Raw genomic sequence first — 57,671 nt, forward strand, 5'->3', positions numbered from 1 at the left:
GGAAGAGGACAGAAGTACCGTTAGAAAAGTAAAAATTTTTAAATGTCAACCCAAATAAAAATCATTCTTGACATTTTGCCAAAATTGCTGTATGATACCTCTGATATGGAAAATCTTAACATTTTAAGAGTCATCCATGCAAATATATCTGACCACCTGTGAAACAGGGAATGGCCATACGGACAGCCGGGTCAAATGCCGATTGGCAGTGCGAACTGCCCTATTGATTGAGTTAAAAGCTCAATTTTATAAGTTGGTTACTTTACAACCAGTGCTCATGCACATCAACTTGTAAAACGGTCAATAAGAGTGGTAAAAGTAGATATTTGCTATATAGACTCTGAATGTGAGATTTCTGTGGATAAAAAGGTTTTGCAGTATATGCGGTAAATAGAGACAAGGGAAGATTTCGTAGCTATACGGCAGATTTGTAAAAATAGAGTGAAGCAGAAAAAGAACGTTTTGCGGATGATGTGGAGACACATCCCCCGCTTTTTTGATCAACACCAGTTATATTTCAGGAGAAGGAAGATATGGATCACAGCGAAAAATTAAAATTATACGGCTTTAATAACCTTACAAAGGCGCTTAGCTTTAATATCTATGATGTCTGTTATGCCAAGACACCGAGGGAGCAGAAGGATTATATTGCCTACATTGATCAGCAGTACAATTCGGAACGTCTTACCCGGATTCTAACGTCGCTGACAGATATGATCGGGGCGCGGGTATTGAGTATTTCCCAGCAGGACTACGATCCGCAGGGGGCTTCGGTCACGCTTCTGATTGCGGAAGACTCTATGGTGCCGGTGCAGGGGGAGACGCAGGTGGCGCATCTGGACAAGAGCCATGTGACCGTCCATACCTATCCGGAATACCATCCGGAGACCTGTCTGGCGACCTTCCGGGTGGATATCGACGTGGCGACCTGCGGGGAGATCACGCCGCTTTCGACTCTCGATTACCTGATCGGTTCGTTTGATTCGGACATCATCACGATGGACTACCGGGTGCGCGGGTTCACGCGGGATGTGGACGGAAAAAAGCTGTTTATGGATCGTGAGATCCGCTCGATTCAGGATTATATCTCCAAGGAAACGCTGCGGCGCTACGATGTGGTCGATATCAATGTGTACGAGGCGAATCTGTTCCATACCAAGATGATGCTGAAAGAGATCGATCTGCAGAATTATCTGTTTAAGACAGATGTCTATGAACTTCCGCCGACCACCAGACTCAGTATTATGGAGAGCCTGCGGCGGGAGATGATTGAAATTTTCAGCGGAAGAAATGTGTTTTAAAAGAAATGCTTTTTGAGAGGAAAGAGAAGAGTTTGACTGGAAAATACCGCGAAAACCAGGGAAATTCGATAGAAGAAACGAATGAGTGATTTTCAGGAGGGACGGCAGATGGAAGAAGAGAGAAGAAATCTGGAGCCGGGCGTCGGACGGAGTGCACGGCGCAGAAAGGAAGCTTCAGGACCGAAAGAAACGGGGGGAGGCAGTCGAAGAGATGACGCGCTGACCCAGGAGCGCGCGCCGATCTATGAGGCGCTGGAAGCATTTCAGAAGATGCGCGTGGTGCCGTTTGATGTGCCGGGGCACAAGAGGGGGCGCGGCAACCCGGAGCTGACGAAACTTTTAGGAGAGACCTGCATGCGGCTGGACGTCAATTCCATGAAGCCGCTCGATAACCTCTGCCATCCGGTGTCCGTCATCGCGGATGCGGAGCAGCTGGCGGCTGAGGCATTCGGGGCGGCACACGCATTCCTGATGGTCGGCGGTACGACATCGGCGGTCCAGAGCATGGTGCTGACGGCAGTCAAGCGGGGCGAGAAGATTATATTGCCGCGAAATGTCCACCGCAGCGTCATGGGCGCGATGGTGCTTGGAGGCGCGGTTCCGGTCTATGTGAATCCGGCTGGCGATAAGAGACTGGGGATTCCTCTTGGAATGCGTGTGGAAGATGTGCGCCGGGCGATCAAGGAAAATCCAGATGCTAAGGCGGTGTTTGTGAACAATCCGACGTATTACGGCATCTGTTCGGATCTGCGCTCGATTGTAAAGCTGGCACATGAGCATGGGATGTTGTGTTTAGCTGATGAGGCGCATGGAACCCATTTTTATTTCGGGGAAAATATGCCGGTTTCCGCGATGGCAGCTGGGGCGGATATGGCGGCGGTTTCGATGCACAAATCAGGCGGAAGCCTGACGCAGAGCTCGATTCTTCTGACGGGTCCGGGTATGTCCGCCGGGTATGTCCGCCAGATTATCAATCTGACGCAGACGACGAGTGGTTCCTACCTGCTCCTTTCCAGCCTCGATATCTCCAGACGGAACCTGGCGCTTCGCGGGCGTGAGGCATTTAAGCAGGTGGTGGAGCTGGCGGAGTATGCGAGAACAGAAATCAACCGGATTGGCGGTTATTATGCCTATTCGAAGGAGCTGGTAAACGGCGACAGCATTTATGATTTCGATGTGACCAAACTTTCAATTCACACGCGCGATATCGGGCTGGCGGGGATCGAGGTTTATGATCTTCTCCGGGACGAGTACGATATCCAGGCGGAATTTGGTGATCTGGGAAATATTCTGGCATATCTGTCCATCGGTGACCGGCAGCGGGAGGTAGAGCGCCTGGTCAGCGCACTGGCGGAGATCAAGCGCCGGTTCAGCCGGGATAAATCGACGCTGATGGATTTTGACTATATTGACCCGATTGTGGCGATGTCGCCGCAGGAGGCATTTTACGGAGAAAAAGAATCTCTTCCGATCCGCGAGACAGCCGGACGTGTGTGCAGTGAGTTTGTCATGTGCTATCCGCCGGGCATCCCGATTCTGACGCCGGGCGAGCAGATTACGGAAGAGATCATTGACTACATTGCGTATGCGCTGGAAAAAGGATGTTCAATGACTGGACCGGAGGATCCGGGGATTGAGCGCCTGAATGTGCTGAAATAGATAAGCAGTAGATAGAAAGGGGAAAATTATGAATTTCTGGTTTTCAGAGAATCATACGCCAAATGTAAAAATTTCCATCCGGGTGGATCGCCAGCTTTACAGCGGAAAGAGCGAGTTTCAGCGGATCGATGTCTTTGATTCGCCGGAATTTGGGCGGTTTCTGACTTTGGATGGATATATGATGCTGACGGAAAAGGATGAATTTATCTATCACGAAATGATCACGCATGTGCCGATGGCAGTGCATCCGTTGGTCAAAAAGGTACTGGTGATTGGAGCCGGGGATGGAGGCGTGATCCGGGAGCTGACCCGCTATCCGGAGATCGAGCACATCGATATGGTGGAGATCGACCCGCTGGTGGTGGAGGTCTGCCGGAAATATCTGCCGAAGACAGCGTGCCGTCTCGGTGATCCGAGACTCTCGATTCACTATGAGGATGGGCTGAAATATGTCCGCTTTAAGGAAAATGAATACGATCTGATCATCGTGGATTCGACCGATCCGTTTGGACCGGGCGAGGGACTTTTTACCCGGGAATTTTACGGGAACTGCTATAAGGCGTTAAAAGAGGACGGCATCATGGTCAATCAGCATGAAAGCCCGTTTTATGCCGAGGACGCGGAGGCGTGCAAGCGGGCACATAAGCGGATCGTAGAGTCGTTTCCGATCAGCCGCGTCTATCAGGCGCATATCCCGACCTATCCGTCCGGGCACTGGCTGTTTGGATTTGCGTCGAAGAAATACCATCCGTTAAAGAATTTGGATGAGACAAGATGGAACCTGCGGGGGCTGGACTGCCGGTATTATACGACGACCCTGCATAAAGGGGCATTTTACCTGCCGGCATATGTGGAGGAGATGTTAGAAGATGTTGAAGGCAAATATTGAGACGTTTCTGGCGTGTGACGCCAGCTATGAGGAGGCGGGGATCGTGCTCTACGGCGCGCCGTTTGACTCAACCACTTCGTACCGCCCGGGCACCCGGTTCGGCTCACGGGCGATCCGCTCGGAATCCTATGGGCTGGAATCGTATTCGCCGTACCAGGACCGTGATCTGACCGATTACGCCGTGTTTGACGCGGGCGATCAGGAGCTCTGCTTTGGTGACGCATCGTTGGCGTTAAAGGATCTGCGGGAACGGGCGGTGGAGGTTGCCGGGGATGGCAAGATACCATTTATGCTGGGCGGCGAGCACCTGGTGACGCTGGCACCGGTGCAGGCGCTGGCAGAGAAATATCCGGATCTGCATATCATCCATTTTGATGCACATGCCGATCTGCGGGACGATTATCTGGGTGCGAAACTTTCGCACGCCTGTGTGCTGCGCCGCTGCTGGGAAGTCCTGGGAGACGGCAGGATCACGCAGTTTGGTATCCGCTCCGGCGACCGGGAGGAATGGCGCTGGGGAAAAGAACACGTGACGACGCATCCATTTATTGTGGATATGGAAGTCCTTCAGGAAACTCTTCGGAAACTGGAAGGAAAACCGGTGTATTTTACCCTGGATTTGGATGTGCTGGATCCGAGTGTGTTTCCGGGAACAGGAACGCCGGAACCGGGCGGAATCAGTTTTGAGGAACTTCGACGGGCAGTCACGCAGATCTGCAGTGCAGCTTGGATTGTTGGATGTGATGTGAATGAATTATCCCCGGCGCTGGATGCGTCCGGTGCATCGACGGCGGTGGCGTGCAAGATTGTAAGGGAGATGCTGCTGGCGCTGTTGGGAAATCCAAAGATTAAGTAAGAAATGTTTTTGGCGGGTCCCAAGGTCAAAAATTCTCCTGCAAGCAAGCTTGCGTCGAACTTCTGACCTTTTGACCCTGGTATCATCAAATAAAAGTGTGTGTTTGAGACATGAACTGAAAAGTGTTTGAACAAAAGCAAATGTGAAATTTGGATTATAAAATGGAACAAAAACAGAGTACATTTCAGAATACAGGAGGAAAAAAAGATGGGAAAAGCGTTAATTATCGGATGTGGAGGCGTAGCTTCCGTAGCAATTCACAAGTGCTGCCAGAACAGCGAGGCATTTGAGGAGATCTGCATTGCAAGCCGGACGAAGTCCAAATGCGATGCGCTGAAAGAAAAATTAGAGGGAACCACCAAGACAAAGATCCAGACCGCACAGGTGGATGCAAACAACGTGGACGAGTTGATTGCCCTGATTGAGAAATTTAACCCGGATGTGGTGCTGAACCTGGCGCTTCCGTACCAGGATCTGACGATCATGGATGCCTGCCTGGCGACGAAGACCCATTATATCGATACTGCGAACTATGAGCCGGAGGACACGGCAAAATTTGAGTATAAATGGCAGTGGGCATACCGTGAGAAATTTAAAGAGGCGGGCATTACCGCACTGCTGGGAAGCGGCTTTGATCCGGGTGTAACCGGTGTGTTTTCGGCATATGCGCTGAAACATGAATTTGACGAAATCAACTACATCGACATTCTGGACTGCAACGGCGGCGACCACGGCTATCCGTTTGCAACCAATTTTAACCCGGAGATCAATATCCGGGAGGTGTCGGCAAACGGTTCTTACTGGGAAGATGGACACTGGGTAGAGACGAAACCGATGGAGATCAAGAGAGAGTATGATTTTGACGGCGTCGGCATGAAGGATATGTACCTGCTTCACCATGAGGAGATCGAATCGTTGGCGCTCAATATGCCGGGAATCAAGCGGATCCGCTTCTTCATGACCTTCGGTCAGAGTTACCTGACCCATTTAAAGTGTCTGGAGAACGTCGGCATGACTTCGATCGAGCCGATTATGTACGAAGGAAAAGAGATCGTACCGCTGCAGTTCTTAAAGGCAGTGCTTCCGGATCCGGCATCCCTTGGTCCTCGTACTGTTGGAAAAACGAATATCGGATGCATTTTCCAGGGTAAGAAGGATGGAAAAGAGAAGAAGTATTACTTATATAATATCTGTGATCATCAGGAGTGCTACAAAGAGGTTGGTTCCCAGGCGATCTCCTACACAACCGGTGTACCGGCGATGATCGGTGCGATGCTGGTGATGAATGGAACCTGGCAGAAACCGGGCGTTTATAATATTGAAGAATTTGATCCGGATCCATTTATGGATGCGTTAAATAAATGGGGACTTCCGTGGAAGGAATCCTGGGATCCGGCACTGGTGGATTAAGATAAAAATACCTCCATGTAAGAAACTGGTTTTATTTTGCGTTTTTTAGGCGCAGGAAGAGAATGGACAGGGAAGATGGAAGCGAGAAGGAAAGGAAGGAAAACAGATGCAGGAACGGGAGGCGGCTGGGGTTCTCCGGGACACGGCGGCGATCCGCACGCCATTTTATGTGGTGGATGAGACGCTTTTAAAGAAAAATCTGGAAATTTTGAAAGATACGGCAGAGCGGGCTGGATGCCGGATTCTGCTGGCACAGAAAGCATTTTCCATGTATTCGGTCTACCCGCTGATTCGTCAGTATCTGTCGGGAACCGCGGCGAGCGGGCTTTATGAGGCGCGGCTTGGAAAAACGGAGTTTGGTGGGGAGACCCATGTGTTTTCTGCCGCCTACCGCCCGGATGAGTTTGATGAGATTTTAAATTATGCCGACCACATCGTTTTTAATACGCCGGGGCAGGTGCTGAAATATGGTGAAAAAGTAAAAAAAGCCGGAAAACAGGCGGGACTCCGGCTGAACCCGGAGTGTTCCACGCAGGAGGGTCACGCGATCTATGATCCGTGTGCGCCGGGATCACGCATGGGGACGACTCTTCCGATGCTTTCGGAGGCGGGGAACTTTGAAGAAACTATCCTTCCGTATCTGAATGGATTTCATATGCATACGCTCTGCGAGCAGAATTCAGATGACCTGGAGACGACGCTGCGGGCAGCGGAGGAGAAGTTTGGAGCCTGGTTTTCAAAGGTAAAATGGCTGAACCTGGGCGGCGGACACCACATTACGAGAGAAGATTATGACCGGGAACGCCTGATCCGCCTGGTGCGCGGGCTGCGCGAAAAATATGGTGTGGAAGTATACCTGGAACCGGGCGAGGCAGTTGTCTTAAACGCGGGATTTCTTGTAACTTCCGTGCTGGAGACGATGGAAAACGGCATGCAGATTGCGATTCTGGATACCTCGGCAGCCTGCCATATGCCGGATGTGCTGGAAATGCCGTACCGTCCGCCGCTTATCGGAGCGGGAGAAGCGGGCGAAAAGCCGTATACGTTCCGCCTGGGCGGACCAACCTGTCTTTCGGGGGACTGCATCGGGGATTATTCGTTTGATGCACCGCTAAAAGAGGGTGGACGGCTGGTGTTTGGCGATATGGCGCTCTATACGATGGTCAAAAATAATACCTTTAATGGAATGCCGCTTCCGTCGATCGTATACCGGCATGAAGATGGGACAGCGGAAGTGGTGCGGGCGTTTGGATATGAGGATTTTGTGGGACGGTTGTAAGTCTGGGGCGAGCCGAGGGATTGTATTTTTTTAATAAAAAGAGTAAAATGAAGAGACTTGCAGAAAGATTACAAAGAATGTCTGCGAGGACAGCCGTTACACAGTATGGAAATAACGGTTGCACAAGTTTTGGAGAATAAAAGGATAGAGAGATAAAGTTATGATACAGGATATCGCACCACATCGCTATGACAATACATACCACATTCAGAAACCTGGAGCACAGGACTACGTCTTCTGCATCCAGAAAAGCCGGATTCTTCTGCGTGAGACCGTGGAGGAACATGTGCTTACTATCCCGCGCCGGGAGGAAATTGAGGCGGCAGTTCCGGAACTGATGGATCGGGCGGTTTATCTCTTTTCGGTTGATGAGAAGCCGTATTTTCTGGTCAGTGTGCCGGAGAAAGAAGCGGAAGAGATTCTGGCAAAGCTAAAAGAAGGTGTTGGTCAGATGCCTGTTTCAGACAAAAATCATATGGAAGCTGGGAAGATGGCTTCTGGTGCACTGGAAGGGGCAGAAAAAGAGCCGGAGCAGCTTTGCTATGCATGGAAAACGTCAACCGACATCCGTGCGATGGAGCCAATGCACCAGGCATTTGCAGCGATCACGGCGGTGCAGCTGTGGCGCTGGAGACAGAGCCGTCAGTTTTGCGGACGCTGCGGGGCAAAGACGCAGGACAGCAAGAACGAGCGGGCGCTCGTCTGCCCGGTCTGCGGTCAGACGGAATATCCAAAGATTTCCCCGGCAGTCATCGTGGCGATCACGAACGGGAACAAACTTCTTATGTCGCGCTACCGCGTCAACCACAGTACCTACCGTGGGTATGCGCTGATCGCTGGATTTGTCGAGATCGGGGAGACATTTGAAGAGACCGTCCGCCGCGAAGTGATGGAGGAAGTCGGGCTGAAAGTTAAAAATATCCGCTATTTCAAGAGTCAGCCGTGGGCGTTTACTGATACGGAGATGATCGGATTTTTTGCAGAACTGGATGGGGATGATAAGATCCGGCTGCAGGAGGATGAGCTTTCTGAGGCAGGCTGGTATACGCGAGAGGAGATCCCGGACGATGCACGCCTCATCAGTGTCGGAACCGAGATGAAGATGTATTTTAAATACGGTCCGGACTGGGAGAAAAAGTGGCAGGAACACCAGAAATGATGTGTTGATATATCGTTAATGTACACAGGTAGGCACTTTTGGAACCGAAAGTGCCGTAAGAAAACGTGGTGGCAGCAGGAATTTGCCGTATTTAAATGCGGAGCCACGGCAAATTCCGTTACTGGGCACGTATGCGTGAACAGTAATGATATAGCTCTGGGGAATACTAGGCATTCCTTTTAATTAGTTGACAAACTGAGAATTGGTTGCTATCATTAAGGCAATACGAACAAGACAGAAGATCAAGGTGGGAAGATTGCATGAGCAGAATTGTGTTATCACTGCTGGTAGATAATACTGCCGGCGTTTTAAGCCGTGTGGCTGGACTTTTCAGCCGCCGCGGATATAATATCGAAAGCCTTACAGTTGGCGTGACCGCGGATCCGAGATACTCCCGTATGACGGTTGTATCGCTGGGCGATCATCAGGTTCTGGAGCAGATTCAGAAGCAGCTTGGAAAACTGGAAGATGTACACGACATAAAGGAACTGCGGGAAGGTCATTCCGTATACCGTGAGCTGATGCTCGTCAAGGTGAGAGCAAATGCAAACCAGCGGATGGCGATCAATGCAATTTCCGAGATTTTCCGTGCGTCGATTGTCGATGTGGGAAAAGATTCTGTCACTGTTATGCTGACAGGCGACCAGTCCAAACAGGACGCGCTGATTAATCTTCTGGAAGATTATGAGATTCTGGAATTAGCCAGAACGGGTCTTACAGGTCTTTCCAGAGGCGCGGATGATATCCGCTATCTGCCGTAGTACATCAATTGATAGACTGGATACAAGGCATTCAAGAGGTTTACAAAGTTTGGTCCAAAGACGCACAGAGAGGCGCCGGTCTATGCTTTATAATAAATTTATTTTATTTTTGTTAGATCCAAGGAGGAAATGAAAAATGGCAGCAAAGATTTACTATCAGGAAGATTGTAATTTATCCTTATTAGAAGGACAGAAGATTGCTATTATCGGTTACGGCAGCCAGGGTCATGCACATGCCTTGAACTTAAAAGAGTCCGGATGCGATGTTATCATCGGTCTTTACGAGGGCAGCAAGTCTTGGGCAAAAGCAGAGGCACAGGGATTTAAAGTATACACCGCAGCAGAGGCTGCAAAACAGGCTGATATCATCATGATCCTGATCAACGATGAGCTTCAGGCAGATATGTACAAGAAAGACATCGAGCCAAATCTGGAAGAGGGCAACATGCTTATGTTCGCTCATGGCTTTAACATCCACTTCGGATGCATCAAACCGCCGAAGAATGTCGATGTAACCATGATCGCTCCGAAGGCACCGGGTCACACTGTAAGAAGTGAGTATCAGGCTGGTAAGGGTACACCGTGTCTGGTAGCAGTAGAGCAGGATTACACAGGCAAAGCACTTGACCGCGCACTGGCTTATGGTCTTGGCATCGGCGGCGCTAGAGCAGGCCTTCTGGAGACTACATTCCGTACCGAGACTGAGACAGACCTCTTCGGTGAGCAGGCAGTTCTTTGCGGCGGTGTTTGTGCTCTGATGCAGGCTGGTTTCGAGACTCTGTGTGAGGCTGGTTATGACCCGAGAAATGCTTACTTCGAGTGTATCCACGAGATGAAGCTGATCGTAGACCTGATTTATCAGTCTGGTTTCGCTGGTATGAGATACTCCATCTCCAACACAGCTGAGTACGGTGATTATGTAACCGGACCGAAGATCGTTACCGCTGAGACAAAGAAAGCTATGAAGAAAATTCTGTCCGATATCCAGGACGGTACCTTTGCAAAAGAGTTCTTACTGGATATGTCCCCGGCAGGTCGTCAGGTACACTTCCAGGCGATGAGAAAGCTTGCTTCCGAGCATCCGTCTGAGAAAGTCGGCGCAGAGATCCGTAAGCTTTACAGCTGGAACAACGAGAACGATAAGCTGATCAACAACTAATCATTTTTCGAATATAGGAAATCTTATACAGGGCTGCTGCAGGTTTGCAGCGGTCCTGTTTTTTGTGTAATAGGAAATTTCTTGGAATTCCCTATTAGACAAAAAGGCACTAACGTGCCAATGATGGGCACCCACGCGAAGATGCAGGTTGTCGCAAGCGACCGCGCTCGGCGCGAGAATGTGCCAGGGCACATTTTTTTTACATGAATGGGAAAGGAAACGCGGATGAAACGCTATGATGACGTAAATATAATCAAGGCATACGCCTGTCTGGCGGTCTTTGGAAGTCACTGGTTCGGTACATTCGGGAGTTGGGGCAGCAATAAGGTAAATGCGCTGATGGAAATAGGACCGCTTCCCCTGTTCCGCTATGGAACTTTCGGGGTTAGTCTTTTTTTGATGATCAGTGGAATGCTGATAGCCGATAAGGTATATTCCGGGCGGTTTACTTCGTGGAGCTTAGAGATCCTGCGCCGCTATCTGAAACTGACCTGCCCGTTGACGGTCACATTTCTGCTGGCATATCTATTTTACCGGAGCGGTCTCTTCTACACAGTGCGGGTTGCGCCGCGTCTGGAAAATGAGTGGTTGAGCAACTTTTACAGCTATCTGCCAGGCGGTCTGAAGGCGATCCGCTATGCCTGGTTTGATACAATCTTCAAGGCGGATTCAACGTACTATGGTCCATCCTGGATGCTGACCTACACTTTCATGGGAAGTATTCTGACTCTTGTACTTTCATCCGCCCTCCGGGAAGTAGGAACTCGCCAGAAAATCCTGATTCTGGCAGGTGTCGCGGCAGTGCTGATCGGATTGAATAGCTTTTATATCTGCCTGCTTCTGGGAAATGGGATCTGTCTGCTGATGCGGGCAGTTGAGAAGTCCATGAAAGAAAGAGAGCGAAAAGAGAATCTGCTTAAAGATGGAGAAGGAAAATATGGCATCTTTGGTGCTGCCCTCTGGATTTTCAGCATCTGGTTCGTTCGAAAATCTTTCTGGATCGGAACCACATTGGGAGCGCATGGATTTCCAGGCGGACTCGGAACCATGGAATTCTATGGTCATGTTGCTGCATTCCTGATGATTTTAGGCTTCCGTCTCTTCTGGCTCGGCGGTCTGGAGACCTGGCTCCCGGAGAACCTCAAAAAAATTATTCTGTGGATCGGCGAGTATAGCATGGGAATCTTCCTGACACACTGGCTTGTGATTGCCAGCTTTTCCTGTTGGTTTTACAGCATTTATTCTGAGGCGGGAGAGAAGTTGGCGATCGGGGTGAATCTGGTTCTGAGCTGCATTTTAATAGGAATTTGTTCGAAAGTGTATGTCTGGCTGGTAGATGGGAAAATATTTCCATGTGTGTGGAAATGTGTGAAGAATATTTTAAAAGAAAATCGGTAACTGCTCAGTAGGTCTGCGCATTTACTGCGCTGACCGTACGAAAACATGGGCTAGCAGGCAAAAATTCCATTGCCGCAGGCAATTTTTAATGAATTTTTGCGCGTGACTGTGAAGGTACTGAACAGTTACGAAAATTGATAAAAATAGGAACTAAACAGAAAAAGTCCGGCATATGGCAGCTTGACCGCCATGCGCCGGACTTTTTCGTTTCATAGGAAATGGCGTCCGTGTTGCCAATTATTTCATCATTCCGAACAAAATTGCACAAAATCATTCATCGTCCGCGTCATCGCCGACGGATGATAAGCAAATCCAATCGTCCGGTTTCGGATTGGCTCTTCCAGCGGGAGTTCGATCAGCGAACCATCCTTTAATTCTTCCTGCACAAACTCGCGGATCACACATCCGATTCCGAGCCCCGTTTTGGCAAATTCAATCAGAAGATCCATCGTCGTCGCCTCTAAAATCTGCTTTGGTTCAATTCCGTGCTCTGCAAAGTACGCATCAATGTGGGTGCGCGTCATATTGCTGCGGTCGAGCAGCAGGATTGTCCCGGATTCGAACGGATCAACATCGGCACCTTCGCGGATCCGCAGATTTTCCAGATACGACCGGGTACAGACAAAGGTGTCCTCAATTCGCATGACTGGGAGAAACGAAAGGCTGCGGCGGTTTTTCGGCTCGGCGATCAGACCGATGTCGAGTTTCTGCTGTTCCAGCATCGAGATTGTGCGTGCAGTGTCCTGACTTTCAATCAAAATGCGGACATGCGGGTACTGCGCGATAAATCCCTTTAAATAAGGAAGAAGAATATATTTGCACAGCGTGTTGCTGACGCCGATCTTGAGCTGTCCGATGTGGAGGTTCTGGATCTGTTTCAGCTCATTTTCACCGCGCTCCAGTGCTTCAAAGGCGGCTTCCACATGCTGAAATAAGACCTGTCCCTCTGCGGTCAGGGAGACACCGCGGGAATTGCGGATAAAAAGTGCCATGCCGAGGCTTTCTTCCAGCTTGCTGATTGATTTGCTGATCGCGGGCTGACTGATAAAAAGTTCCTTGGCGGCGCGGGAAATATTGCCGGCGCGTGCAACGGCGTAGAAAATACGGTACTGGGTTAAATGTTGTTCCATAATACTCCTTTATATCTATAAAGCTACAGTTCACACGTTGTGCAAAATGTGACAGGATTTTGCGGATGCTTCGTATTCCAATCGGAAAAATCGGTGACACTATAACGTTACTGGGCACGTTTTCTTACGGCCCTTTCGGTTCCAAAAGTGCCTACCCGTGAACAGTGACACTATAACTTCGACTCATAGTATCTATTAATAATATATATTTGTATTATAACAGAGCCGGTGCTATAATACAAACATAAAAAAGCAAAAGATGGCAGCGGCACCGTTGGAACAGAGTTTTTTCCTATAACAGTAAGGGCATCGGAGCCGTTACCAAGTATGTATATGCAGGAGGAAATAAATCATGGGAATGACAATGACACAGAAGATCCTGGCAGCGCACGCGGGTCTTGCAGAGGTAAAAGCAGGACAGTTGATCGAAGCAGATCTGGATCTGGTTCTTGGAAATGATATCACAACGCCGGTAGCGGTCAATGAGATGAAGAAGATGGACAACCAGACGGTATTCAATCATGACAAAATTGCGCTGGTTATGGATCATTTTATCCCGAATAAGGATATCAAGTCGGCGGAAAACTGCAAATGCTGTCGTGAATTTGCCTGTCGTCATGATATCACCAACTATTTTGACGTAGGAGAGATGGGAATCGAGCATGCACTCCTTCCGGAAAAAGGTCTGGTTGTAGCAGGAGATGCAGTCATCGGTGCGGATTCCCATACCTGTACATACGGCGCACTTGGCGCATTCTCTACAGGTGTCGGCAGTACCGATATGGCAGCTGGCATGGTAACCGGTAAGGCTTGGTTCAAGGTACCGTCCGCGATCAAGTTCAACCTGATCGGCAAACCGGCAAAATGGGTCAGTGGTAAAGATGTCATTCTTCACATTATCGGTATGATCGGCGTAGATGGCGCGCTGTACCGTTCCATGGAGTTTGTCGGCGAGGGCATCAAGAACCTTTCCATGGATGACCGTTTCACGATCTGCAACATGGCGATCGAGGCAGGCGGCAAGAACGGTATCTTTCCGGTTGATGAGAAGACCATCGAGTACTTAAAAGAGCATTCTAAACGTGATTTCAAGGTATATGAGGCAGATCCGGATGCAGAGTATGACGAAGAGTACACCATAGATTTATCCGAGTTAAAGCCGACCGTATCCTTCCCGCACCTTCCGGAGAATACGAGAACGATCGATGAAGTGGGTGACATTGCGATCGATCAGGTTGTCATTGGCTCCTGTACGAACGGACGTATCGAGGATATGCGTATCGCAGCTGAGATCTTAAAGGGCAGAAAAGTGAAAAAAGGTCTGCGCTGCATCGTGATTCCGGCGACACAGGCGATCTATTTACAGTCCATGAAAGAGGGACTTTTAGAGACCTTCATCGAGGCTGGTGCCGTTGTCAGCACTCCGACCTGCGGTCCGTGCCTGGGCGGTTATATGGGTATCTTGGCAGAAGGCGAGAGATGTGTATCCACGACCAACCGTAACTTCGTTGGACGTATGGGACACGTGGATTCTGAGATTTATCTGGCAAGCCCGGCAGTGGCAGCAGCCAGCGCCATTACCGGAAAAGTGAGCGGACCGGCGGAACTGGGACTGTAATAGGCATAAAAGTTTAGGAATAAGTAAAACGGATGTAACTGTTCAGTAGATCTGCGGGTGACTGTGAAGGTGCTGAACAGTTACAAACGGATATTACGGTTCGGGGAAAGGTTTCCTGCAACCGCAGATGCCGTTTCGTGAATTGGAATAAAATAACAGGATAAATCGCAGGAGGATATAGAAATGAAAGCAAATGGACATGTGTTTAAATATGGAGACAATGTAGATACAGACGTTATCATCCCGGCAAGATACTTAAACTCTCCGGATGGCAACGAGCTGGCAAAACATTGTATGGAAGATATTGATAAAGAGTTTGTAAATAAAGTACAGAAGGGTGATATCATCGTAGCAAATAAGAACTTTGGCTGCGGTTCTTCCCGCGAGCATGCGCCACTGGCAATCAAGTGTGCAGGTGTAAGCTGTGTTATTGCTGAGACGTTTGCACGTATTTTCTACCGCAACTCTATTAATATCGGTCTGCCGATCATCGAGTGCCCGGAGGCTGCAAAAGCAATCGCGGCTGGTGATGAGGTAGAGGTTGATTTTGACAGCGGTGTGATTACCGATAAAACCACCGGCCAGAGCTTCCAGGGGCAGGCGTTCCCGGAGTTCATGCAGAAGATCATCACAGCCGGTGGACTGGTAAACTATATCAACCAGAAATAAGAGGAGTGCACTAAATTTGTCTCCAGAAAGGATTTAGCTTATGACAAAAACAAACGTAATGCGTCTTTTAGACGCGGCTGGAATCGATTATGAAGCAGGCGAGTATGAAGTAGATGAGGACGACTTATCCGGCAGCCATGCGGCGGATATGATGGGGATGGACCATGACACGATGTTCAAAACGCTCGTTTTAAAGGGCGATAAGAACGGCTATCTGGTCTGCTGTATCCCGGTCGATGAGGAGCTGGACCTGAAAAAGGTGGCAAAGGCTTCCAAGGACAAGAAAGTGGAGATGATCCATATGAAGGAACTTCTTCCGCTGACCGGCTATATGCGAGGTGGTTGTTCCCCGATCGGCATGAAAAAGAAGTTCCCTACTTATATAGAAGAAACAGCGCAGATTTTCGACAAAATCAGCATCAGCGCGGGTCAGAGAGGTGTTCAGGTCATTCTGAATCCGGAGGAACTTGCAAAATATGTGGATGCACAGTTTGTAGCGCTGATCTAGAGTGGTAAGGAGTTTGAGTGGCAGTGATCGGACACCGGACAGTGGATTGTATGTGTTGGTTTCACATAATCGGAGTCTGTCTGACACCTTTACAGATACCATAATTGTTCTATTACAGTTGACATAAAAAACAGGCGACTTGATTCGCCTGTTTTTTTGACGGGCAGAATTTAACAGAATTGTAAAAAAATGAAAATTTTATACCAGCCAAAGTTTATAAAAATTGGGAAGAAAAAGCAAAAAAGTTTATAAAATGCTCACATAAATATTAAGGAAAAGTTAAATGAGAACGTGATTTGTCACAAAAATGTAAAAAAGACGTTGACTTTGAAGCCGGAAACCACATATAATGTCTCCCGTCACTTGAAGGAAGCGGCACAGGCAGAGAGGATCTGTCGTAACTGTTCACAGGTAGGAATTTTCTGAACTGAAAATTCCGTACGATACAGTTCTGGCAGCAGATTTTGCCGATTTGGAATGCGCAGCATCGGCAAAATCCCGTTGCTGGGCACACGTGTGTGAACAGTAACGATCTGTCCTTAGCTGTCAGAAAAAATCAGACAGCCAAAGAAGATGCCGCAGATGTTAAATGGCAGTCAGACCGGTTTTGGGAGGACTGCACTGATAGAAAGAGGAGAGTGTATGCCAAGCATTGACACATTTCTTCAGACTGCTTATCAGTTTATAAAGGCATTATTTGTCCGTGTGACAAAAAGGATGTACCGGACCGCAGCCGTATTGATGACGGGGGCAGCGGTTGTGACGGTGATAGCATTTAATTCGGTCAGTTTTGGCGGCGTTGGCAAAAATGCAGCCTCGGCACATCGGGAATATCCGGATGATGTGGAACTGACAGAAATGCTGCAGTCAGAAGAAACGACAGAGACAGAGAGCTTATCAGAATTTACGATTCTCGCCTCCAACGAGGAAAGTCAGCATCTACTTGGACAGAGACTGGAGCAGGGGATTCAGGATGAACTTGCGAAGGAAGCTCTGGAAGTAGAGGTAATCGAACGAGAAGTACGAATGCAGACCCAGCAGGCGGCGCAGGAAGCAGAAGAACGGGAGCGCCGGGAACGCGCAGTCATCTCTTACAGCGATGAAGATTACAGTGTTCTGCAGAAAATTGTGCAGGCGGAGGCGGGTGTGTGCGACGACAGGGGAAAGATACTGGTTGCAAATGTAATCATCAACCGGGTGAAAAACAAGAAATTCCCGAACAGCGTTAAAGCCGTTGTGTACGAACCATCCCAGTTCTCACCGGTACTGGATGGAACGATCAACAGCTGTAAGGTAACGCAGCAGACAATTGACTGCGTCAACCGTGCACTGGAAGGCGAGGATTACTCGGGCGGCGCCCTGTACTTCATGAACCGCGGAATCTCTGCTTCCTCCAATGTACGCTGGTTCGATGGCAAGCTGACCTATGTCATGCAGCATGGTGGACATGAATTTTACAAATAAAGAGTGAAACACGTTACTGTTCACGGGTAGGCACTTTTGGAACCGAAAGTGCCGTAAGAAAACGTGGTGGCAGCAGAAATTTGCCGTATTTAAATGCGAAGCCACGGCAAATTCCGTTGCTGGGCACGTATGCGTGAACAGTAACTGAAACGCAGAAAAGAAAGATGGCTGGAGAAAAGTTGTCTTTCTTTTTTGCGTAAAATGTATTAGAATGGTCGTAAGCAATGAAAACGTAGTTTTTTCAAGCTGGTGTGCTGCGGAGTAATGCACCGCGGACTACAATAAGGAGAACGAACCATATGAACCATATCATACTATTTGACCTCGACGGAACCCTTACAGATCCGAAGGAAGGCATCACAAAGTCTGTCCAGCATGCGCTGCAGGCATACGGGATCGATGAGCCGGATCTGGATAAACTGTGTCCGTTCATCGGACCGCCGCTGTCGGACAGTTTTAAAGAATATTACGGATTCAGCGAAGCGCAGGCGCGCGAAGCGATTGACCATTTCCACGAATATTTTACGAAACAGGGAATGTTTGAAAACAAAGTCTATCCGGGAATCCGGGAGATGCTGGCACGTTTAAAGGATGCCGGTCTTACGCTGGCGGTGGCAACCTCGAAGCCGGAACCGTTTGCTATTCAGATTCTGGAGCATTTTGATCTGCTTTCCTACTTTACCCTGGTTGGCGGGGCGGATATGGAGGAGATCCGGGTCCGCAAAGGCGATGTGATTGCCTACACGCTGGACCGTCTGGGAACAACACCGGAGGAATCGAAGGTTATCATGGTGGGCGACCGGAAACACGATATTATCGGGGCGCATGAAAATCAGCTCCCATGTGCGGCAGTGCTGTATGGATATGGTTCCCGGGAAGAGTTTACGGAAAATGGGGCAGACTACCAGATTGAGACGGTGGAAGAGCTGGGAGATTTTCTGATGAAGTGGGGAGAAGTATAAAAGACAAAAAATAGCTTCTTAAAAGAGATAGAGAGATGGATAACCTGAACAGTAACAACCTGACCGCATTATCAGAAAATGGAACTTGAAAAAACATCCGACTTGCGGTATAATAGCCGTATCAAAAGAGAATATTTGTAATTCCTGGGATGCTCGACAACTCTTGCTTTTTTTGAACCTACATTTTGACTAACGGGATTCCGATATTTTTAGATGGATGTCAGGCCTCCTCTCGAGTGGAAGACAGAAATCTAAGTGAGGTTGCCCACCTAGCAGCGCTAGGCGTCAATATGGTAAGAGCCGGCATTTTGGGGTTACAAAGGATAAAAGCAGCGAGCAATCGCTGCTTTCTCTGTAAAAGAAAGTGTGTAAAGAAAATGTAACATTTTCCAGAAGCACATTGTAAAATCAGAAAAGAGGAACGGATAAGAACATAAGTATGGAAAAAAGAGATTTCAAAGAATACATTTATATGGGGATGACGGCAGTTTCGGTGATTGCGGTCTGCATACTGCTCTGGTTCAGCATCCAACACTGGGATGTGGTGTCGGCGGGCACCCGCAAGGTTGTGAAAATCCTTGCGCCGATTCTCTGCGGTGCGGTGCTGACGTATCTGACCGCCCCGGCATATAACTGGGTAGCAGGGATCGTGGAAAAGACCCTTGGCTCTGTCACTAAGAATTCCAAATACGTTCGTGGTGCAGCCCGGATGCTTGCGACGGCAGCCTGTCTGGGGCTGGTTATTGTGCTTGTGGTAGGGATGTTCCAGCTTATGATCCCGCAGCTGATCGAGAGTTTGATCGGCATTCAGGATTCATTTCCGCTGTATGTGCAGAATGTGTATGAATGGATTCAGCGTATTTTGAAAAATAATCCGGAGATCGAAAATATGGTTCTGAGCAGTTTTGAAAATAATCTGGCAGTTTTTCAGAACTGGGCGGAGAAATCGTTTACCAACATTGATATGCACCGGATTGGACAGATCGTGACAGGCCTTTCCAGCAGCGTGCTGGGTGTCCTGGAATTTATCAAAAACTGGCTGATCGGTCTGATCGTCATGGTGTATCTGCTAAATATCAAAGATACACTGGCAGCACAGGGAAAGAAGATTGTTTATGGCTGCCTGAATCTAAGACAGGCGAATCTGGTAATCGAGGAGCTCCGGTTTATCAATCAGATGTTCGGCGGCTTCATCATCGGCAAGCTGGTGGATTCCCTCATTATCGGTATTATCTGTTTCATCGGTGTGACGATCTTAAATATGCCGTTCCCGATGCTTTTGAGCGTCATTATCGGTGTGACGAATGTGATACCTTTTTTTGGACCGTTCATCGGTGCGATACCTGCAGCGTTCCTGGTATTCTTAGTCAGTCCGCTCCAGTGTGTGTATTTCCTCATCTGGATTCTGCTTCTGCAGCAGTTTGACGGCAATATTCTGGGACCGAAGATCCTGGGAAATTCGACAGGACTTTCGAGTTTTTGGGTACTGTTTTCGATTCTCTTCTTTGGCGGACTCTTTGGTTTCGTCGGCATGATTATCGCAGTACCGGCATTTGCGGTTATTTATGACTTGATCTCCCGCGCGGTGCACCGGTCGCTGCGGCTTCGGAAATTGCCGATGGAGACAGACGAATACCGGAAGTTAGACCACATTGATGAGAAAACAGGAACGTTTATGGAGTTAAATAAAAAGTGACTGTGAATGAGAAAGGACAGTTAAAAAATAAAGGCGGCTGGAGAAATATGGAAAAGAAAACAGGCAGATCGCGAAAGGCAGTACAGCCTCTGAAACCTAAAAAGCTGGTTTACTGGGCAGTGGCGATTCCGGCTTTTCTGGCACTCCTGCTCTTTGCAATTGTATTTTTGGATCACTCGGATAATGATATTTCACGCGCCATGGCATCGAAAGCTATGGCGTTATCATTTGCAGACCGGGACGACATCGTTGCGTCGCAGGGAGAACACGGAAGCCATTTTGGAACGCCGGATCAGGATGAATGGTATGCCAAATATATTGACTATATGATTGAGGAAGGCTATCTGGAGCCGGGAGACGAGAAGATAAGTAAAAGCTACGCGATGGGCGCACTGACCTATGGCGAAGCGGCATATGCGGCAGATCGCGTTTCAAAAGGGCTTTCGAGCGCCCTGAATGTATCTAAAAATAAATATAAAAAGGCAATGCCGAAGGAAGAATGGTGGCTGTTTTATGAGTCATTCTTAAAAAAGGCAGATTCGGAAAACGCGGTCAAAAAACAGAAGCTGGTGCTTTATGGAACACCGAAAAATGTGAAGGAAGCAGCGGCATGGACGGCATATACGGATCAGGGAACGATGAATTTTGAGGGCGTGTCGCTGGATGCCTGCATCGATCGGAAGATCGAGGTCTATGAGCGTGATGGTTCGATCATCACGCTGTGCGGCGTACAGTCTGAAAAAGTTACATATAAGAATGTCTGGATCGTTCCGGGAGAATCGGGTGGGATGGATGTGTATATTGGCACGATCGTCCGGACATTTCCAGAGGAAGAAAAGCTCAAGGATCGTACCGATGGCGTGCTGGCGGATGTCGAGCTGGATAAGGGCAAGATCCGCAAGCTGTCGCTCAAGGAAGATATGATCGAAGGAAAGGTACTTTCGGTCAAGGATGATACGATCGAGATTGACGGGTACGGAACGCTGAAACTGGACGATGATTTTAAAGTATATAAAACATATGGAGTCGTCAAGGAGCAGAAAAAGCGGGATGTGCTGGTCGGCTATGATCTGGGAAAATTTGTCGTGGCTGGCAAAAAGGTTTGCGCAGCACTCTTAAATCATGATTTTTCAGCGACGAACATCCGCGTGCTGATCATGAATGATGATTATTCCTCCTTGTTTCACACAAAAGTGGTACTCCAGTCGGACAGCACAATGCATGTGACCTGGGGCGAATCAGAGGAGACTTTGAGCCCGGGAACGAAATTGTCCGTGAGTCCTGGCGATGACCGTCTGAAAGAAGGGCGCATGACAATCACGCTGGAAGACCCGCAGAAGGAGATCCGCATCCTGAGTACCAAGCGGGCGCAGGGAACGCCGTCGTATTTCGGCAGCTTCGAGTTGAGCGAGGAGTCGGATGGGCTGCTTCTGATCAATGAGCTGGACGTCGAAGATTACCTGACACGCGTAGTGCCGAGCGAGATGCCATCTAATTATGAGCTGGAGGCGCTCAAGGCGCAGGCAGTTTGCGCACGGACGTATGCCTACCGGCAGATCAAGGCGAATGCATACAGCCGTTACGGCGCACACGTTGATGACAGCACGAACTATCAGGTGTACAATAATACAGAGAGCAGTGAGCGGACGAATCTGGCAGTCAAGGAGACGGACGGGAAGATTGTATATTACAACGATACCCCGGCGGAAACGTATTATTTTTCAACTTCCTGCGGATATTCTACCGATGGAACGATCTGGGGCGCCAGCAAAGACGAGGTTCCGTATCTGAAAGGGATCGGTTTGACGGAAAAGAAGAAGATTCCGGATTTGACGGACAACGACACATTTCTCAAGTTTATCCAGGGACAGGGTGAGCAGAATTATGATTCCTCGTTCCCGATGTACCGCTGGAAAACAACGATCACGAATAAGAAGCTGCAGCAGAAGGTAGATACCATCGGCGAGATTCAGGGTATTTTTGTGACTTCCCGCGGTACGGGTGGTATCGCCCAGACGGTGCAGATCGTCGGAAGCGAGGGAACTAAGACACTGAAAGGTCAGAGTCAGATCCGGAGTGTCCTCGGCTCGGAATCACTCGTTTATAAGAAAAATGACGGAACCGAACTGACAGGATGGAGTACGCTTCCGAGTGCCTTTTTCTCGGTGGATGAAACTGCCAGGGATGAGGAAAAAGACATCCGCACATTTACCATCTGGGGCGGAGGCTACGGTCACGGAGTCGGCATGAGCCAGAACGGCGCACAGGAGATGGCGCGCGAAGGCAAGAATTATGAAGAGATTCTGATGTTCTTTTATGATGGGGTTGAAATTCGGGATTGTGAGGAAGATTAGATTTAGAAGATGGCTGCGCTGAAAGGGCACGGTCAGGATTCCTCCCCAAATGATAAGAGTGTGTGATTGGGGTAAATTAGAAAAAATTCAGGTATTATGTATTATTAAGTAGAAAAGAGACGCATTCGTAAAATGAAAGAAGCGTCTCTTTTTCTGTTGCTTGTATGGATTTCAAGGATGAAGCAGTTATACTGCGTGACGGACTATTTGCGGTACAAATATTTTGGAAGTCCGTTTTCCATAATATGGGAAACGTCCCCTTGGATCAGCGGCTGCGAGTAAGCCAGGAAATCATCGCTGACATCGGTACCGTTTTTCGTGATCCACTCAGCAGGTACTTTCTTTTCCTGATTGCAGATCAGATTGACATCCTTGAGAACTGGATGAATTTTATATACAGTGTTACGATGTTTTACGCATGAAGCGGATGCTGCGCCTAAGTCCGCAGCGTTTGAAACGGCAGCAGCTGCATGAACAGGTTCAGAAGCAGCTGTATCAGTCTCACGCTCAAATGCGACCATCTGTCCAGTGTGACCGTCCAGGGCTGCCTGGACGCCGAAACGACCTGCCATTTTAGCCTCGTTTAAATCAGTACCGGAAACGGTGAGACCGGAGCAGCGCTGGTTGACGTTGAGCTCAACCGAGCGCACCTTGACGCCGAACTGGTTGCGGACATAATTTTCCAGAATTTTGCCGCATCCGGCTAACATTTTGTGACCGAAGGTGTCGACCTGGGCTTCGGTTGAATATTCGCAGATAAAACGACCACCGTGGTCGCGGATGCCCTCGGAGACGCAGACGATGACATTCGCTGTCTTTTCAAACGCTTTCTTTAAGTCGTCATTAAATTGTGCCAGCTCAAATGGAGCTTCCGGCAGATAGATTAAGAGCGGATTGTCACCGGATTCCTTGCGTGCTAAGGCAGAGGCAGCCGTCAGCCATCCGGCATGGCGTCCCATGATCTCAACGATGGTGACCGATTTCTGCTGATAGACAGAGGCGTCCAGCGCAATTTCACGGACGGATGCAGCGACATAGCGGGCAGCGCTGCCGTATCCCGGCGTGTGATCGGTCAGGACGAGATCGTTGTCGATCGTCTTGGGAATGCCGATAAAGCGGATCGGGCTTTTGATCTGCGCCGCATAGCGGGAAAGCTTGCTGACGGTGTCCATCGAGTCGTTGCCGCCGATGTAAAAGAAATAGCCGATGTCCAGCCGCTCCAGTTTTTCAAAGAGGACGCGGTAGAAGCTGTCGGAGAGGTTCTCAGGGAGTTTAAAACGGCAGGAACCCAGATACGCCGCCGGAGTCAGGCGAAGAAGTTCCAGATCGTCATCGGAGAGTGTTTCTGAAAGGTTCATATAAGAATCCGCGAGAAAGCCCTCGATTCCATTTATCATACCGTAGACGCAGCCAACCGCATCGCTGTGGCTCGCACCTTCGCAGATAACACCGTAAAGGCTCCCGTTGATAACCGCGGTCGGTCCGCCGGACTGTCCGACTAAGATGTTTTTCTTGTTCATAAGGTAAATCTCCTTTTTGTGAGGTAAGTACAAGGTTTATGATATAAAAAGTTTTAAATCAATATAAAAATGTACATAAAATGATTTGCTGGAGTTGTATTTTTCATAGAGGTAAAAATAAATTAAAAAGTACAACTCAAAACGTATCTATTGTAACGGAAAGAGAGGAAGAAAGCAAGGGAAAAAGGTATGTATGATAAATAATATGAAAACCGGATACTCGGAAGCAGATAAAAGGCGTATAAAAATTTGGAGATTGATGTATAGAATAACAGAAACGGGTCATACTGTTAGTATCACAAAAGAGAAATTTTTGAATACTTATCCTCCCCTTTTTAATACCCTGTTCGTTGGCTTTGTGCAGCGGACGGGGTGTTTTTTTGTTTCATAGGAAATTACCGAAAAGCCTTTTTTAACAGGAAAACCGCGAATTTTAACCCAGATTAGCTTGCAGAGAAATGGAAGCTGCCGCTCAATCATCTATTTTTGATAATGATTTTGCAACAGCCTCTTTGTTCTTGTGATTAAAAGTATTTCCGATTCCCCCACAAATTTGCCTTTTTCAGATCCAGATACTCATTGTAGGCTTTTTCCAGGATCTGTTTTTCGTTGGAAAATTTCAGAAGGTGGTAGGCTTCGTAAAATTTGTAGTAGCCGGAATCGACGAAGTATTCTTCGCGCTGCGGCTTGCTGTAGTAGCTGTCCGCCATCATCAGATACCAGTGCACGGTCTTTTCGATGGTATCCTGAGGGGTGTTGAAGGTGTACTGGCTTTTGCCAATGTACTTGATGATGGAGGCGGCGACGCCAGTCTCCTCATGAACCTCCCGGAGGGCGGTCTGCTTGAAGTCTTCGCCCGGTTCTACGGTTCCTTTGGGAAGAACCCAGCCTTCGTATTTGTTCCGGTAGTTTTTGTAAAGAACGAGTAATTTTCCCCGAAATATAACCACACCGCCGCAGCTCGTTGCTTCGATCATCTGCAATCCCTCCTGTCCTGGTGTGTGCATGGAAGTTGATTCGTGGCGTATATCCGTGTGCCGGGAACCAGCTTTATGCATATGATTTAAACTGGTTTTAGTATACCGCGTTTTGCATGATTATGCAAGATTGGAAAGTCACATAAGGCATCATGAGAAAATCCTGTTACAGTTTGTACAATGTGTGAACTGTAAAAAATCATAAGAAAGATATAAGAAACAGAAGAAAGAAAATCTGGTATGATGAAGATGGAAATGGCTCATATTACAAAAGAATGCAGGCATATGTGCAGCGGAACCTAAAAAATACACAGAATTTGGATGATAGAATTACGAAAAAAAGACAGGAGGCAGGAAAATGGCACAGACAGAACAGAAGAATCAGAATGTAAAAAAACAGTTTGAGGAGCTGCAGTCTCTTTTGGAGCGGGCGATGGCGCTTCAGACGTCGATGGTTTTGTTTGAGTGGGATGATGAGACGCTGGCGCCGAAGGGTGCAGCGGAGCATACCGCGCGGGTGATAGGTTCACTTTCGGAGCAGTATCAGGAGATTCTGGCGTCAATGCGTTTTAAGGAGCTGCTGGATGTCTGCCAGAAGGCAGAAAAAGAGAATGCGGGCGTATTTGATGAGGTGCAGTCGGCAATTCTCCGGGAAGCAGCCGAGGAGCAGGAGCGGCTTTCCTGCATTCCGCCGGAGGAATACCGTGCGTATGCAGAACTTACGGCGCGTGCGACGGGAATCTGGACGCGTGCGCGAGAGAAAAATGATTTTGCTTCATTTGCCCCTGTTTTGAAGGAGATTATTTCCTATCAGAAGAAATTTGCGGCGTACCGGGCAAAGCCGGGACAGAAGCTTTACGATGTGATGCTGGATACCTACGAAAAAGGTTTTAATATGGAGATGTTAGATCCATTTTTTGAGCTGATGAAAGGGAAAATTGTGCCGCTTTTGAAAGAATCGGCAGAGCGCTCGAAGATGGTTCCGGACGCCTTTTTATCCGCAGATTATCCGGAGGCGGCGCAGGCAGAGGCGGCGCGTTTCCTAGCAGAGTATGAGGGCTTTGATTTTGACCGGGGAGTACTGGCACTCAGCGCCCATCCGTTTACGACGAATCTGCACAATCATGATGTACGGATCACGACGCATTATCAGAAACGGATTGATTCTTCGATTTTTTCCGTGCTGCATGAGACGGGACATGCTATCTATGAATTTGGCATCCGGGATGACCTGACACAGACGCTGGTGGGGCAGGGAACTTCGATGGGAATGCATGAATGCCAGTCCCGTTTCTTTGAAAATATCGTGGGGCGCAGCCATGCATTCTGGAAACCGATTTATGGAAAAGTGGCGCAGATGTTTGGAAGCCCGCTGACGGAGACGAGTCTGGAGGATTTTCTGGCGGCGGTTAATAGAACCGTTCGGGGGCTGATCCGGACGGAAGCGGATGAGCTTTCTTATCCGCTGCATGTGCTGGTGCGCTATGAAATTGAGAAAATGCTGATTGAGGAGGATCTGGAGGTGGAGAAACTGCCGCAGATCTGGAATGATAAGTATGAAGAATACCTGGGAGTACGCCCGTCCACGGATCGGGAGGGCGTACTGCAGGATATTCACTGGTCACAGGGATCGATCGGCTATTTTCCGTCCTATGCATTAGGAAATGCCTTTGGCGCGCAGATTTATCACCAGATGAAGAAGGAATTGCCGGTAGAAAAACTACTGGAGGCTGGAAACCTGGGAGAAATCCGCGAATATCTGCGGAAAAATATTCACCAGTATGGCAAATTGAAGGACAGCCGTCAGATCCTGCGCGATATGACGGGGGAAGATTTTAATCCGTCATATTATGTGGCATATCTGGAAGAGAAGTATGGACGGCCGGAAAAAGAGCAGTAAGGCGGTCGATCTGTTCTTTCTTGAATTCCAGAGAGGAATGAAAATAGTATTCAAGCGTGACTTTCAAATCGGAGTGTCCCAGAATTTCGCTGAGCGTTTTGGGATCCATGCCATTTGTGATACAGCGGGTGGCAAACGTGTGCCGGATTGCATGAAAATTCAGATAGCGCAGTCCGGCTTGTGATAGAATGCGCTGGTAGTGATTCTGGAAGGTTCGCGGATCCATCGGGGAGCTGGCAGATTGTGACAGCAGAAAATAATCCGGGTGTTCCGGATGAGAATATGGCTGTAGGATCGGCAGAAGGAAAGCGGGCAGGGGAACCAAACGGTTGGAGGAGATGCTTTTGGGACCGGATAAAATGAGTTCTGATTTATGGGTTGTGTCAAGGCGCGTCAGGCGCTGCACCGTGTGTCGGACATGGAGATAGCGATCGGAAAAATGAATATTTTCCCAACGCAGGGCGCAGAGTTCTCCAACCCGCAGCCCTGTATAGAGTCCCAGATAGATGACGGCTTCGGAGACTCCTGTATGGGCAGTTAGATAGTGTTCGAGCTGTTCCTGTTCCTGAAGGGTAAAAACAGGTACTTCCGGGCGCTTTTTTGGAAGACGGGGCGGGAGATAGAGAATGCCGTTTGTCTGCCCGGTTTCATAGGAAAGACGCAGAATGGAGTTGACGAGCAGAAGAATACAGCGGATAGTTCCGTTCCCAAGCGGATGCAGGGAATCCGGGGATAAAAGGGAATTGCGGAATGTCTGAAGCATAGGCAGATCGACCTTTGAAAGCTGGATGGATCTAAAATAAGGGGAGATATAACGGTCTGCCAGATGCCGGTATTTCACATAGGTAGACAGGGCTCGCGCCTGTTTCTGCTTTTCCAGCCAGATGGAAAGAAGATCGTTAAAGTACATTGTTTCGTTTTTCATGATGAAACCTCCTGTATAAAAAATAGTTGTCGTGGACAATCGTTATTTTACAGGCAGATATGCAGAAGAAATATGTGACTGCTTATAGCGGAGGGTTTTAAAATGAGATGTGTCTATATGATGACTGACGAAAATATTACAGCAAATGCTGACAAGAAGATTCTTTTTTGGTATAATGAGACAGAATATGTACATGACTGAGAAGAAAGTCTATATCGAAGGTGCCGGTCAGGCGCTATTTAGGGATAAACGACATATTTTATAGAAGATTCTATTTTGAAGAATCAATAGATTTATCATATTCTTGAGATAGAGATACGAAGGCGGGAGTGTCTGAGGCGGTATGATGGCAGCGGCTCGCCTGGTTGGAAAAAGGAGGAATAATTGTATGTGTGGTATCGTAGGATATACAGGAGACCAGCAGGCGGCTCCGATCTTATTAGCGGGTCTGGAGAAGCTTGAATATCGTGGATACGATTCAGCAGGTCTGGCAGTCAGAGACGGAGAACGTGTACCGGAGGTTGTAAAGGCGAAGGGACGTCTGCGCGCGCTGGCAGAGAAAACAGACAATGGACGCGCAATGCGGGGCAACTGCGGTATCGGTCATACCCGCTGGGCGACACACGGGGAGCCGTCTGAGAACAATGCACATCCGCACTGCACGGATGACCGCAGCGTGGTAGCGGTTCACAATGGTATTATCGAAAACTATCAGGAAATTCGCGAAAAACTGATTAAAAATGGATATACGTTTTATTCAGATACTGATACAGAGGTGGCTGTAAAGCTGATCGATCATTATTATAAGAAATACAACGAGGGACCGCTCGATGCGATGGCGCGTGCGATGATGCGTATCCGTGGCACGTATGCACTGGCGGTTATGTTTAAGGATTATCCGGAGGAGATCTTTGTAGCCCGTCAGGATAACCCGATGATCATCGGAGTAGGCGAGGGTGAATCCTTTATCGCGTCGGATGTTCCGCCCCTGCTTCCATATACCCGCAAGGTATACTATATCGGCAATCAGGAATTGGGACGCTTACATAAGGGAGAGGTTACTTTCTATAATATTGATCAGGAAGAGATTCAGAAAGAACTTGTGACGATTGAGTGGGATGCAGAAGCTGCTGAAAAGGGAGGTTATGAGCATTTCATGATTAAGGAGATCCATGAACAGCCGCGTGCGGTTCGGGATACATTAAATTCAGTCATTCGCGATGGTCATATTGACCTGACCGAGGCGGGACTTTCCGATGATGTCATTCGTTCGTTAAAGCGTATTTATATCGTAGCGTGTGGTTCTGCTTACCATGCAGGCGTGGCAGCGCAGTATGTGATCGAAGATCTGGCGCGTATTCCGGTCCGCGTCGAGCTGGCTTCCGAGTTCCGTTACCGGAACCCGATTCTGGAAGAGAACAGTCTGGTTATCATCATCAGCCAGTCGGGCGAGACAGCCGACAGCCTGGCAGCCCTGCGTCTGGCAAAGAGCCAGGGCGTTCCTACGATGGCGATTGTCAATGTAGTAGGTTCCACGATTGCGCGTGAGGCAGATCATATTTTCTACACATTGGCAGGTCCGGAGATTGCGGTGGCGACCACCAAGGCATATAGCACACAGCTGGTTGCCGGATATCTTCTGGGCGTGCAGTTTGCCCATGTGCGCGGTACGATCACAGAAGAAAAATATGAAGAACTCCTTGCAGCCCTGCAGGAACTGCCGGATCAGATCGCGAAGCTGCTCGAAGATGACAAAGAACGCATCCAGTGGTTCGCAGCGAAATATGCCAATGCAAAAGACGTGTTCTTCATCGGCCGCGGCATCGACTACGCAGTCAGCATGGAAGGCAGCCTGAAATTAAAAGAGATCAGCTACATCCATTCCGAAGCGTATGCAGCCGGAGAATTAAAACACGGAACCATCAGCCTGATTGAGGATGGTATCCTCGTAGTCAGCATCCTGACCCAGGAAGCCCTGTATGAGAAGATGATCAGCAACATGGTAGAAGTAAAATGCCGCGGCGCCTACCTCATGGGACTCACAACTGCAGGCAACTACAATATTGAAGACACCGTCGATTTCGCAGTCTATATACCGAAGACTGACGAGCACTTCACACCGAGCTTAGCGGTTGTGCCGCTGCAGCTGCTGGGATATTATGTAAGTGTATCGAAGGGACTGGATGTAGATAAGCCTAGAAACCTGGCGAAGAGTGTTACGGTAGAGTAATAGAGCTTTTTATGGTGTTGTTATAGATCTAGAAAAAGTAATATAAATGGAAAGAAAAGACAAGGTTTGCAAAAAGGCATAAAATGTCAGACGCAGACCTTGTTTTTTGCTTGAAACTAAACAGAAAAAGAGAGTCCTCCGTGTGATTTTGCAATCACGCGGAGGACTCTCTTTTTCGTCTCGTATGCGATTTTTTATCGTCTTTATTTTTTCTCCACCCCATGCTCACTCATCAAAGATTTCATCACATAAGCATAAATCTCTTGGCTTCGATCCTTCCAGTGATTGCACATGATTTCCGCCTGCTCCTTATCCGGAACGGAGATATCGAGATTGACAAGAACGGCTTTTCCTTCCCGCACCTCGCAGTGAACGATGTAGTCCTGATTGGTCGATTTATAGAAATCGGAGATCAGTCCTACCTCGTTTCGCATGCGGAAGCGGTTCTGTTTCAGGTATTCATCCATGTCGCTGACGATGGCAGGAGAGATGTTTTTGCCGAAAAATTCCAGCGTTTCCTCGCCCTCCTTAGTGATCTCATAGCGGGAGCTGTTCCGCATCGTCTCCTTTTTTACCAGACCTGCATCCAGAAGCTCGTTCAAGGCCTTCTGGAGTGTGAAATACGTGGTGTACTCACGATCCAGGAAAAAATTGGAGAGCTGCGCGTTGGTCAGCGGAAAATTGACCTGGTGCAGCATATAGAGATTCATCAGTTTGTAAAGTGTCATCGGTTCAGCCAGCATGGAAAAACTCCTTTATTATTATTTCGTAACTGTGCAAATTTTGTGCGGTTCTTACGGTAAATGCGAGAATCGCTTGAATTGTTACGTTTATTTCTTAATGTGTTCCTTCACAGCCTTGGAAACAGCGTCAGCTACACGCGGATCAAATGCTGCCGGAAGAATGTTCTCGTCGCTCAATTCGCTGTCATCAACCAGAGCAGCAATTGCGTTGGCAGCAGCCAGTTTCATTTCTTCGGTGATAGCGGTTGCGCGTCCTTCCAGAGCGCCGCGGAAGATGCCTGGGAAGATGAGAACGTTGTTGACCTGGTTCGGGAAATCGGAACGTCCGGTTCCTACGACTCTTGCACCAGCAGCTTTTGCCAGATCCGGCATGATCTCCGGTACCGGGTTTGCCATTGCGAAGAGAATGGAATCCTTATTCATGGAAGCAACCATCTCCTGGGAAACGATGCCCGGAGCAGACACGCCTACGAAGATGTCAGCGCCTTTTAATGCATCGGCAAGTGTGCCCGTCTTGTGCTCTAAGTTGGTAACTTCGACCATCTTTTCCTGCATCCAGTTAAGCCCTTCCATGCCCTTGCAGAGCATACCGGTCTTATCACACATGGTGATATGCGGGAATCCGTAGTTTAAGAGCAGTTTGGTAATGGCAACGCCTGCGCTTCCGGCGCCGTTGACAACGACGCGGCAGTCTTCCTTCTTCTTGCCGGTTACTTTCAGGGCGTTGATGATGCCTGCCAGTACGACGATGGCGGTTCCGTGCTGATCATCGTGGAAAACCGGAATGTTTAACAGTTTCTTTAAACGTTCCTCGATCTCAAAGCAGCGCGGTGCGGAGATGTCCTCCAGGTTGATACCGCCGAATGCCGGGGCAATGCGGACAACTGTCTCGATGATCTCCTCGGTGTCCTGTGTGTCGAGGCAGATCGGGAATGCATTGATGCCGCCGAACTCTTTAAACAGAACGGCTTTTCCTTCCATAACCGGCATAGCTGCTAACGGTCCGATATTGCCAAGTCCCAGAACGGCGCTTCCGTCGGAGACAACGGCTACAGTGTTGGACTTGATGGTGTAGCGGTATGCAGCTTCCGGATCTTTGGCAATTACCTTACATGGTTCTGCAACGCCCGGTGTGTATGCCAGAGCCAGATCCTCTCTGGTTTTTACCTGTACTTTGGAGACGGTATCGAGCTTGCCGTTCCATTTTTCATGAAGTTCGAGTGCTTTTTCATTGATCGTCATGGTTTTTATCCTTTCGAATGCTTTCATTTTATTCTTACATTATAATAGCAATTTTGACATTTTAAATCAAGATGCATATTTTAGAATGCAGGAAGGGCAGTACCATGTTACTGTACACACACAGTACCACTTATTTATAATACTTATACCTATCATGTAGCATAGCATATAAATGAAGTCCGTAAATGTTATTTTTATGCATAAAACACATGAAAAATGCATAAAACACGTTTTTATACAAAAATTATTCATAAAAATGCAAAAAAAGTATTGCATAATTAGGATCAAGGAGGTATAATCTGGGTAATTTCACGTGAGGCATATAAATCTGCCGGTCTTAGTTGACTGGATGGACAAAGAAAAAAGCATCACGCAGGCAAATGATTGGAGGAAATAAAAAATGGCTAAGAAATATAATAAAATTGTTCTTGCATATTCAGGCGGTCTGGACACATCGGTTTTAATCCCGTGGCTGAAAGAAAACTATGGCTGTGAGGTTATCGCAGTTTCCGCTGACGTAGGTCAGGGTGCGGAGCTGGATGGTCTGGAAGAGAAGGCATTAAAGACAGGTGCTTCCAAGCTGTACATCGAGGATCTGAAGAAAGAGTTCGTAGATGAGTACATCATCCCGACCATGAAGGCTGGCGCTACTTATGAGCATTACCTGTTAGGTACTTCCTTCGCTCGTCCGATTATCGCTAAGAGAATCGTTGAAATTGCGAAGAAAGAGGGCGCAGACGCTATCTGCCACGGCTGTACCGGTAAAGGAAACGATCAGGTTCGTTTCGAACTGGCTATCAAGGCATTTGCTCCGCAGATGGATGTTATTGCTCCGTGGCGTTTCTGGGAACTGAATTCCCGTGAAAAAGAGATCGAGTACGCAGAGGCTCACAACATTCCGTTAAAGATTACGAAAGAGACCAACTACTCCAAGGATAAGAACCTGTGGCATCTGTCCCATGAGGGTCTGGATCTGGAGGATCCGGCAAACGAGGCTCCGATCAACAAACCTGGATTCCTTGAGTTAGGCGTATCTCCGGAGAATGCACCGGATAAAGCTACTTATGTAACCATCCACTTCGAGAAAGGTGTTCCGACCAGTGTAAACGGCGAGGAGATGGATGCAGAGAAGGTAATCGAGGTTCTGAACAAGGTAGGCGGTGAGAACGGCTGCGGACTTCTGGATATTGTAGAGAACCGTCTGGTTGGCATGAAGAGCCGTGGTGTATATGAGACTCCTGGTGGAGCTATCCTTTACAAAGCTCATGAGAAACTGGAAGAAATCACTCTGGACAAAGAGACACAGCACTACAAACAGCAGCTGGCTCTCAAGTTCGCTGAGTTAGTATACAACGGTCAGTGGTACACACCGCTTCGCAAGGCGATGAGCGCATTTGTTGATTCCACACAGGAGACCGTAACCGGTGATGTAAAACTGAAACTCTACAAGGGCAACATTATTCCGGCATCTGTTACATCCCCGTACAGCCTGTATTCCGCAGGTATGGCTACCTTCGATGAGGATGACTGCTACGATCAGGCAGATTCCGCTGGATTCATCAACCTGTTTGGACTTCCGATCAAGGTTCGCGCCCTGAACGACGAAGTTCTGGCAGCAAAGACCGGCGAGCATTTTCCAGGCGTAGAGTAATTTAGGAAAATAATAAATAATCTGCAGGCGACAAGCCCGCAGCCGATGGTGACCATTGGTTTTCCGGTATCTGCCGGTTCCAATGGTCGCATTGGTTCTAAATCAGAGAATAAAAAGGAGTTTACACTTATGGCAAAGTTATGGGCAGGACGATTCGGAAAAGAGACGGATCTGGAGGTGAATGATTTTAACTCATCGATTTCCTTTGACTGTCGTCTTTATAAGGAAGATATCACAGGCTCCATGGCCCATGCGGCTATGCTGGGCAAGCAGGGCATCATTGCGAAGGAAGAATCAGACAAGATTATCGAAGGACTGAAAGGTATCTTAGCGGATATCGAGGCAGGCAAGATTCATTTCTCACAGGATTATGAGGATATTCATATGAATGTAGAGCGGATTCTGACCGAGCGCATCGGCGATGCCGGAAAACGTCTTCATACGGCGAGATCCAGAAATGATCAGGTTGCACTGGATATGCGTCTTTACGTGAAGAAAGAGATCGTGGCAATCAAGAAAGAAATCATCGATTTCATGGAAGCACTCTGTGAGAGCGCGAAAAATAATCTGGAGACTGTTATGCCGGGGTATACGCACCTGCAGCGGGCACAGCCGGTTACATTTGGACATTATATGATGGCATACGCCAATATGATGCGCCGCGATGTGATCCGTCTGGAAAACTGCTTAGAGGGCATGGATGATATGCCGCTCGGCTCAGGCGCACTGGCTTCCACCACATATCCGATTGACCGTGATTTTGTACGCCAGCAGCTTGGTTTTGCCAGAGTGACCAACAACTCCCTGGATGGTGTTTCTGACCGCGATTACTGCGTGGAGCTGACAGCCGCTTTATCCATCCTGATGATGCATCTGTCCCGTTTCTCTGAGGAAATTATTTCCTGGTGCTCCTGGGAGTTCAAGTTTGTAGAGCTGGATGATGCATTCTCCACCGGTTCTTCCATTATGCCCCAGAAGAAAAATCCGGATGTATGCGAGCTGGTCCGCGGCAAGACAGGACGTGTCTACGGCGATTTATTTACTCTTCTTACAATGTTAAAGGGCATTCCGCTGGCATACAACAAAGATATGCAGGAAGACAAAGAGGCTGTCTTTGATGCGATTGACACCGTAAAACAGTGCCTGCGCGTGCTGACTCCAATGTTCTCCACGATGCAGATCCTGAAAGACAATATGAAGAAAGCGGCTCTGAAAGGCTTCATCAACGCAACGGACTGTGCAGATTACCTGACCAAGAAGGGAATGCCGTTCCGTGATGCATACAAGACAGTCGGACAGCTGGTTGCACAGTGTGTACGTGAGGACAAGTCTTTAGCCGATCTGACTCTGGAAGAGTACAAGACGCATTCGGATGCCTTTGAGAATGACGTATATGAAGCGATAGACTTAAAGACCTGTGTACGTGGACGTAAGGTGATTGGTGGACCGGCTCCGGAGGAAGTAACCCGTCAGATTTTGGTGATTGAGAAGTTTGTAAGCGAACACAAGGTTCAGGAGTAGGACAGGAAACGGGGGACGAACAATGGCGAAACCGAAGATTTATATAGACGGAAAAGAAGGAACAACCGGACTGCAGATTTATGATCGTCTGGCCGGGAGAGAGGATATCGAACTGCTTCTGATTGATGAAGAAAAGCGGAAAGACAGTGAAGAACGGCGGAAACTGATTCACGCAGCAGATATTGTATTCTTGTGTCTGCCGGATATGGCGGCGATCGATGCGGTTGCGCTGGCAGAAGGTTCCAAGGCACGTATCATCGATGCCTCTACCGCACACCGGACGGCAGCCGGATGGACGTATGGTATGGCAGAGCTTTCGAATGCACATCGCGAGGCAATTCAGAAATCGAACCGCGTAGCGAATCCAGGCTGTCATGCGACCGGATTTATCACTTCAACGTATCCGCTGGTTGCACAGGGCGTGATTCCGAAGAATTATCCGATGACGGTATTTTCGCTGACTGGCTATTCGGGCGGCGGCAAAAAGATGATTGCCGAGTATGAATCCCCAGAGAAGCCGCAGAGTTATTTTGCACCCCGTATCTATGGCCTGACTCTGAAACATAAACATCTGCCGGAAATGCAGAAAATCTGCGGACTGGACTTCCCGCCGGTATTCAGTCCGATCGTGGATGACTACTATAAAGGAATGGCAGTCACGATTCAGCTTCAGAACCGCCTGCTTCCGGGGAAGCCGACCGCGGAAGATATCTACGAGAAGCTGGCTGGCTGGTATGACGGACAGAAGCTCATTAAGGTACATCCGTTTGGATATGACGGTATGATCGCGGCGGCAGATATGGCAGGCCGAGACAGTCTGGAGCTGATTGTCAATGGTCACGGGGAACAGACCATGGTGACGGCGCTCTTTGATAATCTTGGAAAGGGTGCTTCAGGCGCAGCCGTTCAGAACATGAACCTGATGCTCGGATTTGAGGAGACAACTGGACTGGCACTATAGAGGGGTTGAGAGATAAAATCATAAAATAGCTGCGGGGGACTATAGAGACGAAGTTATATAAAAATGTACTCTCGGAGTCTTTCTGCACTTGCTTTTGTGGCTGATTTTCCGCCAGCTGCACCCGAATTTCATCAACGTACGCACCGCGTACGCCTCAGAAATTTGGGCACAACTGACAAAAAAACATCTCACAAAATCAAGCACAGAAAGATTCCGAGAGTACATTAAAAATGACAGGAGGAATGTCATATGAAGATAATCGAAGGCGGCGTTTGTGCTGCAAAAGGATTTAAAGCGGGTGCGATGCGCTGCGGAATCCGCAAATCTCATACAAAAAAGGATCTGGCGATGATCCTTTCGGACTGTGTCTGCAACGCATCGGCGGTTTATACGACCAACCGCGTCAAGGCATCGCCGATTTTACTGACAAAGGAACATCTGGCCGACGGAAAGGCACAGGCGGTTATTGTCAATTCCGGTAATGCGAATGCGTGCGCTCCGTTTGGCATGGAGAATGCAAGAAGACAGGCAAAGGCAGGCGCGCGAGCGCTGGGCGTTTCGGAGGAAAATGTAATCGTAGCATCGACCGGCGTCATCGGTCAGACGCTTCCGGTTGAGGCGATCGAGGCTCATGCAGGCGAGATGGAGATGAAATATGACAACTCCCTGGTAGCTGCAGAAGCGATCATGACGACCGATACAAAAGTGAAGACGATCGCTGTTGAATTTGATGTAGATGGAACAACCTGCCACATCGGCGGTATCTGCAAAGGTTCCGGCATGATTCACCCGAATATGGGAACGATGCTGTGCTTCATCACAACCGATTGTGCAGTCAGCAGCGAGATGATCCGCAAGGCGCTGTTATTCAATGTAAAACGTACCTTCAACCGTGTGACTGTTGACGGCGATACTTCCACCAACGATATGTGTACCGTTCTGGCAAATGGTATGGCTGGCAATGCGGAGATTACTGCAGAAGATCCGGCATACGAGGCATTCCGCGAGGCATTGCAGACGGTTATGCAGGATCTGGCTCGTAAGATTGCGGCAGACGGCGAGGGCGCAAGCAAGCTGATGACCTGTACCGTGAAGGGAGCGAAGGACGAGGAGACAGCCGAGGTACTGGCAAAATCCATCGCCGGTTCTTCCCTGACCAAAGCAGCAATGTTCGGTTCCGATGCGAACTGGGGACGCGTTCTCTGCGCGATGGGCTATTCCGGAGCTGAGTTTAACACGGAGAAAGTGTTAGTCGAGTTTGCTTCCAAAGAGGGCAGCATTGCGGTCTGTGAGGACGGCAGAGGACTTGATTTTGATGAAGATCTGGCAAAGAAAATCTTAAGCCAGGATGAAGTGGAGATCAATGTAACACTTCAGGAAGGCAGCGGAAGAGCTACCTGCTGGGGATGCGATTTGACCTATGATTATGTGAAGATTAATGGAGATTATCGGACGTGATGAAAACAGGATCAAAAATGAGCGCAGAAGTCCTGGTAGAGGCACTGCCTTATATTCAGGAATATGCAGGTAAAATTATCGTTGTAAAATACGGCGGAAACGCCATGATTAATGAAGATTTAAAGCAGGCGGTGATCGAGGATATCGTCCTTTTAAATCTGGTAGGAATCAAGGTCGTGCTGGTACACGGCGGCGGTCCGGAGATTTCGGAGATGCTCAAAAAAACCGGAAAAGAGTCTAAATTTGTCAAAGGTCTGCGCTACACAGACCGCGAGACGATGGATATTGTCCAGATGATTCTCTGCGGCAAGGTTAACAAAAACCTTGTTTCCCTGTTTGAGAAAGCAGGCGGACATGCCGTTGGTCTGGGCGGCATGGACGGCGGACTCTTCAAGGCGATCCAGTTAGTCGATCCGGATGGAACGGAATACGGCTATGTGGGAGATATTAAAGAAGTCAATGAGAAAGTCGTTCTCGATGTTTTAAATGAGGGCTTTATCCCGGTTGTTTCCTCCGTGGCAGCAGGCATGGACGAGGAGACAAACTATAACATCAATGCAGATACGGCAGCGGAGAAGCTGGCGGTGGCACTGAAAGCGAAAAAATTGATTCTTCTGACGGATGTATGCGGTCTGATGCGCGATCCGAAAGACGATTCGACATTGATTCCGAGACTGAAAGTTTCCGAGGTTCCGGCACTTATCAAAGAGGGTGTGATCTCTGGCGGCATGATTCCGAAGGTAGACTGCTGTGTTGAGGCAGTACGCCAGGGTGTAGAACGTGCCAATATCCAGGATGGTCGTGTGCCGCACTCGATTCTGGTCGAGCTTTTGAGCGATGACGGTGTAGGAACCATGTTCTCGTAAACAAAGTTTGAAAGATGCATGGAGGATTTTTATGACATTTGAAGAAATCAAACAGGGCGAAGAAACTTATATTATGCACACATACGGACGTTTCCCGATTGCGCTGGATCACGGAAAAGGCGCGACGCTGTGGGATACGGAGGGAAAGAAATACATTGATCTGACCTCCGGCATCGGTGTCAACAGTCTTGGCCATGACAACGAGGCGCTGACAACTGCGGTATCGGAGCAGGCACATAAGCTGATGCACGCCTGCAACCTGTATTACACCGAGCCGATGGTGCAGGCAGCAAAGAAGTTGGTCGATGCAGCCGGAATGGGAAAAATCTTTTTTGCAAACTCCGGTGCGGAAGCCAACGAGGGCATGATCAAGCTGGCAAGAAAGTATTCCTTTGACAAATACGGCGAGGGAAGAAATAAAATTATCACGCTGAAACAGTCCTTCCACGGACGTACCGTGACGACATTAAAGGCAACCGGACAGGACAAGTTTCATCAGTATTTCTTCCCATTCACGGAAGGATTTGATTATGCGGCAGCCAATGATATCGAAGACATGAAGCGCAAGATTGATGATACGACCTGCGCTGTCATGATGGAGATGATTCAGGGCGAGGGCGGCGTCCTTCCGCTTGATAAGGAATTTGTACAGGCAACTGCCGAGATCTGCAAGGAGAAGGACATCCTGCTTCTGATTGACGAGGTTCAGACGGGCATCGGACGTACCGGAAGCCTGTTCTGCTATGAGCAGTACGGCGTTCAACCGAACATCATCAGCATGGCAAAAGGACTCGGCGGCGGCGTTCCGATCGGTGCTGTCATGGCGGATAAGAAATGCCAGGATGTACTGGGTGCCGGTACGCACGGTACAACCTTCGGCGGCAATCCGCTCTGCTGTGCGGCTGCCAATACTGTATTAGATATCGTAAATAAGCCGGAATTCCTGAAATCGGTTCAGGAAAAGGGCGAGTACCTGAAAAAGGAGATTTTAGCGATCGGCTCTCCGAAGGTAAAAACCGTTCGCGGCATGGGACTGATGTTAGGCATCGTAGTGGACAAAGACGAGAGAGCTGCGATGGTCAGTCAGCTGATGGAGAAAGGCGTCCTGGTTCTGACAGCCGGTACAGAGGCGATCCGTCTGCTTCCGCCGCTTGTTATTACGAAAGAGGAGATGGACGAGGCAATCGCTGCTATGAGGGAGGTATTTTAGACATGAAGCATTTATTAAAGCTGTTGGACTGCACACCGGAGGAGATTACCTCGATTCTGGATCTGGCAGATCAGTTAAAATATGAGCGGAAACATCACATTTCACATCGTCTTCTGGAGGGCAAATCCATCGGTCTGATTTTCCAGAAGTCATCCACCCGTACCAGAGTTTCGTTTGAGACCGGTATGTTCCAGCTCGGCGGACAGGCATTGTTCCTTTCCTCCCGCGACTTACAGATCGGACGCGGTGAGCCGGTACAGGATACCGCACGCGTACTCTCCCGTTATCTGGACGGCATCATGATCCGTACCTACGAGCAGAAAGAAGTGGAGGATCTGGCAAAATACGGTTCTATCCCGATCATCAACGGTCTGACTGATTTCTGCCATCCGTGCCAGGTACTGGCTGACCTGATGACGATCCGTGAGAAATACGGCGTACTGAAAGGGCTCAAGATGTGTTACATCGGCGACGGCAACAACATGGCGAACTCCCTGATCGTAGGCGGTCTGAAATCGGATATGCAGGTATCTATCGCAACTCCGGATAATTACCGTCCGGCGAAAGAAGTGCTGGATTTCGCAGCTGGCAATGACGCATTTACACTGGTAAATGATCCGATCAAGGCAGTGGAAAATGCAGACGTTGTCATCACAGATACATGGACTTCCATGGGTCAGGAAGAAGAGAAGAAGATCCGCCAGCAGGCATTCCAGGGATATCAGATCAATGATGAACTGATGGCTGCGGCTAAACCGGGGGCGATGGTAATGCACTGTCTGCCGGCTTACCGTGGACAGGAGATTACCGAGAAGATCTTTGAAGAACATGCGTCTGAGATCTTTGAAGAGGCGGAAAACCGGTTGCATGCCCAGAAGGCGGTTATGGTTACGCTGATGAAATAGAAATATATAGAAATGCATAAAAATGGCAAGGTGACACGCCAGAAGCCAAATGCCCTCCGTTGCGGTTTCGGAGCCGGTAACACTAGGCTTGCATAGATTTGTTAAAAGCAGAGTCCAAAATACAAACTCGCTTCGCTCAGACAGGTGTATTTTGAACTCTAACACAAATCTCTGCGAGCCAAGAGTTACTAAGACTCCTGCAAATGCAACGGAGGGCATTTGGCTTCTGGCGCTGTATGTTGTATGCTTTTTGGGGTGTTTAAAAAGTGGAAATGTATGTTATAATTGGCATAAATAGTACAATATAAAAAATTTAGCAGATTAAGAAAATTTCAGGAGGTATCAGTATGACAAAAGAGGAAATTTCAGCGCGTCAGCAGCAGGCGGCTCAGTTTCATGCAATGGGGTATAATTGTGCCCAGTCGGTGGCGTGTGCGTTTGCGGATAAGGTGGATTTGGACAAGGTGGCGCTGTTTAAGGTGACGGAGGGGCTTGGTCTTGGCATGGGCGGCATGAATGGTACCTGCGGGGCCATTTCGGCGGCGGCTGTGCTGGCGGGGCTGAAGGATAGTACCGGGGATCTGGAGCTGGCGAATTCGAAGGCGGTTTCTTATAAGGATGCCAGAGAGTGCATCGCGCGTTTCCTTGAGAAGAACCAGAGCGTGGTCTGTAGGGATTTGAAGGGTGTGGAAACGGGAAATGTGCTGCGTGCCTGTCCGGACTGCATCAGCGATGCGGTGGAGATTATCGGAGAAGTATTGTTCTAATATATCCTCGCAAATGGGCACGTTTGAAACTGTAAGTGCCGTACAGCAACGCGCGGGTAGCCGATTTTGTTACTGTTCACGCATACGTGCCCAGTAACGGAATTTGCCGTGGCTTCGCATTTAAATAGGGCAAATTCCTGCTGCCACCACGTTTTCTTACGGCACTTTCGGTTCCAAAAGTGCCTACCTGTGAACAGTAACCCGATTTTGCCGATGATAAAGAAAAATTCGAAAATAGGGTTGACAACTTAAAAACATAGTGGTAAACTATGAAAAAATTAAATACGACACTACAAAGTCAATGAACAAAACGAGTACATACAGAGGTACATCACAGAGAGCCGGGCTTGGTGGAAACCGGTATGAAGGGCTGTATGGAATGGATTTGGGAGATGCGAGGTGAAAGAGTGATTCGAGTAGCTGCAGCCGTAACTCTGCGTTAAAGAGTAGGGTATCGAGAGCATATCTGATTTCGCATTATCAATCACGTCTATGTTTTCCGTACCGTAGAATGAGTCAGACTGGATGGCAGATATTTTCCATTGTGTGAGAATATCTGCTTTTTATATATAAAGTTTGAAGGTCTGAGAACAGGGGTGGCACCACGATATTTGTTTATTCGTCCCCGGCGCAGGAGTTTGTCTGCGCCGGGGATTTTATATTTCGTTGGGAATCAAAATCAGCGAGAGCCAGGATGGCGGAAAGGGAGAGTATTATGAGAAAAATGAATGGATTTGGAATGATGGCAAAAAGAGGCACAGCAGCAGCGATGGCAGCGGCAATGGCACTGACGATGGCAGGCTGTGGCGGCTCGAATGCGGCAGAGACGACAGCAGCGGCGGATTCTGAGGCGGCTTCTGAAAATGGAGATGCATCGGAGGCAGCAGCCAGCGAGGCAAAGGGCGATATCAAGGTTGGCGTGATCCAGATGATTGATAACGGTGCATTTGCAGATATGCGCGATGGTTTCTCGGAGGAGCTGACTGAAAAATATACAGGTGGTAAAGTCGATATTGTTTACAAAAATGCACAGGGCGATGCGGCAGCGCTGAATACCATCTGCCAGGAGATGGCAGACAGCGGTGTTGACCTGATTGCAACGATTGCGACCCCGGCGACCCAGGCGATGGTAAACCTGGAGACGGATATTCCGGTATTCTTTATCGCTGTTTCCAATCCGGTCGGCGCGGGTGTCATTACCGATATGGAAAAGCCGGATAAGAATGCAACCGGTACTTCCAATGCGATTCCGGTTGAGGATATTTTCGCACTGAGCGATAAGCTGACACCAGATTGTAAGACCTACGGAATGTTGTATAATACAAGCGAGATCAATTCCGTCAGCACCGTGGAGAACGCAAAAAAATATTTAGACGATCAGGGACTTTCCTATAAAGAGGCGGTTGTTACGAACTCATCTGAAGTACAGCAGGCGGCACAGTCTTTAGCGGGCGAGGTTGACGCGATTTTCGTACCGAATGACAGTGTCATCCAGAGTGCAATGCCGATGGTAACGGAAGTGGCAAGAGATGCGAAGATTCCGGTATATGGAAGCTCCGCTGTTATGGTTGATTCCGGTGCATTTGCAACGATTGCGATCAGCGATACCGAGATCGGCGCACAGACCGCAGATATGGCACTGGAATACTTAAACGGAACTGCGATTGAGGATATTGCAGCTGTTGTGGTACCGGCTTCCAATATGGTAATCAATCAGGATACAGCCGATGCACTGGAAATCACATTCTCGGATGAGGTGCAGAACGAGGCAACCTTTGTAAAGGATGCGGAGTAAGATATATAGCAGTCTGGCTGGTACGCACATTCATTGATTGTGGAAATTTGCGGAGTAATTACAAACGAACTTGAAAATAGGAGGAAGCACACATGACACTGGTGATCGGATCCCTGCAGTTGGGATTTTTATATGGAATACTGGCGCTTGGAATATACGTCACATTCCGCATTTTAAATATTCCGGATCTGACGGCGGAGGGGAGTTTTACGCTGGGACTGGCAGCCTCGGCGGTCTGCACGCTGGCGGGGCATCCGGTTGCCGGGATCGTGGCAGCAGCTGTGGCCGGGGCGCTGGCTGGCTGTGTGACAGGCGTACTCCAGACGAAGATGGGGATTCATGCGGTATTAGCTGGCATCCTCACAATGTGCGGGCTTTACACCATCAACCTGATTGTGATGGGAAGCAGCCCGAATATTTCCCTCATTAATGTTCCGACCGTATTTAAAGCGGCAGAAAGCCTGGGACTTTCAAAAGAGGCGGCAAGACTCGTGATTGCGATCGCGGCAGCAGCAGTCTGCCTGGTGCTGCTGATTCTTTTCTTCCGGACGCATCTGGGACTCTGCATCCGGGCGACGGGCGATAATGAGGCGATGGTGAGCGCGTCCTCCATCAATGTAGACGCGATGAAAATCACGGCGCTGGCATTCAGCAATGCACTGGTAGCGGTCAGCGGCGGTCTGATTGCCCAGTATCAGGGATTTGCGGATGTAAACTCCGGTTCCGGTATGCTGGTCGTAGGCCTGGCATCGGTCATCATTGGCGAGGTGATTGTTGGAAAAAGAGGTCTGGAAATCGGATTTTTTTCCTCGATTTTCGGTTCGATCATCTACCGTTATATCATCGCAGCGGCAACCAAGAGCCAGATTTTTCCGGCATATGCGTTAAAACTGGTATCAGCGTGCATCGTAGCGGCGGCGCTGGCGCTTCCGGCGCTCCGTTATCAGATGGGGCTTTCAAAGATGAAGCGGACGAGAGAAAAAGATATGTGTAAATAATAACCTGGAAAGCAGTTACAAACAGGGATAAAAGATGGAGATGTACTATGTTAGATGTAAAACAGGCAACCAAAGTATTTTCCGCTGGTACGGCGAGCGAGCACCACGCTTTGAACGGACTGGACCTGCATCTGGATGATGGGGAGTTCGTGACGATCATCGGTTCCAACGGAGCGGGAAAATCGACGCTTTTTAATGCGATCTGCGGCAATTACTGGCTGGATCATGGACAGATTTTCCTGGATGGTCAGGATATCACTTTTCTGTCGGAGCATCGTAGGGCGCGCCAGATCGGGCGCGTGTTCCAGGATCCGATGAAAGGAACGGCGCCACATCTGACGATCGAGGAAAATCTGGCGCTGGCATATACCCGGAAGGATCGGAAGCCATTTCGAAGTGCGGTCCGCAAACAGGAAAAGGATCTATTCCGGACAGAGCTTGAGAAGTACCATATGGATCTGGAAAACCGTATGAAGACGAAGGTAGGGCTTCTGTCAGGTGGTCAGAGACAGGTTGTGACGCTTCTCATGTGTACGCTTGTCATGCCAAAGCTCCTTCTTCTGGATGAGCACACAGCGGCGCTTGACCCGGCGACGGCGGATAAGGTCATGGAGATCACGCGGTCGATTGTGTCGGAAAACCACCTGACGACGCTGATGATCACCCACAATCTGTCGCAGGCGCTCACGACTGGAAATCGGACGATCATGCTCGATGAAGGGCGGATCATCCTGGATCTGGGCGGTGAGGAGAGAGCGAAAATGGGGGTGAATGACCTTTTAGACTGTTATGCGGAGAAAAAGAAGAAGGCATTTGATAATGACCGGATGATGCTGGCGTAGAAGATAAAACGAAATGGGGATGTAAAAAAATTCGATTGAGTTTTTACATCCCCATTTTGTTTAGGGACTTATTTCGCAGCCCCTTAAATTTTTCTTAGAATACATCTAAATCCTGTCCATTTACAACGGCACCTTCATATCCGGCATCACGGATTTCCTGCAAAATGGCGGTGTTTCTGCGCGCCATCTCAGCCTCGACATCGCGGGTGTTGTCCTGGATTTCCATGTGATAGATACGGTGGTAGGTAACCAGAAGCCGCGGGTGCGCTTTGGCGGCAATCTTTGCCAGATCAACGCTGAGAGTGTGAACTTCCTGGTGGTATTTCTGCCATTTTGGCTCTCTGGCGGAGAGTCCGGCGGTGTACTCGACCTCATGGAGGAGAATATCGCAGCCTTCCGCTTTCTGCGCCACGATCTCAAGCGGAGCCGTGTCACCGCTGATCACGATCACCTTATCCGGCGTTGTAAACTTAAATCCGTAGCTTTCAAGCGTACCGTGGCTGACTGGAAATGCCTCAACCGTCACGCGGTCATCCTGATAAATGATACCAGGCTGGATATCGGTAGTTTCGACTTTGTAGCCATTTTCGTTGGCTTTTTCAAAGCCGTGGATACGGAAGTTGATGTCCGTCTCATATGCTTTTAAAATATGTTCGGTCATGTTCTGGATGCCTTTTGGACCGAATACTTTCAGCGGCTTCGGGCGTTCCAGCACCCACGGGGTAAAAATGAGATCCGGATAGCCGGCCGTGTGGTCGGTGTGCAGATGTGTGCAGAATGCGATCATCAGCCGGTCCGGGCGCAGGGCATCAATTCCCTGTTGGTATGCTTTCGCCGCCTGACGGACAACGCCAGGACCAAAATCTACAAGATAAGCGCGGTCGCCTACGACAACTGCGGAAGAAGGACCGCTGGCATTCGGGCAGGCGTTCGGGGTGCCGGTTCCGAGAAGTACAAGCTTTGTTTCCATCATAAATATTCATCTCCTAAATTCATATGTAATATATTTTGCGCGAAATCATAAAAATAGTTCGGGCAAATTAGATGTGTTCAGCCTTTGCACAGGTAAACACCGTGTCAAAGGCTGAATATATGTTTCGATCCTTTTGTTTTCATCAAGTGAAAGGTTTAATTTTGAGCGTCGTCTGTATGCCGGATGGAGATTCCCGTAAATCCATAGAAAATACTGAACAAAGGAGTTAAGTACAGTAAGAACAGGTATGGGAAAAATACTGACCAGGCAACGCCGAGGGTTCCAGACATGTATACACAGTAACCGTGCCACGGAATCATCGGACCGGATAAAGTACCTGCGTCCTCAAGGGTACGGGAAAGGATTTCCGGTGCGATTTTTCTGGATTTGAACAGCGGTTTCATCATATTTCCAGTCAGGACGTGGGACATCGGCTGGGAACAGCTGATTAAGCTGGTTACATAGCCGACTAAAAGGCTTGCTGCAATCAGGCTGCCATCGCTGTTGATGTGATTTACGATGGCGTTTAAGAGATTGCCGAGAACGCCGAGGCGATCCAGCATACCGCCCATACCAACTGCAAAGCAGATGATTGCCACATACTGAAGCATGCTGCTCATACCGCCGCGGTTTAAGATGGTCTGTAAAATACCTTCCTCAATGCTGGTACTGTATCCGTTGTAAGCCACACGGATGATACTCTGCAAAGTTGCGCCCTGATAGAAGAAAGAGACAGCTCCGGCGCAGATGGCGGAAAGACCAAGGGAGACAACCGCGTTTACTTTGCATAAAAGCAGAATAATGATTGCGATGGCTGGCAGCAGAGTGATGAAGCCAAGTTTAAACTCACCTTGCAGGGCATCGATGTATGTCAGAAGATTTCCAGTTTCATAGTTTCCTGAAGTCTGGCTGATGCCAAGAATTACAAAGAGAATCAGGCTGATGACAAAGGTCGGAAGCGTGGTCCAGAGCATGGAACGCACGTGGTCGTTTAATTTAGAGCCAGCAACCGCTGGAGCCAGGTTGGTTGTGTCGGAAAGCGGGCTTAATTTGTCACCGAACATCGCACCGCAGATGACAGCACCTGCCACCATGCCAGGATGGATGCCCATCGCGTTGCCGATTGCCATCATGGCAACACCGGCACTGCCGACGGAACCGTAGGAGGTTCCGGTCACAAGGCTTAATACGGCACAGAAAATCAGGGTCAGAGGCAGCAGCCAGGTCGGGTTGATCAGTTTTAACCCGCCGACAATGATGGTTGCAATCGTGCCGCTTTGCAGCCAGGTACCGATCATGACGCCGATTGCCATGAGCAGGCACAGGGTAGGAACGACAACCCGGATCGCGTCGTAAGCGCCGTTTACAACATGCTCATAATTTATGCGTAATACCTTACAAAACAGATAGATGATGATCCAGCTCATAAATAGTCCAATCATCGGTCCGCCCGTTTTCAGCCGGATGCAGACTGCAACCGCTCCGATGATCAGGAGCAGAAGCAGAAGCGACTGAGGCATGTTTAATTTTTTGTCTTCGCTCATAACATAGTTCCTCCCTAATGTGAAAGTCGTGCTTTTTTGAATTTAATGCGTTGAGGTTTAACGCGTTAAATTGTAAATTTATTTTCATTATACAGAATAATTCCGAAAAAATCAACCGTAGGAATAATATTTATTTGGCTCAAGGGGGGAGTATTCACGGGTAGGCACTTTTGGAACCGAAAGTGCCGTAAGAAAACGTGGTGGCAGCAGGAATTTGCCGTATTTAAATGCGAAGCCACGGCAAATTCCGTTACTGGGCACGTATGCGTGAACAGTAACGGAGAAGAGGTGCAGGTGATGTTCCGTGATGTGAAGAATTATGATATAATGAGCGCAAGTGAGCCAGAAAGCTGCTTGCGGATTTATGGCGAACGGCGAATGGCGATCACGATAGCTGCGTCAGCAGCGGTAAGCATCGAAGATGCGAATCGTGATATAATGGCAGAATTACTTAAAAATTTGACAGGAGAATGTTATGGAACAGAGGATTCAGTTATCGGATCATTTCGGTTTTGGGAGATTGATCCGGTTTACAATTCCATCTATTTTAATGATGATTTTTACCTCCATTTACGGTGTGGTAGATGGATATTTTGTATCGAATTTTGTAGGAAAAACGCCGTTTGCGGCGGTCAATTTCATTATGCCGTTTCTGATGGTCGTAGGTGCCATGGGATTTATGTTCGGCACGGGTGGAAGTGCCCTGATTGCCCGGATTATGGGCGAGGGCAGGCGTGAGAAGGCGCAGGAGATTTTTTCCCTTCTGATCGCTGCGACCGTTATTTCTGGTCTGGTAATTGCGGTTATCAGTATTCTGTTTTTACCGCAGATCGCTGCCTTTCTTGGCGCGAAGGGAGAGATGCTGGCGGACTGCATCCGGTATGGACGGATCATTCTGGTGGCGCTTCCGTTTTTAATGCTGCAGTATGCGTTTGGCAGCCTTTCCGTGACGGCGGAGAAGCCGAAGCTGGGGCTGATTGTAACGATCATTTCGGGTGTGCTCAATATGACGGGAGATGTTCTGTTCATGGGAGTGTTCCATTGGGGAATTGCCGGAGCGGCGATGGCGACCGCGATGGGACAGATCATAGGCGGAACGATACCGCTGGTTTATTTCATGCGGAAGAACAGCAGCAGCCTGCGCCTTTGCAGACCAAAGTGGGATGGAGGAGCGCTCAGACGTGCCTGCACCAACGGTGTATCGGAATTGATGAGCAGTATTTCCATGTCCATTGTCGGCATGCTGTATAACGCGCAGCTGATGCGCTACGCGGGAGAAAACGGAGTCGCAGCTTACGGAACCATCATGTATGTGGACTTTATTTTCCTTGCGATTTTCATCGGTTATGCGACCGGCGTAGCTCCAGTTATCAGCTATCACTACGGCGCAGGAAATAAAAAGGAGTTAAATAACCTGCTAAAGCGCAGTGTGGTTCTGATCGCGGCGGCGTCTCTGAGCATGCTGCTGCTGTCCGAGGTGATGGCGGCACCGTTGGCAGCTATTTTCGTAGGATATGATGCCGGGCTTCTGGACATGACGGTACATGCGTATTCCATTTATGCGGTTTCGTTCTTATTCTGCGGTTTCTCCATTTTCAGTTCCGCCTTTTTTACGGCGCTGGGAGATGGACTGACCTCGGCGCTGATAGCTTTTTTGCGTACTCTTGTGTTTGAAAGTGCATCGGTTATCATTCTGCCACTGCTCCTGGGCCTGAACGGAATCTGGGGCGCAATTATCGTGGCGGAGTGTATGTCCATGACGGTGTCAGTTATCTTTTTGGTGGCGAAGAGAAGGAGGTATCAATATTTTTAGACGCAGCGGATTTATAACCGGCTGGATGGTATGATTTTTAGCGCCCTTTCTAAAATCGGAAAAGCAAGTGGTGCACTGGAAAAGCCACCGAAGCATAAACTATCAGTAAGTAAGCTTCAGGGTGGCTTTTTCTTTGCATACATTTCCAAAGCCTTTGACACCTGGAGAGGAACGGTCCTGTCTGGAACGCATGAAAGAGGGAGACCATGAGGCACGCAATACTCTGATAGAGCGAAATTTACGGCTGGTGGCGCATGTGACCAGAAAATATCAGGGTACAGATTATGAAATGGAAGATCTCCTGTCGATCGGCACCATCGGGCTCATTAAAGCGGTCAATACGTTTCATCCGGAGCGTGGATCGCGGTTGGCGACATATGCGGCGAAATGTATCGAGAATGAGATTCTGATGACCTTCCGTGCTGGTAAAAAATATGCAAAGGATATCTCGTTATATGACCCGATCGGGGTAGATAAAGACGGAGAAACCGTCAGCCGGATGGATGTGCTGGAGGCAGAAGGAAAAGAAGTTCTGGAAACCATTATTTTAAAGCAGGAAATTGAACAGCTTTACCGCGCCTATGAAGCGTGTTTAAAAGAAACAGAGAAAATCGTCTTACGCAGCCGGTACGGGCTGTTTGGCGGAAAGGAACAGACGCAGCGGGAGATTGCCGCCAGACTTGGGATTTCGCGTTCTTATGTGAGCCGGATCGAGAAGCGGGCGCTGGAAAAAATGCGGCGGGGATTTGCGGAACACAAATAAAGAACAGAAAAAGCGGCTGGCAGATGTTAGGATGGACATCTGTCAGCCGCTTTTGTCATGTAATAGGAAATTTCCTGGAATTCCCTATTACACAAAAAAGCACATTCTTTATTTTCTTTTAGTCCTCAGCGTCCCGATATCCGTTCGGGTTCATCGACTGCCATTTCCAGGAGTCAGCGCACATCTCCTCAATGCCGTACTGAGCTTCCCAGCCGAGTTCATTTTTCGCTTTGGTAGCATCGGAGTAGCAGGTTGCGATATCGCCGGCGCGGCGTGGCTTGATTTCATAAGGAATTGTTTTGCCGCAGGCTTTTTCGTAAGCCTTGACAACATCGAGTACGCTGTAGCCTTTGCCGGTGCCGAGGTTGTAGATATATACGTCTGGCTTATCGTTAAATTTTTGGAGTGCTTTTACATGACCGACTGCAAGGTCAACTACGTGGATGTAATCGCGCACACCGGTTCCGTCCGGAGTCGGGTAATCATTGCCGAAGACACCGAGGCATTTCAGCTTGCCGACAGCAACCTGTGCGATATAAGGAACCAGGTTGTTCGGGATTCCCTTCGGATCCTCGCCGATCAGACCGCTCTTGTGTGCACCGATTGGGTTGAAGTAGCGGAGCAGAACGACATTCCATTCCGGATCTGCCACGTGCAGGTCAGTTAAAATCTGCTCAAGCATTCCCTTTGTCTGACCGTAAGGGTTTGTGATTTTGCCTTTCGGGCATTCTTCGGTGATCGGGACGAATGCCGGATCTCCGTATACGGTAGCGGAGGAGCTGAAAATGATTTTCTTGACGCCATGATTGCGCATTACGTCGCAGAGAATCAAGGTTCCGGTGATATTGTTGTGGTAATATTCCAGTGGCTTCGCAACGGATTCTCCGACTGCCTTTAAGCCTGCAAAATGAATGACCGAATCGATGGATTCTTTCTCAAAAATCTCATTGACTGCCTCGCGATCCAGCATATCTGCCTTGTAAAAGGTTACATGCTTGCCGGTGATTTTCTCCACGCGGCGCAGCGCTTCCTCACTGGCATTGTAAAGGTTGTCCATGACAACGACCTCATATCCGGCGTTTAAAAGTTCGATGCAGGTATGACTGCCGATGTAACCGGCGCCTCCAGTAACTAAAATAGCCATTGTAAACTCCTCCTTCATCCTACCTATAAGAATAATTTATTCTATACCTTCAATCTTTCTTTATTATAAACGCGGCTTGCGAGGAAAACAATCGGAAATATTGTCATGTGTTATCGAAATTATATTTTAAGAGGAAGTTTAACAACGCTTTGCGTAGAATTGGAAAGACTCGGATACAGTGTGCGTGATGATAGAATGTGTGTTCGAAAAACAGCTTGCATTTAAAAAGAGGGTGTGATATGATAAATACAGAACAGATGTTCGAGAAACGGGAGGAGGCAGAACCTCATGCTGATACAGGAAAATCTTTCAATCGAAGAAAAGTTAAGAATTTTATCGGATGCGGCGAAGTATGACGCCGCCTGCACATCCAGCGGCGTGGGTAGAAAGGGAAAGGAAGGCTTTCTTGGAAACAGCCGGGTGGACGGCATCTGCCACAGTTTTGCCTCGGATGGGCGCTGTATCTCCCTGCTGAAAATTTTATTTACGAACCAGTGCATCTATGACTGTCATTACTGTGTCAACCGTCGGAGCAATGACACGGTCCGTACCTCCTTTACGCCGGAGGAGGTCTGCCGTCTGACGATGGAATTTTACCGGCGCAACTATATAGAAGGATTGTTTTTAAGTTCCGGTGTGCTGGAGACACCGGATCACACGATGGAACTGCTGTATCGGACCTTGTACCGGCTTCGCCGCATCCATCGGTTTAACGGCTATATCCATGTGAAAGCAATTCCGGGGGCAGATCCGGAGCTGATTGAGAGAGTGGGCTTTCTGGCGGACCGGATGAGTGTGAATCTGGAGCTTCCGACGGCTGATGGTCTGGCGCGCCTGGCACCGGGAAAGACGCGGGACAAGATACTGCGCCCGATGCGCCAGATCCAGACTGGGATCGCGAGACAGCTGGAGCAGGAAGGGCGTCTGGAGAGCAGAGGGGCATGGCTTCCGCAGAAAGAGCGCGGAGAAATTCAGATTCCGGGAGACGGGAGATATGGAATTGGTGGTAAAGCGATAGGAAAAGGGGAAAGGGAATGTCTGCAGGCTGACAAGGGAATTCTGAGTCCGAATCAGACAGAGACAAAGATGGATTGGGGGCGGAATGGAGACAAGGTAAAAGGATTTATGAGGTCGAAAGAGCCGGGGGAAATGGATGAAAGGGTTGGAAGGACACATACACCGGAGATCCCCCGTGTCATCCCAGGACGATCGATCTATGGCAGTTTCGGACTGGGAAATATCTCAAACCGCAAGAATTATTTCGTCCCCGGCGGTCAGAGCACACAGCTCATTGTCGGGGCGACTCCGGAGAGTGATTATCAGATGGTTGCGGTCGCGGAAGCGCTGTATCGGAATTTTGGATTAAAGAGGGTCTTTTATTCGGCGTTTATCAAGGTGAATGAGGACAGCCTGCTTCCGGATCTTCCGGACGGACCGCCGCTTCTGCGGGAACACCGTCTGTACCAGGCGGACTGGCTGATGCGCTACTATGGCTTCCGGGCATCGGAACTTCTGAGTGAAAAGCACCCTAATTTTAATGTGTTTCTGGATCCGAAGTGCGACTGGGCGCTGCAGAATCTGGGTGAGTTTCCGGTGGAGATAAACCGGGCATCGTATGAGACACTTCTGCGTGTTCCGGGCATCGGGGTAAAGTCTGCGATGCGGATTGTCGCAGCGAGAAAACAGGTGGCGCTTCGGTTTGAAGATTTGAAGAAGATGGGAGTTGTGCTGAAGCGGGCAGTATACTTCATTACCTGTTCAGGGCGGATGATGTACCCGGTGCAGATCCATGAGGATGCGATCGCGGCACAGCTAATCAGTGAAGAGAAGCGGAAGCAGTGGCAGTTGTCACAGAGCGGGCTGTACCGCCAGATGTCGCTGTTTGATGATTTTCATATGGCGCAGGCATGAAGCAGACGGAGGAGAGAAAAATGGTTGTATTTGTATGCGAAGACAGTCCAGAAGGTATATTCACAGGAGTATATGATGCCTGGAACAGCCGCTTAGGGCATGAGAACGTGCGGCTGGAAGTACAGGGCGAATATAATTACAGCCTGTTTTCGGAGTACCGAGAGGTGGCTGTGGATCGGCTCAAGGCACAGAAAGTCGTGCGCTCGGTGCGTCGATCCCTGTCAGAACTGGCGTACAGCTGGATTTACCGCACGGCGCTGAGTGAGCGGGAGGATCGGGCAGAGGCGGTCTACCGCTTTCTGATCTGTGGGTTTAGCGCAGGGGCAGCAGGGAGACGTATCACGGAAAATTTACAGATACCGGCGGTGCAGACAGTCTTTCAGATCAACCGTGCGGTTGCCAATGAAGCGCATTTGCAGACAGAATTTCTGCGGTTTGCAGAATATTCCGATCATGTACTATTTTCTGAGATTGGTCCGAAAAACCGGGTGACGGCATTGCTGATGCCGTATTTTACAGATCGCCTGCCCTCGGAACCATTTATTATCTATGATAAAAATCACCAGGAAGCGGGAGTCTGGACAGGAGAGGGGCGGTGGTATATGATGCGTGGGGCTGAGACAGAACCCCTGCAGGCGCTTTCCGGGAGAACCGATCAGAGCGAATATGCGGCGCTCTGGAGTGCATTTTTTCATCAGATAGGAATTAAGGAGCGGGAAAATCCAGCCTGTCAGCGGATGCACCTGCCGCTTCGCTACCGGAAATATATGACGGAATTTCAGTCCGGTTCCAACCGTTCAAATTTGGCTAAATTGTGAACAAATCGTAAACACAAAATCGAGAACCTTGTTCATAAAGAAACGAAAAAAGAATAAAAATAAGCCGGAAATCGGGAAAAAACAGCATTGAAACGAGAAAACTGCTGCATATATATTAAGATTTAAAGACCTTAAAAAACAATGTAAAGTCAACAGAAACAAGGATTTTTCTTACGGAAACTTTCGATTTTTGTAAGAAATACGGGATTTGTTTAGTGAATGTTAATTATCTGTTCATATTTTGGACATAATTTGTTTTTATTATAGGTCACGTACCGATGAGGTACAAGAAAACATAAATCGTATGTTTTAAAGAGGAGAGAATAATTATGAGAAAGAATCTTACAAAAACAGCAGCAATCTTAGTTATGAGTGCAATGGTAGCAGCATCTGCTCTGACCGCTTGCGGCAGCAAAGCAGAGGAGACAACTGCAGCAGCAGAGGAGACTGTAGAGGCAGAAGAGACTGAGGCAGTTGAGGAGACCGAGGCTGAAACAGAAGAGACTGAGGAAGTTTCCGAGGAAGAGACCGAAGAGACATCTGAGGAAGAGACTGAGGCAGCTGAGGAGACTGAGGCTGAAGCAGAAGAGACTGAGGCAGCTGAGGAGACACAGGCTCAGTAATCAATCTTTGATTGCAGAAGTTTGTTTCTATTCGGATATAACCAAAAGGGTTGTTAAGAAAATCGTAAGAGGGCAGTCGGTTGACAATCGGCTGCCCTTTTTGTATACTATAACCGTATTAAATGAACTAATACACTTATGATTTTTGATACAGGGCAGAATGGAGGAAAGGAGAATGTGAGCATGATTCTGATTGATTATAAAGATCGACGACCTCTCTATGAGCAGATTGTTGAGAAGCTGTCGGATCTGATGGTCCGGGGGATTTTGGAGCAGGACAGTCAGCTTCCATCCGTGCGGAGTCTGGCAACGGAGCTGTCGATGAATCCGAATACGATCCAGCGGGCGTATGCAGAGCTGGAACGCCAGGGATATATTTATTCGGTTAAGGGCAGGGGCAGTTTTGTGGCGGATAACCGGCAGATTCGGGAGAGGAAGCGGCAGGAGATCTGGGATCAGCTGGAACTTCTGATCCGGGATGCAAAAGGAACCGGCATCACGATGCTGGAGTTCCAGGAGCAGGTCATCCAGAGCTATGGAAGTGAGGAAGGAGGAAACAGGAATGATAAAGGCTGAGAATCTGACGAAGCGTTTTTATGATACAGTGGCAGTCGATCATATCCATGCGGAGATTCACAATGGAAGTGTCTTTGGTCTGATTGGAACCAACGGAGCCGGGAAAAGTACTTTTTTGCGGATGGCAGCCGGTATTTTAAAGCCGGACGAAGGAAGCGTTACGGTTGATGATGAGACAGTATTTGAGAATACAAAGGTAAAGGCACGGTGCTTTTATATCCCGGATGAGCCGTATTTCTTAAGCAATGGAACGGCGGAAGATATGAAGGTGTTTTATCAGGGAATTTATCCGAAGTTTGATGCAGCCCGGTTTGATAAACTGCTAAAGAATTTTGAACTGGAAAGCCGGCGGAAGGTGCAGACCTTTTCGAAGGGTATGAAAAAACAGCTCGCTGTGCTGTTGGGCATTTGCGCGGGAACCGATTATCTGTTCTGCGACGAGACGTTTGACGGGCTGGATCCGGTCATGCGGCAGACGGTCAAGAGTCTTTTTGCCAATGATATCGAGGAGCGGAACCTCACGCCGGTCATCGCCTCCCATAATCTGCGGGAGCTGGAAGATATCTGCGACCATGTAGGTCTGCTTCACAAGGGGGGAATGCTTCTCTCAAAGGATCTGGACGATATGAAGTTAAATATTCACAAGATTCAGTGTGTGCTTCCGGCGGGAGTGGGGAGCAGCGATTTGCAGGGAATCGATATTATAAAGACGGAACAGAGGGGAAGTCTCCTGACGCTTACTGTGCGCGGAAAACGGGAAGAGATTCAGACAATTTTACAGGCGTATCATCCGGTGTTTTTTGAAATGATACCGCTTTCCCTGGAAGAGATCTTTATCAGTGAAACGGAGGTGGCTGGTTATGACATCAAAAGGCTTGTTTTTTAAATATATGAGAGAAAATACGAAGCAGCGTCTCTGGAGCGTGGCGCTTACCGCACTTTTGTGCTTCTTTCTGTTTCCAGTCCTGACAGCGCTGGAAACCAGCATAATGCTGCGTCCGGATAACTTGTCTAAAGATCTGAGCGTCGAAGCGGCGTTAGCAGAAGCAAAATTAAAGCTGACCAATGAGATGCTGCATATGTATTCGATCCAGAATGCAATGCTGGTATTTATCCTGATTGTGACGGCGGTGGTGCTGGCAGCGTCCGGTTTTTCGTATCTCCATTCGAAAAAGAAAACGGATTTTTTTCACAGCCTCCCGATCAGCCGTGAAATGCTTTATACCGTAACCTGTCTGGACGGTATCCTGTATCTGGCGGTTCCGTATCTGGTATTTTTGCTGGTGGCAGGTGTGATGCTGCAGGTGAAGGGCGCGCCATTTTTATGGGGAACCCTGCTGATTGGGTATGTACAGCATATGTGCTTTTTTACCCTGGTGTACATGACGGTTGTGCTGGCAGTGATTCTGACAGGCAATCTGATCGTAGGATTACTTGGAACCGGCGTATTTTTTAGCTGGGGACCGGGCGTGGCTGCAGTGATATCGACGTATTTTTCCGAATACTTCATGACGTTTTATGACAATGGCAATTTCCTGCTGCGCTGGTGCGAGCGTACCTCACCGGTTTTCTGGTACGGCACGGCAACCGGTTCGGAGCATCCGACCCGGATGGCGGTTATCGCGTTGGCAGTGGCGGTTCTGCTCTTTGGTCTGGGAATGTTCCTGTACCGGAAACGCCCGTCTGAGGCGGCTGGAAGAGCGATGGCATTTAAGGTAAGTGAGCCGGTGATCCGTTTCCTTCTGGTTGTGCCGATCACGCTGTTTTCCGGAATGATTTTCCGGTCAATCCTGAATGATGATATCTGGACTGTGTTTGGCTTGCTCTGCGGACTGCTCATCACCAGCTGCCTGATCGAAATTATCTATCATTTCGATTTCAAGAGCTTGTTTGCGCATAAGAGACAGCTTGCCATTAGTGCGGTGGCAGTGGCAGCCATTTTCTTGGGGTTCCGCCTGGATGTGGCAGGATATGACAGCTATCTGCCGGATGCTGACAAGGTTGCATACGCGGGTATTTACTGTGATGCGCTGGACAACAATGCGGCAGGGGCTTACCATGTGACTCCGAGAATGTATAGGGATGGCTACAGTGTTGGAATGGAATGGGCGTCCCAGGGAGATGTGGCAGATAAAATGCAGATCTCGGATGAGGATGGAATCCGTGTCCTGCGGGAAATTGGCGCGCAGGGCATCGAGACAGCTTTCAGACAGCGGAAGCATTTGAACGGCGGACAGGATTGGATGAGTGAGGCGGATCTGGATTCACGCTATGATTCGATCGTGCTGTCCTGGCATCTGAACAATGGAAAAACCGTTTACCGTAATTACCGCACGATCAATGTATCGGAGCTGCGGGAACAGCTAGATTCCATTTATGAAAATCAGAGCTATAAACTGGGAATGTACCCGGTGCTGTCCCTACAGGCAGACGATACCGCAGGCATCAATTACAAAGAGGAAGAGGACTGCAGCCATGTGAAGCTTCCGGATGAGCAGACGAAGGCGGCGCTTCTTGCTGCATACCAGAAAGAGCTGATGGCTCTGACGCCGGATATGCGCCGGGAGGAGATGCCGATCGCGGAGATTCAGTTTAAGACAAATGAGATGCAGGCGATGATTGATGTGATTCGTAAAAATGGCGGCTATTATGACACATTTAACCAGTTTGATTATTACCCGATTTATCCGTCCTTCCAGGAGACGATCGCGATTCTGAAACAG

The 57,671-nt window shown here is 48.8% G+C and carries 48 protein-coding genes, 1 other RNA gene and 1 other annotated feature (2 of these 50 running past the window's edge); of the genes, 40 read left to right on the forward strand and 9 right to left on the reverse strand.

Annotated features, from left to right (window positions below):
* From DXB70_RS03565 to DXB70_RS03615, 11 genes are all read left to right on the forward strand, one after another.
* Positions 1 to 32: the end of a prolipoprotein diacylglyceryl transferase gene (locus tag DXB70_RS03565; RefSeq protein ID WP_117796442.1), read on the forward strand. It extends 736 nt beyond the left edge of the window; 32 of the gene's 768 nt are visible here — the last part of the coding sequence; the start codon falls outside the window, past its left edge; its stop codon occupies positions 30 to 32.
* A gap of 501 nt (positions 33 to 533) precedes the next feature.
* On the forward strand, positions 534 to 1,301 hold the full coding sequence (gene speD, locus DXB70_RS03570; RefSeq protein WP_117796443.1) for an adenosylmethionine decarboxylase: 768 nt from the start codon (positions 534 to 536) through the stop codon (positions 1,299 to 1,301).
* An 81-nt stretch (positions 1,302 to 1,382) separates the two neighbouring features.
* On the forward strand, positions 1,383 to 2,960 hold the full coding sequence (locus DXB70_RS03575; protein ID WP_270224102.1) for an aminotransferase class I/II-fold pyridoxal phosphate-dependent enzyme: 1,578 nt from the start codon (positions 1,383 to 1,385) through the stop codon (positions 2,958 to 2,960).
* A gap of 28 nt (positions 2,961 to 2,988) precedes the next feature.
* Positions 2,989 to 3,849, forward strand: a complete 861-nt coding sequence (gene speE / locus DXB70_RS03580; protein WP_117796445.1) for a polyamine aminopropyltransferase — start codon at positions 2,989 to 2,991, stop codon at positions 3,847 to 3,849.
* Positions 3,830 to 4,705 carry an agmatinase gene (gene speB, locus DXB70_RS03585; protein WP_117796446.1) on the forward strand — a complete coding sequence of 292 codons (876 nt, stop codon included), beginning with the start codon at positions 3,830 to 3,832 and terminating at the stop codon, positions 4,703 to 4,705. Before speE ends, speB begins: the two co-directional genes overlap by 20 nt.
* A gap of 207 nt (positions 4,706 to 4,912) precedes the next feature.
* The gene (locus tag DXB70_RS03590; RefSeq protein ID WP_022360539.1) at positions 4,913 to 6,115 is read left to right on the forward strand and encodes a saccharopine dehydrogenase family protein; all 1,203 of its coding nucleotides are present in this window, start codon (positions 4,913 to 4,915) and stop codon (positions 6,113 to 6,115) included.
* A 106-nt stretch (positions 6,116 to 6,221) separates the two neighbouring features.
* Positions 6,222 to 7,394, forward strand: a complete 1,173-nt coding sequence (gene nspC, locus DXB70_RS03595) for a carboxynorspermidine decarboxylase (RefSeq protein WP_118293252.1) — start codon at positions 6,222 to 6,224, stop codon at positions 7,392 to 7,394.
* 160 nt (positions 7,395 to 7,554) lie between these two features.
* Complete coding sequence (nudC, locus tag DXB70_RS03600) at positions 7,555 to 8,553, forward strand: NAD(+) diphosphatase (protein WP_117796448.1); 999 nt, start codon at positions 7,555 to 7,557, stop codon at positions 8,551 to 8,553.
* Between the two features lie 260 nt (positions 8,554 to 8,813).
* Entirely contained in the window at positions 8,814 to 9,314 is a 501-nt protein-coding gene (gene ilvN / locus DXB70_RS03605; protein ID WP_022360536.1) for an acetolactate synthase small subunit, read from the forward strand.
* Between the two features lie 136 nt (positions 9,315 to 9,450).
* Positions 9,451 to 10,473, forward strand: coding sequence for a ketol-acid reductoisomerase (gene ilvC, locus DXB70_RS03610; protein WP_117796449.1), 1,023 nt, complete (start codon positions 9,451 to 9,453; stop codon positions 10,471 to 10,473).
* Positions 10,474 to 10,698: 225 nt separating this feature from the next.
* A complete protein-coding gene (locus DXB70_RS03615; protein WP_182448409.1) occupies positions 10,699 to 11,871 on the forward strand; it encodes an acyltransferase family protein in 1,173 nt (390 codons plus the stop codon).
* Between the two features lie 245 nt (positions 11,872 to 12,116).
* Here the strand turns inward: DXB70_RS03615 and DXB70_RS03620 are convergent, their stop codons facing one another.
* Positions 12,117 to 13,001 (reverse strand): LysR family transcriptional regulator, encoded by an 885-nt coding sequence (locus DXB70_RS03620; protein ID WP_117796451.1) that lies wholly within the window; start codon positions 12,999 to 13,001, stop codon positions 12,117 to 12,119.
* 352 nt (positions 13,002 to 13,353) lie between these two features.
* Between DXB70_RS03620 and leuC the strand changes: the two genes are divergently transcribed.
* The 8 genes from leuC (at position 13,354) to DXB70_RS03660 (ending at position 22,272) form a co-directional block, all read left to right on the forward strand.
* Entirely contained in the window at positions 13,354 to 14,619 is a 1,266-nt protein-coding gene (leuC, locus tag DXB70_RS03625; RefSeq protein WP_022359392.1) for a 3-isopropylmalate dehydratase large subunit, read from the forward strand.
* A 183-nt stretch (positions 14,620 to 14,802) separates the two neighbouring features.
* Positions 14,803 to 15,288 carry a 3-isopropylmalate dehydratase small subunit gene (gene leuD, locus DXB70_RS03630; RefSeq protein ID WP_022359393.1) on the forward strand — a complete coding sequence of 162 codons (486 nt, stop codon included), beginning with the start codon at positions 14,803 to 14,805 and terminating at the stop codon, positions 15,286 to 15,288.
* A gap of 40 nt (positions 15,289 to 15,328) precedes the next feature.
* Positions 15,329 to 15,796: a Cys-tRNA(Pro) deacylase gene (gene ybaK, locus DXB70_RS03635; protein WP_117796452.1), complete on the forward strand. Its 468-nt coding sequence runs from the start codon at positions 15,329 to 15,331 to the stop codon at positions 15,794 to 15,796.
* Positions 15,797 to 16,438: 642 nt separating this feature from the next.
* Entirely contained in the window at positions 16,439 to 17,260 is an 822-nt protein-coding gene (locus DXB70_RS03640) for a cell wall hydrolase (protein ID WP_022359395.1), read from the forward strand.
* Between the two features lie 299 nt (positions 17,261 to 17,559).
* Positions 17,560 to 18,222 (forward strand): HAD family hydrolase, encoded by a 663-nt coding sequence (locus DXB70_RS03645; protein WP_118672667.1) that lies wholly within the window; start codon positions 17,560 to 17,562, stop codon positions 18,220 to 18,222.
* Positions 18,223 to 18,360: 138 nt separating this feature from the next.
* Positions 18,361 to 18,541: non-coding RNA, 6S RNA (ssrS, locus tag DXB70_RS03650), on the forward strand.
* A 120-nt stretch (positions 18,542 to 18,661) separates the two neighbouring features.
* Entirely contained in the window at positions 18,662 to 19,918 is a 1,257-nt protein-coding gene (locus DXB70_RS03655; RefSeq protein WP_107000114.1) for an AI-2E family transporter, read from the forward strand.
* A gap of 47 nt (positions 19,919 to 19,965) precedes the next feature.
* Positions 19,966 to 22,272: a SpoIID/LytB domain-containing protein gene (locus DXB70_RS03660; protein ID WP_243099896.1), complete on the forward strand. Its 2,307-nt coding sequence runs from the start codon at positions 19,966 to 19,968 to the stop codon at positions 22,270 to 22,272.
* Positions 22,273 to 22,475: 203 nt separating this feature from the next.
* Here DXB70_RS03660 and DXB70_RS03665 read toward each other — a convergent pair whose 3' ends face one another.
* A complete protein-coding gene (locus DXB70_RS03665; protein ID WP_118672668.1) occupies positions 22,476 to 23,792 on the reverse strand; it encodes a 6-phosphofructokinase in 1,317 nt (438 codons plus the stop codon).
* Between the two features lie 524 nt (positions 23,793 to 24,316).
* Positions 24,317 to 24,769 carry an NUDIX hydrolase gene (locus tag DXB70_RS03670; RefSeq protein WP_022358438.1) on the reverse strand — a complete coding sequence of 151 codons (453 nt, stop codon included), beginning with the start codon at positions 24,767 to 24,769 and terminating at the stop codon, positions 24,317 to 24,319.
* A 358-nt stretch (positions 24,770 to 25,127) separates the two neighbouring features.
* Here DXB70_RS03670 and DXB70_RS03675 point away from each other — a divergent pair, with 358 nt between their 5' ends.
* A complete protein-coding gene (locus DXB70_RS03675) occupies positions 25,128 to 26,669 on the forward strand; it encodes a carboxypeptidase M32 (RefSeq protein ID WP_118672669.1) in 1,542 nt (513 codons plus the stop codon).
* On the opposite strand, the gene DXB70_RS03680 is transcribed toward DXB70_RS03675, so the two are convergent.
* Positions 26,605 to 27,594: a site-specific integrase gene (locus DXB70_RS03680; protein WP_118523497.1), complete on the reverse strand. Its 990-nt coding sequence runs from the start codon at positions 27,592 to 27,594 to the stop codon at positions 26,605 to 26,607. The genes DXB70_RS03675 and DXB70_RS03680 overlap by 65 nt on opposite strands.
* 388 nt (positions 27,595 to 27,982) lie before the next feature.
* Between DXB70_RS03680 and glmS the strand changes: the two genes are divergently transcribed.
* Complete coding sequence (glmS, locus tag DXB70_RS03685; RefSeq protein ID WP_107000109.1) at positions 27,983 to 29,824, forward strand: glutamine--fructose-6-phosphate transaminase (isomerizing); 1,842 nt, start codon at positions 27,983 to 27,985, stop codon at positions 29,822 to 29,824.
* Positions 29,825 to 30,027: 203 nt separating this feature from the next.
* Here the strand turns inward: glmS and DXB70_RS03690 are convergent, their stop codons facing one another.
* Both DXB70_RS03690 and DXB70_RS03695 read right to left on the reverse strand, forming a co-directional pair.
* Positions 30,028 to 30,567, reverse strand: coding sequence for a DUF4364 family protein (locus DXB70_RS03690; RefSeq protein WP_118490586.1), 540 nt, complete (start codon positions 30,565 to 30,567; stop codon positions 30,028 to 30,030).
* Between the two features lie 87 nt (positions 30,568 to 30,654).
* Positions 30,655 to 31,809 (reverse strand): NADP-dependent malic enzyme, encoded by a 1,155-nt coding sequence (locus tag DXB70_RS03695; RefSeq protein WP_118490588.1) that lies wholly within the window; start codon positions 31,807 to 31,809, stop codon positions 30,655 to 30,657.
* A gap of 400 nt (positions 31,810 to 32,209) precedes the next feature.
* Here DXB70_RS03695 and DXB70_RS03700 point away from each other — a divergent pair, with 400 nt between their 5' ends.
* From DXB70_RS03700 to DXB70_RS03750, 11 genes are all read left to right on the forward strand, one after another.
* The gene (locus DXB70_RS03700) at positions 32,210 to 33,460 is read left to right on the forward strand and encodes an argininosuccinate synthase (protein WP_118672670.1); all 1,251 of its coding nucleotides are present in this window, start codon (positions 32,210 to 32,212) and stop codon (positions 33,458 to 33,460) included.
* 129 nt (positions 33,461 to 33,589) lie between these two features.
* A complete protein-coding gene (argH, locus tag DXB70_RS03705) occupies positions 33,590 to 34,981 on the forward strand; it encodes an argininosuccinate lyase (RefSeq protein WP_118672750.1) in 1,392 nt (463 codons plus the stop codon).
* A gap of 22 nt (positions 34,982 to 35,003) precedes the next feature.
* A complete protein-coding gene (gene argC, locus DXB70_RS03710; protein ID WP_118628701.1) occupies positions 35,004 to 35,942 on the forward strand; it encodes an N-acetyl-gamma-glutamyl-phosphate reductase in 939 nt (312 codons plus the stop codon).
* A 249-nt stretch (positions 35,943 to 36,191) separates the two neighbouring features.
* Complete coding sequence (gene argJ / locus DXB70_RS03715; RefSeq protein WP_118482043.1) at positions 36,192 to 37,400, forward strand: bifunctional ornithine acetyltransferase/N-acetylglutamate synthase; 1,209 nt, start codon at positions 36,192 to 36,194, stop codon at positions 37,398 to 37,400.
* 17 nt (positions 37,401 to 37,417) lie between these two features.
* Entirely contained in the window at positions 37,418 to 38,266 is an 849-nt protein-coding gene (gene argB, locus DXB70_RS03720; RefSeq protein WP_233430166.1) for an acetylglutamate kinase, read from the forward strand.
* 31 nt (positions 38,267 to 38,297) lie between these two features.
* Positions 38,298 to 39,476: an aspartate aminotransferase family protein gene (locus tag DXB70_RS03725; RefSeq protein ID WP_118672671.1), complete on the forward strand. Its 1,179-nt coding sequence runs from the start codon at positions 38,298 to 38,300 to the stop codon at positions 39,474 to 39,476.
* A 2-nt stretch (positions 39,477 to 39,478) separates the two neighbouring features.
* Positions 39,479 to 40,381, forward strand: coding sequence for an ornithine carbamoyltransferase (gene argF, locus DXB70_RS03730; RefSeq protein WP_022358782.1), 903 nt, complete (start codon positions 39,479 to 39,481; stop codon positions 40,379 to 40,381).
* A gap of 347 nt (positions 40,382 to 40,728) precedes the next feature.
* The gene (locus tag DXB70_RS03735) at positions 40,729 to 41,148 is read left to right on the forward strand and encodes a C-GCAxxG-C-C family protein (RefSeq protein WP_107000101.1); all 420 of its coding nucleotides are present in this window, start codon (positions 40,729 to 40,731) and stop codon (positions 41,146 to 41,148) included.
* Positions 41,149 to 41,440: 292 nt separating this feature from the next.
* Positions 41,441 to 41,778, forward strand: a binding site (T-box leader).
* 85 nt (positions 41,779 to 41,863) lie between these two features.
* Complete coding sequence (locus DXB70_RS03740) at positions 41,864 to 42,943, forward strand: ABC transporter substrate-binding protein (RefSeq protein WP_243099897.1); 1,080 nt, start codon at positions 41,864 to 41,866, stop codon at positions 42,941 to 42,943.
* 92 nt (positions 42,944 to 43,035) lie between these two features.
* The gene (locus DXB70_RS03745; RefSeq protein ID WP_118672672.1) at positions 43,036 to 43,941 is read left to right on the forward strand and encodes an ABC transporter permease; all 906 of its coding nucleotides are present in this window, start codon (positions 43,036 to 43,038) and stop codon (positions 43,939 to 43,941) included.
* Between the two features lie 47 nt (positions 43,942 to 43,988).
* Complete coding sequence (locus tag DXB70_RS03750; RefSeq protein ID WP_118672673.1) at positions 43,989 to 44,783, forward strand: ATP-binding cassette domain-containing protein; 795 nt, start codon at positions 43,989 to 43,991, stop codon at positions 44,781 to 44,783.
* A 94-nt stretch (positions 44,784 to 44,877) separates the two neighbouring features.
* Here DXB70_RS03750 and DXB70_RS03755 read toward each other — a convergent pair whose 3' ends face one another.
* Together DXB70_RS03755 and nhaC are read right to left on the reverse strand one after the other, a co-directional pair.
* Complete coding sequence (locus tag DXB70_RS03755) at positions 44,878 to 45,756, reverse strand: MBL fold metallo-hydrolase (RefSeq protein ID WP_118468073.1); 879 nt, start codon at positions 45,754 to 45,756, stop codon at positions 44,878 to 44,880.
* Between the two features lie 155 nt (positions 45,757 to 45,911).
* Positions 45,912 to 47,300 (reverse strand): Na+/H+ antiporter NhaC, encoded by a 1,389-nt coding sequence (nhaC, locus tag DXB70_RS03760; protein ID WP_118672674.1) that lies wholly within the window; start codon positions 47,298 to 47,300, stop codon positions 45,912 to 45,914.
* Between the two features lie 475 nt (positions 47,301 to 47,775).
* Between nhaC and DXB70_RS03765 the strand changes: the two genes are divergently transcribed.
* Both DXB70_RS03765 and sigK read left to right on the forward strand, forming a co-directional pair.
* Positions 47,776 to 49,113 carry an MATE family efflux transporter gene (locus tag DXB70_RS03765; RefSeq protein ID WP_118672675.1) on the forward strand — a complete coding sequence of 446 codons (1,338 nt, stop codon included), beginning with the start codon at positions 47,776 to 47,778 and terminating at the stop codon, positions 49,111 to 49,113.
* A 133-nt stretch (positions 49,114 to 49,246) separates the two neighbouring features.
* Positions 49,247 to 49,876 carry an RNA polymerase sporulation sigma factor SigK gene (gene sigK, locus DXB70_RS03770; protein ID WP_022358454.1) on the forward strand — a complete coding sequence of 210 codons (630 nt, stop codon included), beginning with the start codon at positions 49,247 to 49,249 and terminating at the stop codon, positions 49,874 to 49,876.
* A 118-nt stretch (positions 49,877 to 49,994) separates the two neighbouring features.
* Here the strand turns inward: sigK and galE are convergent, their stop codons facing one another.
* Complete coding sequence (galE, locus tag DXB70_RS03775) at positions 49,995 to 51,020, reverse strand: UDP-glucose 4-epimerase GalE (protein ID WP_117795725.1); 1,026 nt, start codon at positions 51,018 to 51,020, stop codon at positions 49,995 to 49,997.
* A gap of 288 nt (positions 51,021 to 51,308) precedes the next feature.
* Between galE and DXB70_RS03780 the strand changes: the two genes are divergently transcribed.
* The 6 genes from DXB70_RS03780 to DXB70_RS03805 form a co-directional block, all read left to right on the forward strand.
* Positions 51,309 to 52,931, forward strand: coding sequence for a putative DNA modification/repair radical SAM protein (locus DXB70_RS03780; RefSeq protein WP_118672676.1), 1,623 nt, complete (start codon positions 51,309 to 51,311; stop codon positions 52,929 to 52,931).
* A 20-nt stretch (positions 52,932 to 52,951) separates the two neighbouring features.
* Positions 52,952 to 53,749: a TIGR03915 family putative DNA repair protein gene (locus DXB70_RS03785; RefSeq protein WP_118672677.1), complete on the forward strand. Its 798-nt coding sequence runs from the start codon at positions 52,952 to 52,954 to the stop codon at positions 53,747 to 53,749.
* 329 nt (positions 53,750 to 54,078) lie between these two features.
* Positions 54,079 to 54,372, forward strand: coding sequence for a hypothetical protein (locus DXB70_RS03790; RefSeq protein ID WP_118672678.1), 294 nt, complete (start codon positions 54,079 to 54,081; stop codon positions 54,370 to 54,372).
* A gap of 183 nt (positions 54,373 to 54,555) precedes the next feature.
* Positions 54,556 to 54,948, forward strand: coding sequence for a GntR family transcriptional regulator (locus DXB70_RS03795; RefSeq protein WP_107000076.1), 393 nt, complete (start codon positions 54,556 to 54,558; stop codon positions 54,946 to 54,948).
* On the forward strand, positions 54,935 to 55,834 hold the full coding sequence (locus tag DXB70_RS03800) for an ABC transporter ATP-binding protein (protein WP_022358565.1): 900 nt from the start codon (positions 54,935 to 54,937) through the stop codon (positions 55,832 to 55,834). Before DXB70_RS03795 ends, DXB70_RS03800 begins: the two co-directional genes overlap by 14 nt.
* On the forward strand, positions 55,809 to 57,671 hold the 5' portion of the coding sequence (locus DXB70_RS03805) for a DUF6449 domain-containing protein (protein ID WP_118672679.1). The gene runs 555 nt beyond the window's last position; the window shows 1,863 of its 2,418 coding nt (coding positions 1–1,863); its start codon is at positions 55,809 to 55,811; its stop codon lies beyond the right edge, outside the window. The genes DXB70_RS03800 and DXB70_RS03805 overlap by 26 nt, the downstream gene beginning before the upstream one ends.

It is taken from the genome of Clostridium sp. OM05-5BH (assembly GCF_003481505.1).
Classification (GTDB): Bacteria; Bacillota; Clostridia; order Lachnospirales; family Lachnospiraceae; genus Otoolea; species Otoolea fessa.

What these genes read in the sequence shown, in the direction of transcription:
- speD (WP_117796443.1), top strand. Translation starts at nt 534, where the DNA reads ATGGATCACAGCGAAAAATTAAAATTATACGGCTTTAATAACCTTACA.
- DXB70_RS03575 (WP_270224102.1), top strand. Translation starts at nt 1,383, where the DNA reads ATGAGTGATTTTCAGGAGGGACGGCAGATGGAAGAAGAGAGAAGAAAT.
- speE (WP_117796445.1), top strand. Translation starts at nt 2,989, where the DNA reads ATGAATTTCTGGTTTTCAGAGAATCATACGCCAAATGTAAAAATTTCC.
- speB (WP_117796446.1), top strand. Translation starts at nt 3,830, where the DNA reads ATGTTGAAGGCAAATATTGAGACGTTTCTGGCGTGTGACGCCAGCTAT.
- DXB70_RS03590 (WP_022360539.1), top strand. Translation starts at nt 4,913, where the DNA reads ATGGGAAAAGCGTTAATTATCGGATGTGGAGGCGTAGCTTCCGTAGCA.
- nspC (WP_118293252.1), top strand. Translation starts at nt 6,222, where the DNA reads ATGCAGGAACGGGAGGCGGCTGGGGTTCTCCGGGACACGGCGGCGATC.
- nudC (WP_117796448.1), top strand. Translation starts at nt 7,555, where the DNA reads ATGATACAGGATATCGCACCACATCGCTATGACAATACATACCACATT.
- ilvN (WP_022360536.1), top strand. Translation starts at nt 8,814, where the DNA reads ATGAGCAGAATTGTGTTATCACTGCTGGTAGATAATACTGCCGGCGTT.
- ilvC (WP_117796449.1), top strand. Translation starts at nt 9,451, where the DNA reads ATGGCAGCAAAGATTTACTATCAGGAAGATTGTAATTTATCCTTATTA.
- DXB70_RS03615 (WP_182448409.1), top strand. Translation starts at nt 10,699, where the DNA reads ATGAAACGCTATGATGACGTAAATATAATCAAGGCATACGCCTGTCTG.
- DXB70_RS03620 (WP_117796451.1), bottom strand. Translation starts at nt 13,001, where the DNA reads ATGGAACAACATTTAACCCAGTACCGTATTTTCTACGCCGTTGCACGC.
- leuC (WP_022359392.1), top strand. Translation starts at nt 13,354, where the DNA reads ATGGGAATGACAATGACACAGAAGATCCTGGCAGCGCACGCGGGTCTT.
- leuD (WP_022359393.1), top strand. Translation starts at nt 14,803, where the DNA reads ATGAAAGCAAATGGACATGTGTTTAAATATGGAGACAATGTAGATACA.
- ybaK (WP_117796452.1), top strand. Translation starts at nt 15,329, where the DNA reads ATGACAAAAACAAACGTAATGCGTCTTTTAGACGCGGCTGGAATCGAT.
- DXB70_RS03640 (WP_022359395.1), top strand. Translation starts at nt 16,439, where the DNA reads ATGCCAAGCATTGACACATTTCTTCAGACTGCTTATCAGTTTATAAAG.
- DXB70_RS03645 (WP_118672667.1), top strand. Translation starts at nt 17,560, where the DNA reads ATGAACCATATCATACTATTTGACCTCGACGGAACCCTTACAGATCCG.
- DXB70_RS03655 (WP_107000114.1), top strand. Translation starts at nt 18,662, where the DNA reads ATGGAAAAAAGAGATTTCAAAGAATACATTTATATGGGGATGACGGCA.
- DXB70_RS03660 (WP_243099896.1), top strand. Translation starts at nt 19,966, where the DNA reads ATGGAAAAGAAAACAGGCAGATCGCGAAAGGCAGTACAGCCTCTGAAA.
- DXB70_RS03665 (WP_118672668.1), bottom strand. Translation starts at nt 23,792, where the DNA reads ATGAACAAGAAAAACATCTTAGTCGGACAGTCCGGCGGACCGACCGCG.
- DXB70_RS03670 (WP_022358438.1), bottom strand. Translation starts at nt 24,769, where the DNA reads ATGATCGAAGCAACGAGCTGCGGCGGTGTGGTTATATTTCGGGGAAAA.
- DXB70_RS03675 (WP_118672669.1), top strand. Translation starts at nt 25,128, where the DNA reads ATGGCACAGACAGAACAGAAGAATCAGAATGTAAAAAAACAGTTTGAG.
- DXB70_RS03680 (WP_118523497.1), bottom strand. Translation starts at nt 27,594, where the DNA reads ATGAAAAACGAAACAATGTACTTTAACGATCTTCTTTCCATCTGGCTG.
- glmS (WP_107000109.1), top strand. Translation starts at nt 27,983, where the DNA reads ATGTGTGGTATCGTAGGATATACAGGAGACCAGCAGGCGGCTCCGATC.
- DXB70_RS03690 (WP_118490586.1), bottom strand. Translation starts at nt 30,567, where the DNA reads ATGCTGGCTGAACCGATGACACTTTACAAACTGATGAATCTCTATATG.
- DXB70_RS03695 (WP_118490588.1), bottom strand. Translation starts at nt 31,809, where the DNA reads ATGACGATCAATGAAAAAGCACTCGAACTTCATGAAAAATGGAACGGC.
- DXB70_RS03700 (WP_118672670.1), top strand. Translation starts at nt 32,210, where the DNA reads ATGGCTAAGAAATATAATAAAATTGTTCTTGCATATTCAGGCGGTCTG.
- argH (WP_118672750.1), top strand. Translation starts at nt 33,590, where the DNA reads ATGGCAAAGTTATGGGCAGGACGATTCGGAAAAGAGACGGATCTGGAG.
- argC (WP_118628701.1), top strand. Translation starts at nt 35,004, where the DNA reads ATGGCGAAACCGAAGATTTATATAGACGGAAAAGAAGGAACAACCGGA.
- argJ (WP_118482043.1), top strand. Translation starts at nt 36,192, where the DNA reads ATGAAGATAATCGAAGGCGGCGTTTGTGCTGCAAAAGGATTTAAAGCG.
- argB (WP_233430166.1), top strand. Translation starts at nt 37,418, where the DNA reads ATGAGCGCAGAAGTCCTGGTAGAGGCACTGCCTTATATTCAGGAATAT.
- DXB70_RS03725 (WP_118672671.1), top strand. Translation starts at nt 38,298, where the DNA reads ATGACATTTGAAGAAATCAAACAGGGCGAAGAAACTTATATTATGCAC.
- argF (WP_022358782.1), top strand. Translation starts at nt 39,479, where the DNA reads ATGAAGCATTTATTAAAGCTGTTGGACTGCACACCGGAGGAGATTACC.
- DXB70_RS03735 (WP_107000101.1), top strand. Translation starts at nt 40,729, where the DNA reads ATGACAAAAGAGGAAATTTCAGCGCGTCAGCAGCAGGCGGCTCAGTTT.
- DXB70_RS03740 (WP_243099897.1), top strand. Translation starts at nt 41,864, where the DNA reads ATGAGAAAAATGAATGGATTTGGAATGATGGCAAAAAGAGGCACAGCA.
- DXB70_RS03745 (WP_118672672.1), top strand. Translation starts at nt 43,036, where the DNA reads ATGACACTGGTGATCGGATCCCTGCAGTTGGGATTTTTATATGGAATA.
- DXB70_RS03750 (WP_118672673.1), top strand. Translation starts at nt 43,989, where the DNA reads ATGTTAGATGTAAAACAGGCAACCAAAGTATTTTCCGCTGGTACGGCG.
- DXB70_RS03755 (WP_118468073.1), bottom strand. Translation starts at nt 45,756, where the DNA reads ATGATGGAAACAAAGCTTGTACTTCTCGGAACCGGCACCCCGAACGCC.
- nhaC (WP_118672674.1), bottom strand. Translation starts at nt 47,300, where the DNA reads ATGAGCGAAGACAAAAAATTAAACATGCCTCAGTCGCTTCTGCTTCTG.
- DXB70_RS03765 (WP_118672675.1), top strand. Translation starts at nt 47,776, where the DNA reads ATGGAACAGAGGATTCAGTTATCGGATCATTTCGGTTTTGGGAGATTG.
- galE (WP_117795725.1), bottom strand. Translation starts at nt 51,020, where the DNA reads ATGGCTATTTTAGTTACTGGAGGCGCCGGTTACATCGGCAGTCATACC.
- DXB70_RS03780 (WP_118672676.1), top strand. Translation starts at nt 51,309, where the DNA reads ATGCTGATACAGGAAAATCTTTCAATCGAAGAAAAGTTAAGAATTTTA.
- DXB70_RS03785 (WP_118672677.1), top strand. Translation starts at nt 52,952, where the DNA reads ATGGTTGTATTTGTATGCGAAGACAGTCCAGAAGGTATATTCACAGGA.
- DXB70_RS03790 (WP_118672678.1), top strand. Translation starts at nt 54,079, where the DNA reads ATGAGAAAGAATCTTACAAAAACAGCAGCAATCTTAGTTATGAGTGCA.
- DXB70_RS03795 (WP_107000076.1), top strand. Translation starts at nt 54,556, where the DNA reads ATGATTCTGATTGATTATAAAGATCGACGACCTCTCTATGAGCAGATT.
- DXB70_RS03800 (WP_022358565.1), top strand. Translation starts at nt 54,935, where the DNA reads ATGATAAAGGCTGAGAATCTGACGAAGCGTTTTTATGATACAGTGGCA.